This window comes from Mesorhizobium sp. CO1-1-11 (assembly GCF_020164995.1).
Lineage (GTDB): Bacteria > Pseudomonadota > Alphaproteobacteria > Rhizobiales > Rhizobiaceae > Mesorhizobium > Mesorhizobium australicum.
This window is the reverse complement of the sequence record NZ_JAIUHE010000016.1, coordinates 1-57,671: the sequence shown is the minus strand read 5'-3', so window position 1 is coordinate 57,671 and position 57,671 is coordinate 1. Positions and strand designations below refer to the sequence as shown.

Annotated in this window: 47 protein-coding genes (1 of these 47 running past the window's edge); 29 read left to right on the top strand and 18 right to left on the bottom strand. The window is 64.0% G+C overall.

What is annotated here, in order from left to right:
• On the top strand, window positions 1-3,083 hold the 3' portion of the coding sequence (locus tag LB554_RS19605) for an NAD-glutamate dehydrogenase (protein WP_224586347.1). 1,705 nt of this gene lie to the left of the window's left edge; the window shows 3,083 of its 4,788 coding nt (coding positions 1,706-4,788); its start codon lies beyond the left edge, outside the window; it ends in the stop codon at window positions 3,081-3,083.
• An 85-nt stretch (window positions 3,084-3,168) separates the two neighbouring features.
• Complete coding sequence (locus LB554_RS19600; RefSeq protein WP_224586345.1) at window positions 3,169-4,542, top strand: MFS transporter; 1,374 nt, start codon at window positions 3,169-3,171, stop codon at window positions 4,540-4,542.
• A 39-nt stretch (window positions 4,543-4,581) separates the two neighbouring features.
• On the opposite strand, the gene purH is transcribed toward LB554_RS19600, so the two are convergent.
• Window positions 4,582-6,198 (bottom strand): bifunctional phosphoribosylaminoimidazolecarboxamide formyltransferase/IMP cyclohydrolase, encoded by a 1,617-nt coding sequence (purH, locus tag LB554_RS19595; RefSeq protein WP_224586342.1) that lies wholly within the window; start codon window positions 6,196-6,198, stop codon window positions 4,582-4,584.
• 61 nt (window positions 6,199-6,259) lie between these two features.
• Entirely contained in the window at window positions 6,260-8,026 is a 1,767-nt protein-coding gene (locus LB554_RS19590) for a heparinase II/III family protein (protein WP_224586340.1), read from the bottom strand.
• 424 nt (window positions 8,027-8,450) lie between these two features.
• Between LB554_RS19590 and LB554_RS19585 the strand changes: the two genes are divergently transcribed.
• Window positions 8,451-9,383, top strand: a complete 933-nt coding sequence (locus LB554_RS19585; protein WP_224586455.1) for a phytanoyl-CoA dioxygenase family protein — start codon at window positions 8,451-8,453, stop codon at window positions 9,381-9,383.
• Between the two features lie 95 nt (window positions 9,384-9,478).
• Here the strand turns inward: LB554_RS19585 and LB554_RS19580 are convergent, their stop codons facing one another.
• Both LB554_RS19580 and htpX read right to left on the bottom strand, forming a co-directional pair.
• Window positions 9,479-10,867: an RsmB/NOP family class I SAM-dependent RNA methyltransferase gene (locus tag LB554_RS19580; protein ID WP_224586338.1), complete on the bottom strand. Its 1,389-nt coding sequence runs from the start codon at window positions 10,865-10,867 to the stop codon at window positions 9,479-9,481.
• Window positions 10,864-11,886: a zinc metalloprotease HtpX gene (gene htpX, locus LB554_RS19575; protein ID WP_224586336.1), complete on the bottom strand. Its 1,023-nt coding sequence runs from the start codon at window positions 11,884-11,886 to the stop codon at window positions 10,864-10,866. The genes LB554_RS19580 and htpX overlap by 4 nt, the downstream gene beginning before the upstream one ends.
• Before the next feature lie 105 nt (window positions 11,887-11,991).
• Here htpX and LB554_RS19570 point away from each other — a divergent pair, with 105 nt between their 5' ends.
• Window positions 11,992-12,213 carry a DUF1674 domain-containing protein gene (locus LB554_RS19570; RefSeq protein ID WP_224586334.1) on the top strand — a complete coding sequence of 74 codons (222 nt, stop codon included), beginning with the start codon at window positions 11,992-11,994 and terminating at the stop codon, window positions 12,211-12,213.
• A 9-nt stretch (window positions 12,214-12,222) separates the two neighbouring features.
• On the opposite strand, the gene LB554_RS19565 is transcribed toward LB554_RS19570, so the two are convergent.
• Entirely contained in the window at window positions 12,223-12,888 is a 666-nt protein-coding gene (locus tag LB554_RS19565) for an HAD-IA family hydrolase (RefSeq protein WP_224586332.1), read from the bottom strand.
• A 193-nt stretch (window positions 12,889-13,081) separates the two neighbouring features.
• On the opposite strand from LB554_RS19565, the gene LB554_RS19560 reads away from it, so the two are divergent.
• From LB554_RS19560 to LB554_RS19550, 3 genes are all read left to right on the top strand, one after another.
• Window positions 13,082-13,951, top strand: a complete 870-nt coding sequence (locus tag LB554_RS19560) for a transglutaminase-like domain-containing protein (RefSeq protein WP_015315150.1) — start codon at window positions 13,082-13,084, stop codon at window positions 13,949-13,951.
• Between the two features lie 384 nt (window positions 13,952-14,335).
• Window positions 14,336-15,814 (top strand): TadE/TadG family type IV pilus assembly protein, encoded by a 1,479-nt coding sequence (locus tag LB554_RS19555; protein ID WP_224586331.1) that lies wholly within the window; start codon window positions 14,336-14,338, stop codon window positions 15,812-15,814.
• A 333-nt stretch (window positions 15,815-16,147) separates the two neighbouring features.
• Complete coding sequence (locus LB554_RS19550) at window positions 16,148-17,416, top strand: SAM-dependent methyltransferase (RefSeq protein WP_224586328.1); 1,269 nt, start codon at window positions 16,148-16,150, stop codon at window positions 17,414-17,416.
• A gap of 15 nt (window positions 17,417-17,431) precedes the next feature.
• On the opposite strand, the gene LB554_RS19545 is transcribed toward LB554_RS19550, so the two are convergent.
• Together LB554_RS19545 and acs are read right to left on the bottom strand one after the other, a co-directional pair.
• Window positions 17,432-18,178, bottom strand: a complete 747-nt coding sequence (locus LB554_RS19545; protein WP_224586325.1) for an MOSC domain-containing protein — start codon at window positions 18,176-18,178, stop codon at window positions 17,432-17,434.
• A complete protein-coding gene (gene acs, locus LB554_RS19540; protein WP_224586323.1) occupies window positions 18,178-20,133 on the bottom strand; it encodes an acetate--CoA ligase in 1,956 nt (651 codons plus the stop codon). Before acs ends, LB554_RS19545 begins: the two co-directional genes overlap by 1 nt.
• Before the next feature lie 317 nt (window positions 20,134-20,450).
• Between acs and LB554_RS19535 the strand changes: the two genes are divergently transcribed.
• Window positions 20,451-20,723, top strand: a complete 273-nt coding sequence (locus LB554_RS19535; RefSeq protein WP_140616568.1) for an usg protein — start codon at window positions 20,451-20,453, stop codon at window positions 20,721-20,723.
• Between the two features lie 206 nt (window positions 20,724-20,929).
• On the opposite strand, the gene LB554_RS19530 is transcribed toward LB554_RS19535, so the two are convergent.
• Together LB554_RS19530 and LB554_RS19525 are read right to left on the bottom strand one after the other, a co-directional pair.
• On the bottom strand, window positions 20,930-21,964 hold the full coding sequence (locus LB554_RS19530) for an aldo/keto reductase (RefSeq protein ID WP_224586321.1): 1,035 nt from the start codon (window positions 21,962-21,964) through the stop codon (window positions 20,930-20,932).
• Window positions 21,965-22,020: 56 nt separating this feature from the next.
• On the bottom strand, window positions 22,021-23,202 hold the full coding sequence (locus LB554_RS19525) for an MFS transporter (RefSeq protein WP_224586319.1): 1,182 nt from the start codon (window positions 23,200-23,202) through the stop codon (window positions 22,021-22,023).
• Between the two features lie 121 nt (window positions 23,203-23,323).
• Here LB554_RS19525 and LB554_RS19520 point away from each other — a divergent pair, with 121 nt between their 5' ends.
• Window positions 23,324-24,229 carry a LysR family transcriptional regulator gene (locus tag LB554_RS19520; protein ID WP_140616571.1) on the top strand — a complete coding sequence of 302 codons (906 nt, stop codon included), beginning with the start codon at window positions 23,324-23,326 and terminating at the stop codon, window positions 24,227-24,229.
• 60 nt (window positions 24,230-24,289) lie between these two features.
• Here LB554_RS19520 and LB554_RS19515 read toward each other — a convergent pair whose 3' ends face one another.
• Both LB554_RS19515 and LB554_RS19510 read right to left on the bottom strand, forming a co-directional pair.
• Complete coding sequence (locus LB554_RS19515) at window positions 24,290-25,339, bottom strand: aldo/keto reductase (protein WP_224586317.1); 1,050 nt, start codon at window positions 25,337-25,339, stop codon at window positions 24,290-24,292.
• Between the two features lie 126 nt (window positions 25,340-25,465).
• Window positions 25,466-26,128 (bottom strand): YggS family pyridoxal phosphate-dependent enzyme, encoded by a 663-nt coding sequence (locus tag LB554_RS19510; RefSeq protein ID WP_224586315.1) that lies wholly within the window; start codon window positions 26,126-26,128, stop codon window positions 25,466-25,468.
• A gap of 153 nt (window positions 26,129-26,281) precedes the next feature.
• Here LB554_RS19510 and leuS point away from each other — a divergent pair, with 153 nt between their 5' ends.
• The 3 genes from leuS (at window position 26,282) to LB554_RS19495 (ending at window position 32,226) form a co-directional block, all read left to right on the top strand.
• Complete coding sequence (leuS, locus tag LB554_RS19505; protein WP_224586314.1) at window positions 26,282-28,906, top strand: leucine--tRNA ligase; 2,625 nt, start codon at window positions 26,282-26,284, stop codon at window positions 28,904-28,906.
• On the top strand, window positions 28,893-29,471 hold the full coding sequence (locus LB554_RS19500; RefSeq protein ID WP_015315162.1) for an LPS assembly lipoprotein LptE: 579 nt from the start codon (window positions 28,893-28,895) through the stop codon (window positions 29,469-29,471). The genes leuS and LB554_RS19500 overlap by 14 nt, the downstream gene beginning before the upstream one ends.
• Window positions 29,472-29,745: 274 nt before the next feature.
• Window positions 29,746-32,226, top strand: coding sequence for a DNA translocase FtsK (locus LB554_RS19495; protein ID WP_224586311.1), 2,481 nt, complete (start codon window positions 29,746-29,748; stop codon window positions 32,224-32,226).
• A gap of 59 nt (window positions 32,227-32,285) precedes the next feature.
• Here LB554_RS19495 and fsa read toward each other — a convergent pair whose 3' ends face one another.
• On the bottom strand, window positions 32,286-32,942 hold the full coding sequence (gene fsa, locus LB554_RS19490) for a fructose-6-phosphate aldolase (RefSeq protein ID WP_015315164.1): 657 nt from the start codon (window positions 32,940-32,942) through the stop codon (window positions 32,286-32,288).
• 90 nt (window positions 32,943-33,032) lie between these two features.
• Between fsa and LB554_RS19485 the strand changes: the two genes are divergently transcribed.
• A complete protein-coding gene (locus tag LB554_RS19485) occupies window positions 33,033-35,216 on the top strand; it encodes a primosomal protein N' (RefSeq protein WP_224586309.1) in 2,184 nt (727 codons plus the stop codon).
• A gap of 17 nt (window positions 35,217-35,233) precedes the next feature.
• On the opposite strand, the gene LB554_RS19480 is transcribed toward LB554_RS19485, so the two are convergent.
• Together LB554_RS19480 and LB554_RS19475 are read right to left on the bottom strand one after the other, a co-directional pair.
• Window positions 35,234-35,686: a type II toxin-antitoxin system VapC family toxin gene (locus tag LB554_RS19480; protein ID WP_015315166.1), complete on the bottom strand. Its 453-nt coding sequence runs from the start codon at window positions 35,684-35,686 to the stop codon at window positions 35,234-35,236.
• Entirely contained in the window at window positions 35,683-35,925 is a 243-nt protein-coding gene (locus LB554_RS19475; protein ID WP_015315167.1) for a type II toxin-antitoxin system Phd/YefM family antitoxin, read from the bottom strand. The genes LB554_RS19480 and LB554_RS19475 overlap by 4 nt, the downstream gene beginning before the upstream one ends.
• 66 nt (window positions 35,926-35,991) lie before the next feature.
• Here LB554_RS19475 and LB554_RS19470 point away from each other — a divergent pair, with 66 nt between their 5' ends.
• From LB554_RS19470 to LB554_RS19440, 7 genes are all read left to right on the top strand, one after another.
• The gene (locus tag LB554_RS19470) at window positions 35,992-36,687 is read left to right on the top strand and encodes an aspartate/glutamate racemase family protein (protein WP_224586307.1); all 696 of its coding nucleotides are present in this window, start codon (window positions 35,992-35,994) and stop codon (window positions 36,685-36,687) included.
• Between the two features lie 97 nt (window positions 36,688-36,784).
• A complete protein-coding gene (locus tag LB554_RS19465; protein WP_127275645.1) occupies window positions 36,785-37,180 on the top strand; it encodes a DUF4345 family protein in 396 nt (131 codons plus the stop codon).
• A 246-nt stretch (window positions 37,181-37,426) separates the two neighbouring features.
• A complete protein-coding gene (locus tag LB554_RS19460) occupies window positions 37,427-37,987 on the top strand; it encodes a F0F1 ATP synthase subunit delta (RefSeq protein WP_224586305.1) in 561 nt (186 codons plus the stop codon).
• Complete coding sequence (gene atpA / locus LB554_RS19455) at window positions 37,987-39,516, top strand: F0F1 ATP synthase subunit alpha (protein WP_015315171.1); 1,530 nt, start codon at window positions 37,987-37,989, stop codon at window positions 39,514-39,516. Before LB554_RS19460 ends, atpA begins: the two co-directional genes overlap by 1 nt.
• A 46-nt stretch (window positions 39,517-39,562) precedes the next feature.
• Complete coding sequence (locus tag LB554_RS19450; protein WP_140662549.1) at window positions 39,563-40,447, top strand: F0F1 ATP synthase subunit gamma; 885 nt, start codon at window positions 39,563-39,565, stop codon at window positions 40,445-40,447.
• Window positions 40,448-40,517: 70 nt separating this feature from the next.
• Entirely contained in the window at window positions 40,518-42,113 is a 1,596-nt protein-coding gene (gene atpD, locus LB554_RS19445) for a F0F1 ATP synthase subunit beta (protein ID WP_015315173.1), read from the top strand.
• Between the two features lie 112 nt (window positions 42,114-42,225).
• The gene (locus tag LB554_RS19440) at window positions 42,226-42,633 is read left to right on the top strand and encodes a F0F1 ATP synthase subunit epsilon (RefSeq protein WP_224586304.1); all 408 of its coding nucleotides are present in this window, start codon (window positions 42,226-42,228) and stop codon (window positions 42,631-42,633) included.
• Window positions 42,634-42,769: 136 nt separating this feature from the next.
• Here the strand turns inward: LB554_RS19440 and LB554_RS19435 are convergent, their stop codons facing one another.
• The gene (locus LB554_RS19435; RefSeq protein ID WP_224586302.1) at window positions 42,770-44,278 is read right to left on the bottom strand and encodes a mannitol dehydrogenase family protein; all 1,509 of its coding nucleotides are present in this window, start codon (window positions 44,276-44,278) and stop codon (window positions 42,770-42,772) included.
• 151 nt (window positions 44,279-44,429) lie between these two features.
• Between LB554_RS19435 and uxaC the strand changes: the two genes are divergently transcribed.
• The 8 genes from uxaC to LB554_RS19395 all read left to right on the top strand — a co-directional run bounded on the left by uxaC (window position 44,430) and on the right by LB554_RS19395 (window position 51,599).
• On the top strand, window positions 44,430-45,842 hold the full coding sequence (gene uxaC, locus LB554_RS19430) for a glucuronate isomerase (RefSeq protein WP_181166306.1): 1,413 nt from the start codon (window positions 44,430-44,432) through the stop codon (window positions 45,840-45,842).
• Window positions 45,843-45,875: 33 nt separating this feature from the next.
• Window positions 45,876-46,856 (top strand): TRAP transporter substrate-binding protein, encoded by a 981-nt coding sequence (locus LB554_RS19425; protein ID WP_140616581.1) that lies wholly within the window; start codon window positions 45,876-45,878, stop codon window positions 46,854-46,856.
• Window positions 46,857-46,918: 62 nt separating this feature from the next.
• Window positions 46,919-47,443 carry a TRAP transporter small permease gene (locus LB554_RS19420; protein ID WP_041163297.1) on the top strand — a complete coding sequence of 175 codons (525 nt, stop codon included), beginning with the start codon at window positions 46,919-46,921 and terminating at the stop codon, window positions 47,441-47,443.
• Between the two features lie 3 nt (window positions 47,444-47,446).
• A complete protein-coding gene (locus tag LB554_RS19415; RefSeq protein WP_140822662.1) occupies window positions 47,447-48,727 on the top strand; it encodes a TRAP transporter large permease in 1,281 nt (426 codons plus the stop codon).
• A 114-nt stretch (window positions 48,728-48,841) separates the two neighbouring features.
• Entirely contained in the window at window positions 48,842-49,615 is a 774-nt protein-coding gene (locus tag LB554_RS19410) for a FadR/GntR family transcriptional regulator (protein ID WP_015315180.1), read from the top strand.
• A 22-nt stretch (window positions 49,616-49,637) separates the two neighbouring features.
• Window positions 49,638-50,489: a 5-dehydro-4-deoxy-D-glucuronate isomerase gene (gene kduI / locus LB554_RS19405; RefSeq protein ID WP_015315181.1), complete on the top strand. Its 852-nt coding sequence runs from the start codon at window positions 49,638-49,640 to the stop codon at window positions 50,487-50,489.
• Window positions 50,486-51,250 (top strand): 2-dehydro-3-deoxy-D-gluconate 5-dehydrogenase KduD, encoded by a 765-nt coding sequence (gene kduD / locus LB554_RS19400; protein ID WP_224586300.1) that lies wholly within the window; start codon window positions 50,486-50,488, stop codon window positions 51,248-51,250. The genes kduI and kduD overlap by 4 nt, the downstream gene beginning before the upstream one ends.
• 10 nt (window positions 51,251-51,260) lie before the next feature.
• Entirely contained in the window at window positions 51,261-51,599 is a 339-nt protein-coding gene (locus LB554_RS19395) for a cupin domain-containing protein (RefSeq protein ID WP_140712433.1), read from the top strand.
• Window positions 51,600-51,751: 152 nt separating this feature from the next.
• Here LB554_RS19395 and LB554_RS19390 read toward each other — a convergent pair whose 3' ends face one another.
• Complete coding sequence (locus LB554_RS19390) at window positions 51,752-53,173, bottom strand: coniferyl aldehyde dehydrogenase (protein WP_224586299.1); 1,422 nt, start codon at window positions 53,171-53,173, stop codon at window positions 51,752-51,754.
• A gap of 237 nt (window positions 53,174-53,410) precedes the next feature.
• Here LB554_RS19390 and recQ point away from each other — a divergent pair, with 237 nt between their 5' ends.
• A complete protein-coding gene (gene recQ, locus LB554_RS19385) occupies window positions 53,411-55,246 on the top strand; it encodes a DNA helicase RecQ (protein ID WP_224586297.1) in 1,836 nt (611 codons plus the stop codon).
• A gap of 62 nt (window positions 55,247-55,308) precedes the next feature.
• Here the strand turns inward: recQ and LB554_RS19380 are convergent, their stop codons facing one another.
• A complete protein-coding gene (locus tag LB554_RS19380; RefSeq protein WP_224586295.1) occupies window positions 55,309-56,652 on the bottom strand; it encodes a phospholipase D-like domain-containing protein in 1,344 nt (447 codons plus the stop codon).
• A gap of 1 nt (window position 56,653) precedes the next feature.
• A complete protein-coding gene (locus LB554_RS19375; RefSeq protein WP_015315187.1) occupies window positions 56,654-56,980 on the bottom strand; it encodes a low affinity iron permease family protein in 327 nt (108 codons plus the stop codon).
• Between the last annotated feature and the right edge of the window lie 691 nt (window positions 56,981-57,671).

Below are 57,671 nucleotides of genomic sequence, written 5' to 3'. Positions count from 1 at the left end.
CACTGTCGCGGCGCGTTCCGGTGCTGGAGAACATCGGCTTCCGCGTCATCAGCGAGCGGACTTTCGAAGTCGGCGACGACCAGTCGGGCCTAGTCTTCATCCACGACATGGAACTGGAGAACAGCTACGGCAAGCCGATCGACCTCGCCGACGGCGGTGCGCTGTTCGAGGACGCTTTCCTGTCGGTGTGGCGGGGCGACGTCGACAATGACGGCTATAACGGCCTCGCCCAGACCGCCGGCCTGTGGTCGGGCGAGATCACCATCCTGCGTGCCTATGGCCGTTACCTGCAGCAGGTCGGCATCCCGCAGAGCCAGGATTTCATCGCCGCCGCACTCAACCGCTATCCCGAGATCGCGCGCGGCCTGCACGCGCTGTTCATCGCCCGGCTCGGCCCGACGGCCGAAACCGAAGGCGTGGTGGCGGCAAAGCACCTCAAGGCCAAGATCAAGGATGCGCTGGAGGATGTGCCTAACATTGACGACGACACCATCATCCGCCGCTACCTCAATTTGATCGAAGCCTCGCTGCGCACCAATCATTTCGTTGCCGATACGAAAGAGAAAGGCCAGTCGCTGGCGATCAAGCTCGAGTCGCAGGCGGTCGAGGGATTGCCGGCGCCGCGGCCATGGCGCGAAATTTTCGTCTACGGCTCGGAGGTCGAAGGCCTGCACCTGCGCTTCGGCCCGGTTGCGCGTGGCGGCTTGCGCTGGTCCGACCGCGCCCAGGACTATCGCACCGAGGTGCTCGGCCTGGTCAAGGCGCAACAGGTCAAGAACGCCGTCATCGTGCCGGTCGGCGCCAAGGGCGGCTTCTATCCCAAGAAACTGCCGATGAGCGCCGGACGCGACGCGATCTTCGAGGCCGGCACATCGGCTTACAAGAACTTCGTTTCCAGCCTGCTCTCGATCACGGACAATATCGGCCTGGACGGCGTCATTCCACCGGCAGGTGTCGTGCGCCGCGACCAGGACGATCCTTATTTCGTCGTCGCCGCCGACAAGGGCACGGCAACCTTCTCCGACACCGCCAACGCCATCTCCGAAAAGCACGGCTTCTGGCTCGACGATGCCTTCGCCAGCGGTGGTTCGGCCGGCTACGACCACAAGAAGATGGGCATCACCGCCAAGGGCGCCTGGGAAGCGGTCAAGCGGCATTTCCGCGAGATGAACCGAGACATCCAGACCTCGCCCTTCTCTGTCGTGGGCGTCGGCGACATGTCGGGCGACGTGTTCGGCAACGGCATGCTGTTGTCGCCGAAAACGCGGCTGATCGCCGCTTTCGACCATCGCGACATCTTCATCGATCCCGATCCCGACATGGCGGTCTCGATGGCAGAGCGCGAGCGCATGTTCGCGTTGCCGCGTTCGAGCTGGCAGGACTATGACAAGACCAAGCTGTCGGACGGCGGCGTCATCGTTTCGCGCAGCCAGAAATCGATCACCTTGCCGGCTGCCGCAGCAGCGGCGATCGGACTAGCCAAGACGACCGCCACGCCGGTCGAGATCATGACCGCCATCCTCAAGGCGCCGGTCGACCTCTTGTGGTTCGGCGGCATCGGCACGTATCTCAGGGCATCGACCGAGACCAATGCCGAGGTCGGCGACCGCGCCAACGATGCCGTCCGCATCACGGCGCTTGACGTGCGCGCCAAGGTGATCGGCGAGGGTGCCAATCTGGGTGTGACGCAGCGGGCGCGCATCGAGTTCGGCATGAATGGCGGCCGCTGCAACTCCGACGCGATCGACAATTCGGGCGGCGTCAACTGCTCCGACGTCGAGGTCAACATCAAGATCGCGCTGGCGTCGGCAATGCGCAAGGGATCGCTGACGCGGCCGGCGCGCAACAAGCTGCTGGCCGAGATGACCGACGAGGTCGGCGGGCTGGTGCTGTCCAACAACTACCAGCAGACGCTGGCGCTTTCGATCGCCCGCAAGCGCGGCCTCGCCGACATCGCGCATCAGAGCCGCTTCATGACGGCGCTGGAGGCACGCGGCCTGCTCGATCGTGTCGTGGAAACACTGCCGTCGCCGGCAGCCCTTGCCGAGCGCGAGGCGCGCGGCGAGCCGTTGACCCGGGCCGAGCTCGGCGTGCTGCTCGCCTATGCCAAGATCGTGCTGTTTTCCGACATCGTCGCCAGCGACGTGCCTGACGATGCGCATTTCGACCGCGACCTGATGGGCTATTTCCCGGACCGGATGGCGAAGAAATACGCTTCCGAGATCCACGGCCACCGGCTGCGCCGCGAGATCATCGCGCGCGTCGTCGCCAACGATCTGGTCAATCGCGGCGGGCCGTCCTTCGTCAACCGGCTTCAGGAGGCGACGGGGCGCACCGCAGCAGATGTAGTGCGCACCTTCGCCGTGGTGCGCGATGGCTTTGCGCTGCCCGCGCTCTATCGCGAGATCGACGCGCTCGACAACCAGATCGACGGCCAGGTGCAACTCGATCTCTATCAGATGGTGAGCCGGCTTATCTACATGAGCAGCGGCTGGTATCTGAAGAACGATGCCGGCACGGCACCGCTCGGCCAGCGCATCGCCGAACTGCAGGATGCGCGCAAGGCGCTGGAGCCCAAGCTCGTTTCGCTGCTGCCGGCTTTTTCGCGCGAGCGGATCGAGGAGAAGCGGCACGCGCTGTTCAAGGCGGGCGCACCGGAAAAGCTGGCCGAGCAGCTGGCGATGAGCGAGGCGGCGGAACTCATCCCCGACGTCGCGCTGACGGCCCGCATCGCCGGCGCCGATATCGTCGCGGCGGCCAAGGCGTTCTTCGCCGTCAGCGATGCCTTCCGCATCCCGCGCGTCGAGGATGCCGCGCGCTCGATCACGCCATCGGACTATTATGACCAGCTCGCTCTGTCCCGCGCCACCGACACGATCGGCGCGGCGCGGCGCGGCATCGCTATCGCCGCGCTTACCGGCCATGCCGAGGCGGCCGATCCGGTGGCGGCCTGGCTCGAAGCCGGTGGCGAGCGGGTGGCGCGCATCCGCGAACGGCTGCAGGCGTTGACGGAGGGCGGCGACATCACCGTGTCGCGGCTGTCGGTTGCGTCGGGGCTGATGAGCGATCTGACGGGCATGTGAGCCAGCGGTTGTCCGTTTGCATGATCATTCGAAACATGCAGACATGGCGCCCGAAATGGGCGGAGCGGACGCCGGGGGAATCACTATGGCGGTAGAGACAGTGCAGCGGGCATCCGGGCGCGGCATCTGGGGGTGGATGTTCTTCGACTGGGCGGCGCAGCCGTTCTTCACGGTCGTCACCACCTTCATCTTCGGCCCCTATTTCGTTTCGCGCATGGCGGGCGATCCAACCACTGGCCAGGCCGTCTGGGGTTATGGCATCGCCGCAGCCGGGCTGGTCATCGCGGTGCTATCGCCGATCCTAGGATCGATCGCCGACCAGACCGGGCCGCGCAAGCCGTGGATCGCGTTTTTCGCGGCGATCAAGATCACCAGTCTCACCTTGCTCTGGTTCGCCGCGCCGGGTTCCAACCTGTTCCTGGTCGTGGCGCTGTTCTCGCTGGCCTCGGTGGCAGCGGAGTTCTCCACTGTCTTCAACGATTCCATGATGCCGCGGCTGGTGCCGAAGAGCGAGATCGGCCGCATCTCCAACGTGGCCTGGGGCCTCGGCTATCTCGGCGGCATGATCGCACTGATCTTCGTCGTCACCTGCCTGGCCGGCTCGCCGGAGACCGGCAAGACGATCATCGGCATCACCCCGCTGTTCGGGCTCGATCCGCAACTGGGCGAGGATGCTCGCGCCACCGGGCCGCTGTCGGCGGGCTGGTATTTCCTGTTCATCCTGCCGATGTTTTTCTTTACGCCCGACGCCATCAAGGGCATCCCGATCGGGCCGGCGGTGCGCGAAGGCCTGTCGGAGCTGAAATCGACGCTGGCCGAGGTGCGCAAGCGCGGCGGCATCTTCCGCTTTCTCGTCGCCCGCATGATCTACCAGGATGGCGTCAATGCCTTGCTGGCGCTGGGCGGCACCTTCGCGGCGGGCATGTTCCACTGGTCGATCACCGAGATCGGGATGTTCGGCATCATCCTCAATGTCGTCGCCATCTTCGGCTGCTGGGTCGCCGCCCGCCTGGACACCGCGCTGGGCTCCAAGGCGGTGGTGATGATTTCGCTGGTCATGCTGTCCATCGCCACTATCGGCGTGGTCTCGACCGGGCCTGGATTCACGCTGCTCGGCCTGATCCAGCTTTCGACCTCCGATTCAGGCGGCCTGTTCGGTACGGCGGCCGAAAAGGCCTACATCATGTACGGCCTGCTGATCGGCCTGGCTTTCGGGCCGGTGCAGGCCTCGTCGCGCTCCTACATGGCGCGCAGCGTGACCGCAGCCGAATCCGGTCGCTATTTCGGCATCTATGCGCTGGCCGGTCGGGCGACCAGTTTCCTGGCGCCGTTCATGGTGGCGACGATTACCGCCACCAGCGGCTCGGCCCGGCTTGGCATGGCGGCGATTATTTTGTTCCTGGCCATCGGCATGGCGATCCTGGTTCGCACGCCATATCCGGCGGATCGGCCGGAGTAGATGCTTCGATATTCACCCCACTGGCCGCCGAGCGGCAGGTTAGTGCCGGAAATGCCGTACGCCGGTGAACACCATGGCAATGCCGTGTTCGTCGGCGGCGGCGATGACATCGTCGTCGCGCATCGAACCGCCCGGCTGGATCACGGCGGTGGCACCGGCTTCGATGGCCGACAGCAGGCCGTCGGCGAAGGGGAAGAAGGCATCCGAAGCGACCACCGAGCCCTTGGTCAACGGCTCGGCCATGCCTGCCGTCTCCGCTGCGTCGATCGCCTTGCGCGCGGCGATGCGCGAAGAATCGACCCGGCTCATCTGACCGGCGCCGATGCCGACCGTGGCGCCGTCCTTGGCGTAGACTACGGCGTTCGACTTGACGTGCTTGGCGACGCGGAAGGCGAATTTGAGATCGGCCATTTCAGCCGGCGTCGGCGCGCGCTTCGTTACCACCTTCAGGTCGAGGTCGTCGACCACGGCATTGTCGCGGCCTTGGACCAGCAGGCCGCCTGAAACCGACTTGACCGTCGTGCCGGCCGTGCGCGGGTCCGGCAGGCCGCTGGTGACCAGCAGGCGCAAATTCTTCTTGGCAGCTATGATTGCAGCAGCCTCGTCGGTCGCGTCGGGCGCGATGATCACCTCGGTGAAGGTTTTCACGATTTCCTCGGCCGCCTCGGCGTCAAGGGTGCGGTTCAAGGCGACGATGCCGCCGAAGGCCGAGACCGGGTCGCAGGCGAGCGCCTTGGCGTAGGCCGCTTTCAGCGATGTGCCTTCGGCCACGCCGCACGGGTTGGCGTGCTTGATGATGGCGACGGCGGCCGAGCGATTGGGATCGAATTCGCCGGCCAATTCGAAAGCGGCGTCGGTATCGTTGATGTTGTTGTAGGATAGCTGCTTGCCCTGCAGCTGCCGCGCCGTGGCGACGCCCGGCCGTTTGTCGCCATTGACGTAGAAGCCGGCGCCCTGGTGCGGGTTCTCGCCGTAGCGCATCACCTCGGCCAGCCTGCCGCCAAAAGCGCGCCAGGTTGGATGCTCGATCTCCAGCGCCTCGGCGAACCAGCCCGAGATCGCCGCATCGTAGGTGGCGGTGCGGGCGAAGGCCTTCGCCGCCAGCTTCTTGCGGAAATCCAACGACAGAGAGCCGATGTTCATCTCCAGCGCGTTGAGCACAGCGGCGTAATCGCCGGGATCGGTGACGATGGCGACATAGGCGTGGTTCTTGGCCGAGGCGCGGATCATCGCCGGGCCGCCAATGTCGATGTTCTCGACGATCGCCGCGTAGTCGGCGCCGGAGCGGCGGACGTCCTCGAACGGGTAAAGATTGGAGACGACGAGATCGATCGGCTCGATGCCGTATTTGCGCATCGCCAATGCGTGCTCGGGGTCGTCGCGCACGCCAAGCAGCGCGCCATGCACGGACGGGTGCAGCGTCTTGACGCGGCCATCCATGATCTCGGGGAAGCCGGTGAGCTCGGAGACGTCGCGCACCGCCATGCCGGCCTCGGCGATCGCTTTTGCCGTGCCGCCGGTGGAGACCAGCTCGACGCCGGCCGCGGCCAGTGCCCTGGCAAAGTCGATCAAGCCCGTCTTGTCGAAAACGGAGAGCAGCGCACGGCGGACCGGAACGAGGTCCGGGGCGGGAATGTTCTTGGCAGGAACGGCCATGGCTGGCGGCCTTTCATGTCTGGAGGAGCGTGCCCGCGCCGTAGCACATGAGGCTCGGAAATCAAGCGTTGGCTTTTTCGCGGCATGCCATTGCCGCCGCAAGCTCAATTGTTTCGGGATAACCGGCGATCTTTGTGCGGGTCAGCTGCCAGTGGACATCGGCAATTTCCGACGCCTTGAAGGCGAGCACGATCTGGCGGCTGCGGCGCGGACCGCCAAGACCGGCGAAATAGATCGATTCCTCAACTTCGGGCACCACTTCGCTGGAGGTGAACACCCAGGTATCGGCCTGGTCGCCGGTCAGGACCAGCCGCTCCTGCTCGTCCTGCAGCAGATTGATGTCGGGGTGGATGTGAAAGCGCACGGTGATGAAATCGCGGCCATTGTTGCGGATCGCTGTGCTGCCCGGCCGCTGGAACCGGTCCCGGCCCGCCAGCACATTGCCGTCCGAGGAGAGTTTCAGCTCGCGCTCATGCAGGAAGCCGAAACGCTGGAGATAGCCGTCGTGACGGGCGATGAAGCCGTGGACGCCCTTCTGGTCGATGCGCTTGCACTGCACTTGCTGCGGGCCGCCGATCAGCGGTGAACCCAACTGGTCGTTTACCCGCAGCGCGTGGGTGAAACGCGCCGAAGACGTGTCGTTGATGGTGGCCGTCGAATGCGCGGCGGTGGCGCGGGCCAGCGGCCGGAACTCGGCGGCGCCGTAGGTGTCGATGCCAGCATTGACGATGTAGTGCTGGCGGCCCGACGACAGTTCAAAGGCAAGGCAGCCGGCATGCGCTGCATTGGACACGTCGACCGGTGGCGGCAGGCCGGTATCGGCTATGACGGTGGTGCCGCCCATCGCCAGCCGCTCATAGCCCGAATGCGGCGCATGCAGCAGCGGTGCGCCGGCGGTGTCGTCATGGCGCAGGATGGTGGCGATACGGTCATGGATGGTGGCGCCCATGCCGTTGAAGCGGGCGAGGCTGCCGTCCTGGTGGCGGAAGAAACGCAGTGCCGGCAACATGCGGTCTATGGCACCGATCAGCGCCTGCGGCGGCGCTTCGGCCTGGTTGGCATAGGTCTGGCGCAGCGGCAGGAGGTCGGCGAGGATTTCCAGCACCGCCATTGGATTGCGCGAGATGTGACCGCCGTCGGCAAGGATCTGGCGATTGAGTTCCCCGGCGAGGTTGCGGGTGGCGCCGCGCAGCGCCGAGGCCGGCGCCGGGAGGGACAGCGCCGCGAAGGCCAGCGCGATGCGGGCGCGCAGCCGGTCCTTGCCGTCGGGCATTTCGCGCGCCATCGACCTGAGATAGCGGATTTGCATGGCCAGCGATTTCAGGAAAGCGCGGTAGAAGGGGAACTCGGCACCCTGCAGCACGATGGAGGAGTGCTGCAGCCAGGCAATGATGCGTTTGGCGGTCGTGCCTGGCTCCCAGGCAACGCCCGAAATATGATTGCCATGCATGGCGATCCAGTCCGAAACCAGGGCACGGGCGTTGGCGGCGGCAAGCTCGGTGCCGGCGGCGCGCATATGGCGCAGCCAGCGGAAGCCATGCAGCGTTTTCTGCCAACCGTGATTGGGGACATTGATCTGGAAAGGGGATTTGCCGCCGGTCTCGACCAGGTGGCCGGACAGGGGATAACGGCCGTAGTAGATCTCGAGCGCGATCTGCGGATCGGCGAGGCGCAGGTCCGGCGGTGCGATCAGGACACGTTCGGGCGTGCGGCCCGAATAGCGCCAGCGATAGATCGGCCCGGCGCGCAGGCGCCGGCGCGTCTTGCGCCAGAACTCCTTCGCGACCAGCGTCCACAGACGCGTCGTGTTGCCGGCAGCAAGTGCCAAAACCCCTCCTGGTCGTCCTCTATCCCAAGCACAAGCTTATATGATTCAAGAACTTATGCGAAGGCGGATTTCGCCTCGGTAAGGCGCGCAACGGGGCCGTGGCCGGGTCGCCCCTAAAAAAGTCACGTCTTTTCCGGGCCATACAGCCGGTTTTCCTGCGACTTATGTCTTCTTGCGGCGGCGGCCAAACGCGCTGGGCCAGCAGTTTTCGCGGTCCCGAAAGGGCCGCGGAACGCGGAAGGCATCGCCGATATGGACCCTCGTCGCGACCGTTAGATCGAATCGGTAGCCGCCGCAATTGCCTCGCGAACAGGATGCGCGGCTGAAACGGCGTGAGCAGATGGAGGTCGGTTTCCTATCCATAGGAAGGGGCCGAATGATAAGCTATTCTCCGGCCAAGGTCGAACCGATCCAGGTGATTGAAATGTCGGTATCAACGGATGAGCAGGCATTTCCGGACACCCCGCCGGTTGCCCTCACAGCTGACGGCAAGCTGCTGTCGACAATGCCGAACAGGCTCGGATACCTTTCCGCGACCGACCCGTCCGTCGGCATTGAAGCCATCCGGCATCTTTATGCGACCCAAGGCTATGTCTGGCTGAAGGGCCTTTTGCCCCGCAGGGAAGTGATCGATTTTCGTGGCTGGGTGCTTTCCCATCTTGCCGAGAGCGGGCTTTTGGAACCCGGGACGGATCCCTCGCTCGGCATCGCTTCGGATCGTGCCATCGACCGTCAGCTCGCCGAGCGCCGGCTGATGTCGGTGGTCCGGTCAACCGGTTATGAAGGCTTCTGCGCGCAGCCGCGCCTGTCGCGCTTGATGGATGGTTTCGTGGGCGGCCTATCCTATCTGCACAAACGCAAGATCATGCGCTTCACCTTGCCTGGAACGGCCACCGCGACGCCGGCGCATTACGATCTCGTTTATCTGCGCGGAGGCACCAACCGGGTGGTGACGACCTGGATACCGATCGGCGACACGACCATCGACATGGGCGGCCTGGTCTACCTGGAGGGATCACACGCCGTCGGCGCCGCCCTGGAGAGACAGTTCAACAAGGACAATTCCGCTCTCAGTCCGCAGGAGCGCATCAGTGCCTATAATCGCAACATGAGTGAGGGCGGCTGGGTGTCGAAGGACCTGCCCGATATGGCGGAGCGGTTCGACACGCGCTGGCTGATGGCGGATTTCGAAGCGGGCGACATCGTCCTTCACTCGCCCTACATGATCCATGCCTCGACGACCAACCAGAGCCTCGATGGGCTGATCCGGCTGTCGACGGATATCCGCTACCAGAATGTCGACGACGAAATCGATGCCCGCTGGGGCAGTCATTGGAGCCTTGATGACATGCTTTAGAGCGTTCAGCGCTCGATGGGATCGCCGCCCGCTCTAACTCTTTGTCTTCACGCAATTCCGGACGGAAACCGTTACACGCTTTTCCTGGGATTGCTTTAGCCGGCACGCCGCATGCGGGCCGCGTAGAAGCCGTCGAGGCCGGAAATCGCGGGTGCGCCCAGCACCATGTCGGCGGGCGTGGTGCGCAGCGCGCCATCGGATGTGAGGAACGGGTCGAGACAGGCAAATTCACCCGGCCGGATCGGATCGGTGGTCACCCCCGGATTGTCGACCAGGAAGGCGCGGTAGAGTTCCTCGCCTTCCCGCGGATCGAGCGAACAATTGGAAAAGACGATCCGGCCGCCGGGCCTGACCAGCATCACGGCGCGGGCGAGCAGCCTGCGTTGCAGGTCGGCGAGTTTTTCGACGTCCGCCGCCGTCTTGGTCCACGGCACGTCGGGATGTCGCCGAACGGTACCGGTCGAGGAACATGGCGCGTCGAGAAGCACGGCGTCGAACAACTCCGCCGGCTCGTATTTGAGCAGATCGGCCTGGACGATTTCGGCGGAGAGGCCGAGGCGCGCAAGGTTCTGCGTCAACCGCGCCAGCCGGTTCTTCGAAGTGTCGACGGCGGTGACCTTGGCACCGGCGAGAATGAGCTGCGCGGTCTTGCCGCCGGGCGCGGCGCAGAGATCGGCGACGCGCAATCCGCTGACATCGCCGAACAGTCTTGCCGGCAAGCTGGCGGCCGCGTCCTGGACCCACCATGCACCCTCCGCGAAGCCCGGCAATTCGGTGACGGCGCCGGCAAGCTTCTCCACCCGAACCGTGCCCGTCGGCAGGACAATGCCGCCAAGCTTTTCGGCCCAGAGTTCGGGATCGGCCTTGACCGAGAAATCGACCGGCGCCTCGTGGCGGTGGGCAGCCAGGATCTGCCGGGCCTTCTCGGCGCCATAGGCGGCCCTCAGCCGGTCGGAAAACCATTTCGGCGCTTCGTCGGTGGCGGCAAGCGCGGCCGGAAGCTCGGATTCCTTGGCCCGCGCGAGCGTGCGCAGCACACCGTTGACCAGGCCGGAAAAGCGCTGCGTGCGCGGATCGGACTTGGCGTGGGTCACCGCGAGGTCGACGGCGGCGCTGTCGGGAATATCGAGGAACAGGATCTGCGCCGCCGCCACATGCAGGATATGCGACAAGGCGGTCGCGTTGGGCGGCAGCGGGTTTTCCAGGCGCCGCGCCAGGAGCCCCGCTATGGTCATGCGGTAGCGCAGCGCGGTGACCAGTATGGCGCGCACCAGGCCACGGTCGCGCAGATCGAGCGCCTTGTATTGCGGATGGCCGTTCTCGTGATCGGTCAGGCCGTCGAGCGGCGTGCGGGCGTCGATGACGGCGGCCAGCAGTCGCGCCGCCGCCTTGCGCGCGGCAAGGCCGGCAACGAATTCGCCGCCGGCATTGTGATCCTGATCGCCTGAAACCGTGCGTCGAGGTGCCCTGCCCGCGACGCTCACGACCACCGGCCCTTGGGCCCGGTCGGATTGCGACCCCACGGATTGGATTTTGGGCTGGCCGGCTCGGTCGCCCGTTCTGGCGCGGTTGGCTTGCCCCACGGTCCGGTCATCTCCGGCTCGTCAGCCTGCGTTGACATCGGCGCTTGGCGCTGCGTGGCTGGCGGAGCGCCTTCGCCCATCCGCTGTGCCATCGCCTGCAGCGCGGCGATGCGGTTGTCGGTGCTCGGATGGGTGGAGAACAGACTGTCCATGCGCTCGCCATGCAGGGGGTTGATGATGAAGAGATGCGCCATCGCCGGATTGCGCTCGGCATCGGGATTGGGAATGCGTTCGGCCCCGCGGGCGATCTTGTCAAGCGCGGAGGCCAGCCACAGCGGGTGTCCACAGATTTCGGCGCCGCGCCGGTCGGCCTCGTACTCGCGGGTACGGCTGACCGCCATCTGCACGATCATGGCGGCGAAGGGCGCCACGATCATCGCCGCCAGCACGCCGACAAAGCCGAACGGATTGTTGTTTTCGCGGCTGCCGCCGAGGAAAAAGGCGAAATTGCCGAGCATCGAGATGGCGCCGGCAAAGGTGGCGACGATGGTCATGGTCAGCGTGTCGCGGTGCTGGACGTGGGCGAGCTCATGCGCCATCACGGCGGCGACCTCCTCATGGGTCAGCCGCTGCAGCAGGCCGGTGGAGGCGGCGACCGCCGCGTTCTGCGGATTGCGGCCGGTGGCAAAGGCATTCGGTTGCGGATTGTCGATCAGATAGGTCCTGGGCATCGGCAGGCCGGCCTGCTTGGCCAGCGCCTGGACGATGGCGTAATATTCCGGCGCGTTTTTCTCGTCGACCTCGACGGCGCGATTCATCGACAGCACCATCTTGTCGGCGTTCCAGTAGCTGAACAAATTGGTGCCGGCGGCAATGACCAACGCGATCATCATGCCGCCCGAACCGCCGATCAAAAAGCCGACGCCCATGAACAGCGCCGTCATGGCGGCGAGAAGCATGGCGGTGCGAATGGTATTCATCGTCTGCTCCTGTCCGGATGGTGGTGAAAAAGGCTCGATCCTCGTGAGGTCATCGCTATATGATGGGAAACGCCCGTTCCCGTTTCAATCCACTGGAAATATCGCATGAACGACGAAACCAGTAAAACGCCGCCCGGCCCGGACGATGGCACGCCGCAACAGGAGCTGACGCCCGCCGCCCGCCGCGCGCTGCAGGAAGCCGAGGCAAGGCGGCAGGACTACCGCCGCAAGGAAGCAGCACTTCCGCGGGAGATCGGCGGCCGTGGCGGCAAGGAGCCCGGCCGCTATGGTGACTGGGAGGTCAAAGGCCTGGCCAGTGATTTCTAGCGACTGATCTCAAGCAGCGTTGCGCTGCGGCTCGAGCGCAACCCAGCCTCGCTCGTCGACGGTGATGCTGATTGCGTCATAACCTGATATCGCGGCGTGCTGTGTTGCCAGGGGGTGCTGGTGCGTGGCGTTGATCACCATGACCGAAGCGCCCGCCGCCTCCGCCGCCGCGATGCCGGCCGGGGCGTCCTCGAACACCAGGCAATCGCGCGCGTCGAAGCCAAGGCGTCTTGCGCCGAGCTGGAAGCAATCTGGCGCCGGCTTGCCGCGGGAAACGTCCTCCGCCGCGACGAGGACCGCGGGGACGGGAATGCCGGCGACCTTCATGCGTGCAAGCGCCAACGAGCGTGGCGCCGAGGTTACGATCGCCCAGCGCTCCGGCGGCAGGGAATTGAGGAATGCCACGGCGCCGGCGATCTGGACGATGCCGTCGAGATCGTCGGCCTCGGCCTTCAGCAGCAGATCCGCTTCGTGTCCCGGGTCGACGCCCGGAAGCGCCAGGGCAGTGATGGTCTCGATCGCCCGTACGCCGTGGATCGTCGGCAGGAAGGCCGCGACATCGAGGCCGTGGCGCCGCGCCCAATCGCCCCAGACCCGCTCCGCCGAGGCGATGGAATTGATGAGCGTGCCGTCCATATCGAAGAGGAAGGCGGCGAATTTTCTGCCAGCAAACATGATTTTCCTTGAAGTGCGGGGGAGGGGTCGAGGAGGACGCAACCGTAACGCCAAGGCGGTGACATGGAAAGGCGCGCGAGCGCATTTGGGGAAAGGCGCGCGAGCGCATTTGGGGCGCGATCCAGGGAACCACCGTCACCTTGCAACGTTTCAAACGTACAATTCCCACCACGCGAACCAAGGGACGACGCCCATGCTGATACGCCTCGGCTATGAGATTGCCATCGAGTGCGCCGAGGCCACTCCGGTGATTTCGCTTCTCGAGATTCACAAGGACAGGCAGGCCGACATCAAGCGGCAGACGCGTGTCCTGACCTCGCCTTCGGTGCCGACCAGACTCTATCATGACCTGCACGGCAATGCCTGCCGCCGCTTCACTGCGCCGGCCGGCGGCTTTCGCATCCTTTATGACGCGGTCGTGGAGGACAGCGGCGAGACGGATGAGGTCAATACGCTGGCCCGGGAAATGCCCGTCGCCGAGCTGCCCGACGAGGTGCTGTTCTATCTCCTGGGCAGCCGCTATTGCGAGACGGATCATCTGAGTAACCTTGCCTGGCAGCTCTTCGGCCATCTTCCTTCCGGCTGGGCGCGGGTGCAGGCGATCGTCGACTATGTCCATAACCGCCTGTCCTTCGGCTACGGCTATGCCCGTTCGACCCGCACCGCCGCGCAAGCGCACGAGGAACGTGTCGGGGTGTGCCGAGACTTTGCCCATCTGGCGATCACGCTCTGCCGCTGCATGAACATTCCGGCGCGCTACGTGAACGGCTACCTCGGCGATATCGGCGTGCCGGCGGATCCCGCGCCGATGGATTTCTCGGCCTGGATGGAAGCCTTCCTGGACGGCAAGTGGTATACGTTCGACCCGCGTCACAACCGGCCGAGGACCGGTCGCGTCGTCATTGCGCGCGGCCGCGACGCCACCGACGTTCCCTTGCTGCACAGTTTCGGCCCGCACCGGCTGAGCTTGTTCAAGGTATGGACCTACGAACAGGAAGGCAGGCTGTTCAATCCACCCTATCACGGCATCGACAGGACGGTCAGCGCGCGGATGCTGGCCTAGCTGCGTTGATATTCAGGTGAGGCCGGGCTGCAAATGGCTTGGCCTGACCTGAATCTCAACACACCTGGCCGGGTTTGTGCCTCGACATGCTTCGCAATCCTGGGACAGTTGGCCCGCTTCGGGACAGAGATGCTGTGCCGCAACAAGACGTCGCCGGACACCGGACCAGCACTTCGCTATGGGCATGGTAAGCGTCCGGTAAAGGTGCGCGCGGATACACGCTGACGTTTACCGACCGTTCACCTTCTTACCCCGTGAAAATCCAATAAAAGCAATGTTCTGCTGGTGAATTCCCGATCGCGGATCGGGTCGCCTCCCGTTCCGGCCGGAATCCTGCATTGCCCCCGATGCGGCGACGAGGCCGAGGCAAGTGGAGGCTGTTGGATGCGGAATTACGGGGGTCTTGTTCACGCGGTCGGCGGCTTCGCCAGAGACCGCAGTGGAAATTTCGCGGTCCTGTTCGGCTTTGCTGCCTCGGTCTTGGCGCTGGCCGCAGGCTTCTCGGTCAATATCACGCAGCTCTACAACGCCAGATCGAGCCTGCAGGGCGTGATCGACGCGGCAGTGACATCGACGGCACGTGACCTGACCACCGGCGCCATCAAGGAGGCCGACGCAAACAAATCCGTGCAGGCCTTTCTCGACGCCAACGGCACGGGGGGCATTCTGCACGCTGGCCAGATCGTGCTCGACAAGCTGATCGTCGACAGGACCGCCAACACGGTCCAGGCGGATGCCCACGTCGATGTCGGCCTCTATTTCCCGTTGTTCAGCACCGGTGACATGCAGCGCGTCGGCGCTTCCACCAAAGCGCTCTATTCCGACAAGCAGATAGAGGTGGCCATGATGCTCGACATAACGGGATCGATGGCCAGGCGGGGCAACGTCAACAAGATCGGCGATCTGAAAGTCGCTGCGACGAACGCCGTCAAGACGATGCTCGAGAACCAAGACCCGAAGAACCCCCGCGTCCGTGTCGCGATTGTGCCCTATGCATCTGGCGTGAACGCCGGAAAACTGGCCGAAAACGTCTATGCCGAGAAGCAAGGGAGTTCTGAACTACCACCCGTCGCCGGCAGTTCGCTTCTCGTTGCCAAGACGGGCAAAAATCTGCTGCCGTCCTTCAGCGACTACGTCTCCATTGTTGGGGCGGCCATGCCACACCCGGATAATTGCGCTACAGAGCGCAAGAATAAGAACGGCGATGCCGACTTGAGCGCCGATGGCCCTGACACGGTTCGCACAGACAGGAACGGCAAGAAATATTATGCCCTGGTGAATCGGGACGATCATCTCAGCGACCAGGGAATGAACAAGTGTCCTGACGCGCAAGTGATCCCGCTGACCGCGGATTCTGAGGCATTGCTTGATTCGATCGACGACTTCCAGGCCGATAGCTATACGGCCGGCGCGATCGCCATTCAGTGGACGTATTATATGCTGTCGCCGCAATGGCGCGCTGCGATCGAGAATGCCGGTCTCGGCAACGGCGCTTCGAACGCCGATGCGAAGAAGGTCGCCAAGGTTGCGATCCTGATGACCGATGGCCAGTTCAATACCGCCTTCGCGGGTGTTGCTGGGAGATACAACAGCCAAGGCAATCTTGCGCGCGGCAATGCTGAAACGCTGTGCGACAATATGAAAAATGACGACATCGAGATTTTCACCATCGGCTTCGACCTCAACGATAAGGATATGTCGGCAACCGAGAGGGATCAGGCAAAGGCGGTGCTAAAGGATTGTTCTTCGAAAGACGCCTCCGCCGCCGAGAGACATTATTTCGAGGTGTCCACCGGGCTGGAATTGGATAATGCCTTTCAGGAAATCATCCGCAACACCGAAAAGGTCGTACTGACCCAATAGACGTAAAAAGGAAAAGGCCGCCGCTTCTTTCAAAGCCGGCGGCCTTCCGTGTTTCCGTCCATGGCGCGGCTCAATGGTGGTGACGCTTACGTCAACAACCGCGCATCTCGCGCCTTAACGGGAAGACTGCTTCCCGAAAGTGCAATCCGCTGAGCCCACGTTCTGGAAAACGAAATCACTCGACATCGGATCACCTCCTTTCGATTTGTTGAACACACACTCATGATGGGGTGCGTTGCAGCAAATGACAAGATGCCGGGTGGAAAAAGCGTGACGTGCTTGCGATCCGCGGCCCAAAAGGACAACATCGCGTCATCGACCGCGGGGAAGGGCATGGACGCCACCGAAAGAGCTGCGCGCATCGTTCGAACGGTAGTCGAGGCGATCAAGCCCGGCTTCGCGGTCAGGCTGTGGACCGGCGAGCGGATCGGCCCCGCCACCGGCCCCGTGCTGGTCATCAACGACCACGACATTGTCTGGCAGATCGTTCGCCGACCGTCCCTGTCGACCCTTATCGAGATGTGGATTTCCAAGGCCGTCGACATCGAGGACGGATCGCTGTTCGATTTCTATGCCCTGCCTTCGACGGGCAAGCTGCGGTCGAAGCTGAAGGCGTTGCCCAAACGGGCGCTTCTGCGTGACTTGCCGGCGGTGCTGTTTTCGAGAAAGCAGATGGCGTCGCGGGTCGATCTCGCGGGGCGCAACCCGTTCGTCAGCGGCTCCAGCAAGGAGGCGATCCAGCATCACTATGACATCTCGAATGCCTTTTACGGGCTCTTTCTCGACGAGCGCATGGTCTATAGCTGCGGGTATTTCCAGGATTTCGCAAACGGCATCGACGAGGCGCAGGTCGACAAGCTCGACCATATCTGCCGCAAGCTTCGGCTGAAGCCCGGCGAAAGATTGCTCGACATCGGCTGCGGCTGGGGCGCGATGCTGATCCACGCCGCGAAAAACTATGGTGTCGTCGGACACGGCGTCTCGCTGTCGCAAGCCCAGACCTCACTAGCGCGCGAGCGCATTCGCGCCGAGGGTCTGGAGGACAAGATCACCATCGAGATAAAGTCCTATGCGGAGCTCACCGGCACCTTCGACAAGATATCGTCCATCGGCATGTTCGAGCATCTGGGCCTGGCAAACCATGCCGCTTATTTCTCCGCTGTCCACCGGCTGCTGAAACCGGGCGGCATCTATCTGCATCACGCCATCACCAGGCGCAGCAAGGGCGACGTCAAGAAGACCCTGCGCAAGGGGCCGGAATACAAGGCGCTGATCAAATACATTTTCCCGGGTGGCGAACTCGACACGATCGGCATGACATCAAGCAATCTCGAAGCACACGGCTTCCTCGTTTATGATGTCGAGAATTTGCGCGAGCACTATGCCCGCACCTGCAGGCTGTGGGCCGAGCGTCTGCAGGCGCGGTTCGACGAGGCGATCGCCGAGGTCGGCGAAGCCAAGGCGCGGCTGTGGCTGCTTTACCTGAGCGGCTGCTCCATCACCTTCGAACGCGCCTCGGCGCAGATATTCCAGACTGTCGCCACCAAACGCGCGCGAGGCCCGAGCGGCCTGCCACCGACGCGGGCGGATCTTTATCGATAGGCTTGGGCCGGAAGGTCAGACGAACCGCATCGGCGCGCCGATCTCGACACGACCCGGCCGGTCGACGGTGCAGTAGACGCCGAGATTGTGGGCGTTGTGGCGGACTAGATTGCGCAGGATGGCGGGATCATCGTCGAAGCCGTCCTGGGCGATGATGGTGAAGCCGCAGCGGCGGCACGGCTCGGAGATGGTCAGGACGAGGTCGCCGATGGCGAGCTTCTTGCCGATCCATTCGGTTTCGGGAAACGAGCCCTCGACCGAGGCCATGTCGACGACGATGTTGGGACGGAAGCGGCGGGGATCGGCGGCTCCCTCCGGATGGAGCGCCTTCAGCCGTGCCAGCGAGGCTGTGGTCAGGAGATGGATCGGCGCCTTGCGGTAGCGCTCCGCGGTCAGCGGCCCGGCATAGCCGGCCGCGTTCTCCCCGCGGAACGGCCGGATCGAGGCGCGGAAGCCGAGATAGGCCGACACGACGCGGTCGCATTCGGCGCCGGGGGCGGCGAGCCAGTCGCCATCGGGGACGGCGATTTCCAGTTCGCTGTCGCGGCTCAGCCGGGTGCGGATGCGCGGCACCTTGTGCCATTTCACGTCGCGATCCGGCCGGGCGATCTCATTGTCCGAGGCATCGACGAGGCCGAACAGGCGGTCGCCCTCGACGCCAACCGGTCCAACCAGGATGGTGTCCCGGCGCTCGCCGGCGAGCGAACTTGCCGGATAGCGCCACAACTGGGTGACGGTGCCCAATGCCGCGTCTTCCCGCATCAGCCCTTCTTGTTCTGCCTGTTGGCAACGAGGTCGTCGACCACGGCCGGATCGGCAAGCGTCGAGGTATCGCCGAGTGCGGAAAAGTCATCCTCGGCGATCTTGCGCAGGATGCGGCGCATGATCTTGCCCGAACGTGTCTTGGGCAGGCCGGGCGCGAACTGGATCTTGTCCGGCGTGGCGATGGCGCCAATCTCCTTGCGGACATGGGCGACAAGCTCCTTGCGCAGATCCTCGCTCGGCTGCCCGCCGGCCATCAGGGTGACGTAGCAATAGATGCCTTGGCCCTTGATATCATGGGGATAGCCGACGACGGCGGCCTCGGAAACCTTGTCATGGCTGACCAGGGCCGATTCGACCTCGGCCGTGCCCATGCGGTGGCCGGAGACGTTGATGACGTCGTCGACGCGGCCGGTGATCCAGTAGTAGCCATCGGCGTCGCGGCGGCAGCCGTCACCGGTGAAGTATTTTCCTTTGTAGGCGGAGAAATAGGTCTGCACGAAACGGTCGTGATCGCCATAGACGGTGCGCATCTGGCCGGGCCAGGAATCGGTGATGCAGAGGTTGCCGTCGGCCGCACCGTCCACCACCTTGCCCTCGCTATCGACCAGCTGCGGCTTGATGCCGAAGAAGGGCCGTGTCGCCGAACCCGCCTTGAGGTCGGTGGCGCCCGGCAGCGGCGTGATCAGGATGCCGCCGGTCTCGGTCTGCCACCATGTATCGACGATCGGGACCCTGCCGTCGCCGACGACGTTGAAATACCACTCCCAGGCTTCCGGGTTGATCGGCTCGCCGACCGAGCCCAGCACGCGCAGCGACTTGCGAGAGGTCTTCTTCACATGCGCGTCGCCGGCACCCATTAGCGCGCGCAGCGCCGTCGGCGCGGTGTAGAAGATGTTGACCTTGTGCTTGTCGATGACTTCCCAGAAGCGCGACTGAGAGGGGTAGTTCGGCACGCCCTCGAACATCAGCGTGGTGGCGCCGTTGGCGAGCGGCCCGTAGACGATGTAGCTGTGGCCGGTCACCCAGCCGACATCTGCGGTGCACCAATAGATGTCGCCGTCATGATAGTCGAAGACATATTGGTGCGTCATCGACACATAGACGAGGTAGCCGGCGGTGGTGTGCAGCACGCCTTTCGGCTTGCCGGTCGAGCCCGACGTGTAGAGGATGAACAGCGGATCCTCCGCCTTCATCTTCTCCGGCTTGCAATCAGACTTAACCGTCGCGACTTCGTCGTGATACCAGACATCGCGTCCCGGCGCCCAGCCGATCTTGCCGCCGGTGCGGCGCACGACCACAACGGTCTTGACCTTGACATGGTGCTTGGCGGCGATGTCGATCGCCTTGTCGGTGTTTTCCTTGAGCGGAATAGGTTTGCCGCCGCGCAGACCCTCATCGGCGGTGATGACGAAGGTCGATTCGCAATCGACGATGCGACCGGCCAAGGCGTCCGGCGAAAAGCCGCCGAAGACGACCGAATGGATAGCGCCGATACGCGTGCAGGCCAGCATCGCGTAGGCCGCCTCCGGGATCATCGGCATGTAGATGGTGACGCGGTCGCCTTTCTTGACGCCGTGCTTCTTCATCACATTGGCGAGCCGGCAGACGTGCCCGTAGAGTTCGTTGTAGGTGATTTTCTTGTCGTCGTAGGGGTTGTCGCCTTCCCAGATGATGGCGGTCTGGTCGCCGCGCTTCTTGAGGTGGCGGTCGATGCAATTGTACGAGACATTGGTCTGGCCATCCTCGAACCACTTGATCGAGACCTTGCCGTCGAAGGAGGTGTTCTTGACCTTGGAGAAGGGCTTGAACCAGTCGATGCGCTTGCCGTGCTTGCCCCAGAACTTGTCCGGGTTCTTCACGCTGTCGGCATACCATCTGAGGTAGGTGTCATTGTCGATCAGGGCGTTCTTCTTCCACGCCGGCTGGACGCGATGGACATGAACCTCGGACATTTCTTGGCTTTCCTCCCGAACAGTCCGCCGGCTTGAAACGCCCGCGGGATCGCGGCGACGCAGCCGCGAATTCGGCGGCATTATTACCAGTTCCGTCGCGACGGCAACATTAGACGTTGGATTCGCGCGGCGGGATGCCGCAGGGGCGCTTTCCGGAACTGTCAGCACTCGACGCGGTTCGCTGCTAACCGCATGTTTTTACTCGAAAACTTCCCTTTGAGATCAACAAAAATCAATAGACAGTTAAGTAACGGCGCGCACAATTGGCAGCTGGGAGGAAAGGAGAATCAACCAGGGGACCACCCAAGGGGACCATAATGCACGACCATCTTGAAATGGACCTGATGCTCAAAGGCTACGGCCTGACCACGGCCAAGATTCTTTATCATTTCCCCGACCACCCGCATCTCCTGCAGAGCTTCGTCTGGCAGGACTACGACATCGCTCCGAGGTTTCCGGTGCTGATCCGGTTCATCGAATTCTGGAAAGCCAAGCTCGACGGGCCACTGCATTCGGTGGTCTACACGCACCAGAAGCTGATCGCGCCGAATGAATGGCGCAAGGTGGATGGGGAGTTCGTGCTGCATTGAGCGGTGATACAGCTGATCTCCCCCCTTGCGGGGGAGATGCCCGGCAGGGCAGAGGGGGGCTGTCCCGCCGACATCTCAGCAATTATCCATGAGGCCGTTCGCCGCTACTGGTTCTAGTCAACGCCGCGTTCCTTCACACCCCTCTCTGTCCTGCCGGACATCTCCCCCGCAAGGGGGGAGATTGGCAGCTTCAACGCCAGCGCGGCTCAAACCGCCGGCGGGTTCAGCCGGGCGAAGCCCTCCTGGCGGCGATAGGGGAAGTACGGGTAGGGCGCGGTGACTTCGCTTGCGGCATCGAGTTTCTTCACCTGCTCCGGCGTTAGCGTCCAGCCGACGGCGCCGAGGTTCTGGCGCAGCTGCTCTTCATTGCGGGCGCCGATGATGACGGAGGAAACGGTCGGGCGCTGCAGCAGCCAGTTGATGGCGATCTGCGGCACGGTCTTGCCGGTTTCCTGCGCCACCGCGTCGAGCTCATCCATGACCCGGTAGAGATGCTCATCCTCGACCGGCGGACCGAAATCAGCCGTCTCGTGCAGCCGGCTCTTTTCCGGCAGGGGCTGGCCACGGCGGATCTTGCCGGTCAGGCGGCCCCAGCCGAGCGGGCTCCACACCAGCGCGCCGACGCCCTGGTCGAGGCCGAGCGGCATCAGCTCCCATTCGTAGTCGCGGCCGAGCAGCGAATAGTAGACCTGATGCGCGGCATAGCGGGGATAGCCGTGCTTCTCCGCCAAGCCGAGCGACTTCATCACTTGCCAGCCGGAGAAGTTGGAGGCGCCGACATAGCGCAGCTTGCCCGAGCCAACGAGGTCATCCAGCGTCGACAGCACCTCATCGATCGGCGTGCCGGCATCGAAGGCGTGCAGTTGTAGAAGGTCGATATAGTCGGTGCCGAGGCGCTTCAGCGCGGCGTCGACCGACTTGATCAACCGCGAGCGCGAGGAGCCGTAGTCGCCCGGCCCGTCGCCCATCGGCAGCGCTGTCTTGGTCGAGATTAGTACCGCATCGCGACGGCCCTTGATCGCTTCGCCGAGCACCTCCTCCGAGGCGCCGTTCGAATAGACGTCCGCCGTGTCGAACAGGTTGACGCCGGCCTCGAGACAGATGTCGATCAGCCGCCGCGCTTCCTGCGCATCGCTGTTGCCCCAGGCGCCGAACAGCGGGCCGGAGCCACCGAACGTGCCCGCGCCGAATGAAAGCGCCGGGACTTTCAGGCCCGATGCGCCGAGACGTCGATAGTCCATTTTCTTGCTCCTGGTGGTTTGTGAAGAGGTCGAGAGGATTCGGGTGTCGGCTGGCGTCACGACCGGACGGAGACAGGCGCACCTGATGTGGTGCCACCATCAAGGCGGAGCGCCAGTCCGGCCACGGCGAGCGCCGCGAGCGGCAGCAGGGCGGCGACCCAGGTGAGCGAACCCAGTCCAAGGCCATAGGCGATGACCGCGCCGCCAAGCCAGGCGCCGGCCGCATTGCCGAGATTGAAGGCGGCGATGTTGAACGATGAGGCCAGGCTCTGGCCGGCGCCTTGTGCCTTTTCCAGCACCCACATCTGCAGCGGCGCCACTGTCGCGAAGGCAGCGGCGCCGAGCAGGCCGACATAGATCACGGCCATGACCTGGCTGTGGATGGCGAAGCTCATCGTGGCAAGCACCAGCGCCAGCACCATGAGGCTGCCGAGCACCGCCGGCACCAGCCAGCGATCGGCGACCTTGCCGCCGGCGAGATTGCCGGCGATGAGACCGCCGCCAAAGACGAGCAAGATCGGCGATACAGCGGCTTCGCTGAAGCCACTGATCTCGGTGAGCAACGGAGCGATGTAGGTGAAGACGGCGAAGACGCCGGCATAGCCAAGCACCGTGGTGGCGAGGCCGAGCAGGACAGGCGTGCGGCGCAGCACGGCGAGATCGGCGCGCAGATCGCTCTTCTCGGGCGCTGCCTGGCCGCGCGGCACCAGGGCCAGGATGACGGCGAAGGCCGCGAGGCCGACGGCGGTCACCGCCCAGAAGGTCGCACGCCAGCCAAAGGCCTGGCCGAGCCAGGTGCCGAAGGGCACGCCTAGGATGTTGGCGATGGTCAGGCCGGTGAACATCAGCGCGATCGCCGAAGCCTTCCTGTTGGGCGCGACCAGACCAGTGGCGACGACCGAGCCGACGCCAAAGAAGGTGCCGTGGGCGAAGGCGGTGATGATGCGGGCACCCATCAGCGTCCAGTAATCGGGCGCCAGCGCACAGGCGAGGTTGCCAATCGTGAAGATCGCCATCAGCGCCAGCAGCACGGTTTTGCGCGGCCAGTTGCCCGTGGCAATGGTCAACAAGGGTGCACCGATGACGACACCGAGCGCATAGGCAGAGATCAATTGGCCGGCGGCGGAGATCGACACGCCGAGGTCTTTGCTGACATCGATAAGCAGGCCCATGATGACGAATTCGGTAACACCGATGCCAAATGCACCGGCGGCGAGGGCATAAAGAGCAAGAGGCATGGCGATGGTCCCATCTGTCGGCGAAGGACGCTCAGTCCGCGCCCCGGCCCTGAAGATCATGATCCGCGATGTTGTGAACCAGACTTGCCCAAGGCATACTTCTTGTGAAATAGATTCACAGATGGCCAGGCCCGACATCAACCGTTCCGGCGAGATCGAAGTCTTCGTGCGCGTCGTCGAGGCGGGTAGTTTTTCGGCCGCGGCGCGGCGGCTGCGGATGACGCCATCGGCGGTGAGCAAGCTGATAGCACGGCTCGAAACCCGGCTTGGGGCGCGGCTTGTCAGCCGCTCGACGCGCAAGCTCCAGCTCACGCCGGAAGGGACGGCGTTCTACGACAGCGGCGTGCGCGTGCTCGCCGACATGGATAAGGCCGAGCGTGAAGCGGCGGCAGGAGCCGCGCCGCGCGGCAGGCTGAGAGTTAACAGCTACGTGCCGTTCGGCCAACACCGGCTGATGGAACTGCTGCCGCGCTTTCTGGAGCGCTATCCCGAAATTTTCGTCGAGGCTGTGCTGACCGACAGCGTGATCGACCTGCTGGAAGAGCGGGCCGATGTCGCGATCCGCGCCGGGCCGCTGCGCGAATCGAGGCTGGTGGCGCGCAAGCTCGGTCAAAGCCGAATGGTGGTGGTCGCGGCACCTTCCTATCTCGAAGCACATGGCACGCCGCGCACGCTGTCCGATCTCGGGCGTCACAACATGCTCGCCTTCAGTTTCGCGCGGCATATCGACGGCTGGCCTTTTATCGATACGGCAGGCGCGCCGGTGATCACCCCGGTTGTCGGAAACCTGGCATTGACCGATGGCGAGGCGATGCGCCAAACGACCGTCGCCGGGGCCGGCATCGCCCGACTGGCGCGCTGGCATGTCGAACCCGACATTGCCGCCGGCCGGCTGGTGCCGCTGCTGGAAGATTTCAACCCCGGCGACGAAGAGCCGACGCATGCCGTCTATGTCGGCCAGGGCAAACACCTGCCGGCACGTGTGCGGGCCTTTCTCGACTTTCTTGCCGAGACCGTTCGGCTGTAATCAACGCCGCGCGTCGATGAGACGCGCGGCGTTGAAGGACCGACTTGCCAGCGGTACGCGCTATGCCTTCGGCACGAAAGGCCCCGGACGACGGCCGGCGCCCTGGCGTTCGACCATCCAGCCGGGATATTCGGCGGGTAGTGCGCTCACTTCGTCAAGCCTGGCGAGATCGTCGGCATCGAGCTTGAGGCTGGTGGCGGCAAGGTTCTGCTCGAGCTGGTCCATGCGGCTGGCGCCGATGATCACGCTCATCACGAAAGGCTTGGCCAGGACATAGCCGAGCGCCACGGTCGCGACGCCGACATCATGCTTCTCGGCGACCTCCCGCATGACGGCGACCGCCGCCCAGGCGCGGTCCTCGTTGACCGGCGGGAAGTTGAAGGACGCGCGGCGGCCCTCGCCGTTGCCCGGCGCGCCGGGCCCGTATTTGCCGGACAGCAGCCCGCCAGCCATCGGCGACCACACCATCAGGCCGAGCTTCTCCTCGTTGATCAGCGGCACGATCTCGCGTTCGAGGTCGCGACCGGCGATCGAATAATAGGACTGGATGGTTTCGAAGCGGGCAAACCCCTTGCGGTCGGCGATGCCGAGCGCCTTGGCGATGCGCCAAGCCTGCCAGTTGGAGACACCGACATAGCGGACCTTGCCGCTGGAGACGAGATCATCAAGTGCCCGCAGCGTCTCGTCGATCGGCGTCACCGCATCGGTGCCGTGCAACTGATAGAGATCGATATGGTCGAGCTGCAGCCGCTCCAAGCTGGCGTCGACCGAATCCATGATATGGCCGCGCGAGGAGCCGCGCTGGTTTGGTCCCTCACCCATGGCGCCGTGGACCTTGGTGGCGATGACCACGTTTGACCCGGCAACACCGAGATCCCTAAGCGACTGACCAAGCAGGCGTTCGGACTCGCCGACGGAATAGACGTCGGCCGTGTCGAAGAAGTTGACGCCGGCGGCGATCGAGCGGCCGACGATCTCGTTGACGCCCTTCTGGTCGAGGCTGGCGATCAGGCCCCATTGGGCGTTCTGGCCGGCGGCGCCGAAGGTCATGGTGCCGAGGCAAAGTTCGGAGACGAATAGCCCCGTGTTTCCAAGCTGATTGTAACGCATCGTGAGACTCCAGGAGGATGTGCGGTGACATCAAGTAAATAGGAACGAAACGTTTCGTTTCAAGCGCTGGTATAATGGTGCTTGTGGATTAGCCCAGCGATATGCGCAGCAAGCTGGAAATTCGGACTACCGGCTTCCAAAAATCGCCGAACCGACCCTGACGCTGGTGGCGCCAAAGGCGATCGCGGTCTCGTAGTCGCCGGACATGCCCATCGACAGTTTGGCGACCCCGGCTTCCTTGCCGAGTTTCTCCAACAAGGCGAAGTGGGGGCCGGGGTTCTCGTCCGCCGGCGGGATGCACATCAGGCCTTCGATGCCGAGGCCGTGCACTTCCCGGCAGCGTCTGACGAAGGCGACCGCCTCGCTCGGTTCGATCCCGGCTTTCTGCGGTTCGGAACCGGTGTTCACCTGGACATAGAGTTTTGGCGCGCGGCCTTGCCGGACAATTTCCTTGGCGAGCTCCGCGGCGATCTTGTCGCGGTCGACCGTCTCGATGACCTCGAACAGCGCTACCGCTTCCCTCGCCTTGTTCGACTGCAGCGGACCGATCAGGTGCAGTTCGATGTCGGGGAAAGCTTCCTTCAGGCCAGGCCATTTGCCTTGCGCTTCCTGCACGCGGTTTTCGCCGAAGACGCGCTGGCCGGCCTCGATGACCGGGCCTATGTCGGCGGCGTCGAAGGTCTTGGAGACTGCCACCAGCGTCACCGCGCCGGCTTTACGGCCGGCCTCCCGCTCGGCGGCGGCGATCTTCGCCTTGACCGCGAAAAACTGCTGAACGGTGTCGCCCATATGCAAATCCCGCTGTTTTGACCCGCGTTTTTGTCAGCCGCGATGCCCATATGGTTGACGGGTTTGCCAAACCATGGTGAACACCCGGACCACATTTTATGAACTGCCGGGCTCTTGCTCGCAGTCCGTATGCTTTTAAGTGAAAAACGTCCCATGGCAACCGAACGATATAACCCGCGCGCGTCAGAACCCAAATGGCAGAAGGCCTGGGCCGAGAAGAAGCTTTTCGAAGCGCACAATGACGATCCGCGTCCGAAATACTACGTGCTGGAAATGTTCCCCTATCCGTCGGGGCGCATCCATATCGGCCATACCCGCAATTACACGATGGGCGACGTGGTGGCCCGCTACAAGCGCGCCAAGGGTTTCAACGTGCTGCATCCGATGGGCTGGGATGCCTTCGGCATGCCGGCTGAGAACGCCGCGATGCAGAACAAGGTGCATCCCAAGGAATGGACCTACCAGAACATCGCCGCCATGCGCGAGCAGCTCAAGGTAATGGGCCTGTCGCTGGACTGGGCGCGCGAATTCGCCACCTGCGACGTCGATTACTACCACCGCCAGCAGATGCTGTTCCTCGACTTCGTCGAGAAGGGGCTGGTGACGCGCAAATCCTCCAAGGTCAACTGGGATCCGGAGGACATGACGGTGCTCGCCAACGAGCAGGTCATCGACGGGCGCGGCTGGCGCTCCGGCGCGCTGGTTGAACAGCGCGAGCTGACGCAATGGTTCTTCAAGATCACCGACTTTGCCCAGGATTTGTTGGATTCATTGGACGGTCTCGACGAGTGGCCCGAAAAAGTGAAGCTGATGCAGCAGAACTGGATCGGCCGTTCGGAAGGCCTGCTGATTCGCTGGCCGCTGGCCTCGGAAATCGCCGGCGAGCATGAGCTGGAAGTCTACACGACAAGGCCGGACACCATTTTCGGCGCCTCCTTCATGGCAATCGCCGCCGATCATCCGCTGGCCAAGAAGGCCGCGGCGACCAATCCGGCCCTGGCGAAGTTCATCGACGAAGTGCGCCATATGGGCACTTCGGTGGCGGCGCTCGAGACGGCCGAGAAGAAGGGCTTCGACACCGGCATCCGCGTCGTCCATCCCTTCGACGACAGCTGGACGCTGCCTGTCTACGTCGCCAATTTCGTGCTGATGGAGTACGGCACCGGCGCCATCTTCGGCTGTCCGGCGCATGACCAGCGCGACCTCGACTTCGCCAACAAATACGGCCTGCCGGTGGTGCCTGTGGTGATGCCTGATGGCGCCGATGCCAAGACGTTCCAGATCGTCGACGAGGCCTATGTCGACGAAGGCGCGATGATCAATTCGCGGTTCCTCGACGGCATGGCGCCGGACAGCGCTTTCGACGAAGTCGCCGGGCTGCTGGAGCAAAAGACCATCGGCAACCGGCCAATGGCCGAGCGCAAGGTGAATTTCCGCCTGCGCGACTGGGGCATTTCGCGCCAGCGCTACTGGGGCTGCCCGATCCCGATGATCCATTGCGAGGATTGCGGTGTGGTGCCGGTGCCGAAGGCCGATCTGCCGGTCAAGCTGCCCGACGATGTCGATTTCGACCGGCCAGGCAATCCGCTCGACCGTCACTCGACCTGGCGGCATGTGAAGTGCCCGCAATGCGGCAAGGACGCGCGGCGCGAAACCGACACGATGGACACGTTCGTCGATTCGTCCTGGTATTTCGCCCGCTTCACCGCGCCCTGGGCGCATGAGCCGACCGATCCCAAGGCAGCGAACGAGTGGCTGGCGGTCGACCAATATATCGGCGGCATCGAGCATGCGATCCTGCATCTGCTCTATTCGCGCTTCTTCACCCGCGCCATGCGCGAGACCGGCCATGTTGCCCTGGCCGAGCCGTTCAAGGGCCTGTTCACGCAAGGCATGGTGGTTCACGAAACCTACCGTGTCGGCTCGGCGTCGAATGGGCGCTGGCTGGCGCCCACCGAGGTTCGTCTGGATGACGTCGACGGCAAGCGCCGCGCCATCGACGTCGCCACCGGCGAGGCGGTCACCATCGGCCCGCTCGAGAAGATGTCGAAGTCGAAGAAGAACACGGTGAGCCCGGAAGACATCACCGATGGCTACGGCGCCGACACGGCGCGCTGGTTCATGCTGTCGGATTCGCCGCCCGAGCGCGATGTCGAGTGGACCGACGACGGTGCCGCCGGCGCGCATCGCTTCATGCAGCGCATCTGGCGGTTGGTGTCGACGGCGGCCGAGACGCTGGCAGGGGTTGCGCCCGAGGCGGCCAATGATGGCGAGGCCGGGGCGGTTTCCAAGGCCGCGCACAAGATCCTGAAGGCGGTTGGCGAAGACATCGAGAAGCTCGCCTTCAACCGCGCCATTGCTCGCATCTATGAACTTGCCAACGCGTTGACAGCCCCGCTCAACGAAGTGGCGGAAGGCAAGGCCGCTCCGGCGCTGAAAAGCGCCTGCCGCGAGGCGGTTGAGATCATGGTGCATCTGATCGCGCCCGTGATGCCGCATCTGGCTGAAGAGTGCTGGGAGACGCTGGGCGGCATCGATCTGGTGGCCGAACGGCCGTGGCCGGTCTTCGATCCGGCACTGGTCGTCGACAACGAAGTCACCTATCCGGTGCAGGTCAACGGCAAGAAGCGGGGGGATTTGACAATTGCCCGCGACGCGGACCAAGGTGCGGTCGAAAAAGCGGTCTTGGCTCTCGACTTCGTGCAGAAAGCACTTGAAGGTAAGGCTCCGCGCAAGGTGATCATCGTGCCGCAGAGGATCGTCAATGTCGTTGCCTGATCGGGAAAAGACAGAGCTGGGCCGTCTACTGCGCCGCATCGCGCTTGCCGGCCTCGTCGGCTCGCTGGCGCTCATTTCGGCCTGCCAGGTGCGGCCGCTCTATTCGAGCGCGCCGTTGTCGACGGGCTCGACCGCCAATGCCGAGATGGCATCGATCGCCGTCAAGCCGGTCCGGACGCGCTATGCCCAGCAGGTGCGTAACAATCTGATCTTCGGGTTCGGGCGCGGCGCAGGCGAGCCCGCCTCGCCGCTTTATTCCCTCGACCTCGGCGTGAGCGAAGGCGTTGAATCCTCGGCGCTGGTACAGAATGGAACCGATCAGGACGAGCCGACCGCCGGTTCGGTGACGTTGACCGCGGGCTACACGCTGACCGATGTGAAAACCGGCGCGGTGATCGCCGTCGGCAAGCGGGCGATCACCTCGTCCTTCGACAGGCCGCGTCAGGAGTTTGCCTCCTACCGGGCGCAGATCGACGCCGAGAACCGCGCCGCGCGCGAACTGGCTGAAGCCCTGCAGCTGTCGATCGCCCAGGATCTGGCCCGGCACGGCAAGGCGGCCAGCTAGCGCGTTCGCCGTCTCAAAGAGGGCCGAACGCCCTCTTTCATTCTCGATGTCCCGATCCTGTGTCCGGGCGACGGAAACGCGCCGGCAGCTGGGCTTTTGGCGCCATGTGAATGCTGTCCGCGGGTTTTTCCCGTGACCAAGGTTCGCCCCGCTTTCCAGCCCAGCGTTTCGCCGCGAAAGATGCGTCTCGATCGCTCCAGCGACGCTGACGGGAAGCAACTGTTAACCACTCGCTCCCTATTGCTCGGCAGTCGTTTCACAGTGAGTCTTGAGCATGGAAGCCAGGCGTTTTTCTCGGATCAATTCGTTGCACACAGCTGCGCCCGATGACCCCCAAGGAGAGCGTTCCGGCGGCCCGCGCGGCAAGGTCGATGTCCGCCAGTCCGGCGCTTCTTTCCCGCAGGGTGGCGACACCGAAAGCCCGGCCTGGCAAGAGTATTTTTTCCTTGCACCCAATGTGCGTTTTACACGCACGCCGGACTATGAGCCAAAGCACCGCCAACCGCAGGACGACGTTGCCGAGCAGGACGCACGGCAGGCGCTCCCGACGCAGGAGGTCGGTCCTGGGGCCGTCATGCATCGCGGACCGGCACCGGCCGCGGCCGGGCCCGCTCAGCCGGCGCGTAGCGGGGAGACGGCGCAAGGCGTTGCGCCGGCGGCTCTAAAGGTGCCAGCAACGGCACGGGCGGCCACGCGCCCGGCGCCCGTTGTGGGGAATGGCGCGCCGGTCAGAGCAGCCCCCGCTGAAAAAGCGCGGCGGCCCTATCTTTCGGATCACGCCTTCTTCGAGGGCCTGGCGCCGCTTCTAGTCGACGTGACGCCCGCCCGCCAAGTCAGCCCGGTCCCGCGTGCACCGGTCCCGGCTCCGCCGGTTGCCACCGCGCGGGCCGATGTCTCCGGACCGGCGGTGGCCGATGTCACCGCCTTGTTCCGTGTCATCGAATGCCTTCCTGGCCAGGTTCCACCTGCCCTGCCGGACGTCTTTCCGGCCAACTCCAACAAGGTGGTGATCGAGCCGGCCGTCCCGGCGGGCAGAGCCGCCCGGCTCGGTCGGACAACGGCCGCGACGGCGCCTGCCGCAGCCAGCGCCGCCCCGGCGCCACTTTTGCAACGCGTGGAGGAAACCGTTCCCGCCGTGCGTTCGCCGTCGCTGCCCATGGCCGGAAAGGTTGTGCAGCCGGTGACGGGCGAAGGCTACGCGCTTCCCTCGGAGGAGCTGCTGCAGCAGCCGCCGGAAGGACAGGGCTTCTACATGTCGCAGGAGCGGCTCGAGCAGAATGCCGATCTCCTGGAAAGCGTGCTGGAGGATTTCGGCGTGCGCGGCGAGATCATCCATGTTCGCCCCGGCCCGGTCGTTACCCTCTATGAGTTCGAGCCGGCCCCGGGCGTCAAATCCTCCCGCGTGATTGGTCTTGCCGACGATATCGCCCGCTCCATGTCGGCGGTCTCGGCGCGCGTCGCCGTGGTGCCCGGCCGCAACGTCATCGGCATCGAGCTGCCGAACGAGACACGCGAGACCGTCTATTTCCGTGAACTGATCGAATCGCAGGGCTTCCGCAAGACCAGCTGCAAGCTGGCGCTTTGCCTTGGCAAGACGATCGGCGGCGAACCTGTCATCGCCGAGCTGGCGAAAATGCCGCATCTGCTCGTCGCCGGCACCACCGGATCCGGCAAGTCGGTCGCCATCAACACCATGATTCTGTCGCTGCTCTACCGGTTGAAGCCGGAAGAATGCCGGCTGATCATGGTCGACCCGAAGATGCTCGAGCTGTCAGTTTATGACGGTATCCCGCACCTTCTGACGCCCGTCGTCACCGATCCCAAGAAGGCGGTTACCGCGCTCAAATGGGCGGTGCGCGAGATGGAAGACCGCTATCGCAAGATGGCGCGGCTCGGCGTGCGCAACATCGACGGCTACAATGAGCGCGCCGCCACTGCCCGCGACAAGGGCGAGACGGTCGTCATGACCGTGCAGGCCGGCTTCGAGAAGGGCACCGGCGAGCCGCTGTTCGAACAGCAGGAGATCGACCTCGCGCCGATGCCCTACATCGTCGTCATCGTCGACGAGATGGCCGACCTGATGATGGTCGCCGGCAAGGAGATCGAAGGCGCCATCCAGCGCCTGGCGCAGATGGCGCGCGCCGCCGGGATCCACCTGATCATGGCAACGCAGCGGCCTTCCGTCGACGTCATCACCGGCACGATCAAGGCCAACTTCCCGACCCGCATCTCCTTCCAGGTCACCTCCAAGATCGACAGCCGCACCATTTTGGGCGAGCAGGGTGCCGAGCAGCTGCTCGGCCAGGGCGACATGCTGCACATGATGGGCGGCGGGCGCATCGCCCGCGTGCACGGCCCCTTTGTGTCCGACGCCGAGGTCGAGCATGTCGTGGCGCATTTGAAGGCGCAGGGCCGCCCCGAATATCTGGAGACCGTAACGGCCGACGAGGATGAAGAGGAAGAGGAAGACGACCAGGGAGCGGTCTTCGACAAGGGAGCTGTTGCCGCCGAGGACGGCGATTCCAGCTATGACGAGGCGGTCAAGGTGGTGTTGCGCGACAAGAAATGTTCGACGTCCTACATCCAGCGCCGCCTTGGCATCGGCTACAACCGCGCCGCTTCACTGGTCGAGCGGATGGAGAAGGAGGGTCTGGTCGGCGCACCGAACCATGTCGGCAAGCGCGAGATCATGGCGGGCAAGCGCCCACCGGTAACCATCCCTGGGGATGACGGCACGGATCGATCGGCCTCTTGATCCGCAACGCATAAAAAGGCCGGTTGCCCGGCCTTTTTTCGTATCGGGCATAAGCTCGCTCAGCCGATTTTCTGGCCGGTCTTTGCCCAGTCGGCGAGGAAGGCGGCAAGGCCCTTGTCGGTCAGCGGGTGATTGACCAGAGCCTTCAGGGTCGCGGGTGGCGCGGTGACGATATCGGCGCCGATGAGCGCCGCCTGCTTCACGTGGTTCACTGTGCGCACGGAGGCGGTCAGGATCTCGGTCTGGAAATCGTAATTGTCGTAGATCTGACGGATCTCCTGGATCACTTCCATGCCGTCAGAGCCGGTATCGTCGATGCGGCCGACGAAGGGCGAGATGAAGGAGGCGCCTGCCTTGGCGGCGAGCAGCGCCTGGTTGGCCGAGAAGCACAAGGTGACGTTGACCATGCGGTTCATCTCGGTGCGGATCGTCTTGCAGGCCTTCAATCCGTCCAGCGTCAACGGCACCTTGATGGCGACATTCGGCGCGATCTTGGCCAGCACCTCGGCCTCGGCCATCATCTGCTTGTATTCGGTCGCCACGACTTCCGCGGAAACCGGGCCTTCGACGATGTCGCAGATCTGCTTGGTGACCTCGGCGATTTTGCCGCCCGATTTCAGGATCAGCGACGGGTTGGTGGTGACGCCGTCGAGCAAACCCAGATCGATCAGTTCACGGATTTCCTTGATATCGGCTGTGTCGGCAAAAAATTTCATGGCGGTCTCCTGACGATTTCGTGGTGCCTGCCAAGGCACGTTCAGCGTTGCCCTTTGATCTAGAGCAAAGTCGGGGCAAGGTCACGCCTCATGATCGAAGATTCGCCCTTTGCCGCAGCCGCACCGGTGCTGGTGCCGATGCCGGCTGAACGCCCCTACACCTATGCCGTGCCGGCCGGCATGCGGGTGGTGCCGGGCTCGATCGTGCGCGTGCCGCTCGGGCCGCGCCAGGTCGCCGGCATCGTCTGGGACGGCGTGGTCGAGCAGGTCGATGCCAGGAAATTGCGCCCGATCGAACAGGTTTTCGACTGTCCGCCGATCGATCGCGCCATGCGCCGCTTCGTCGACTGGGTGGCGCAATACACGCTGTCGGCTCCGGGCATGGTGGCGCGAATGCTGCTGCGTGCGCCGGAAGCTTTCGATCCCGAACCCTGGATCGAAGGACTGCAGCGGACGCTCGTCATGCCCGATCGGATGACAGATGCGAGGACGCGGGTGCTGGAGACGGCCGAAGGAGGGCTGGCCTGGACGCGCTCGGGGCTGGCGCATGCCGCCGGCGTGTCGTCGACGGTGATCGAGGGGCTGAAAGCGCAAGGCGTGTTCGAAACGGTGATGATCCCGCCGCGCCCGGTGGTGGCCGCACCCGACCCAAGCTATGCCGTGCCGGACCTGATGCCGGACCAGAACGACGCCGCGTCGATGCTGCGCGCCAATGTCGTGGCCGGTGCGTTCAATGTCGCGCTGCTCGACGGCGTCACCGGGTCCGGCAAGACGGAGGTCTATTTCGAGGCGGTGGCGGCCGCGCTCGATCAGGGAAAACAGGTGCTGATCCTGCTGCCGGAAATCGCGCTGACGCATGCTTTCCTCGAACGCTTCCAGCAGCGCTTCGGCGCCAAGCCGGGGGAATGGCATTCCGATCTGCCGCCCAGGATGCGCGAAAAAGTCTGGCGGCAAGTGGCGGAAGGGGGCGTGCGTGTCGTCGCCGGCGCACGCTCGGCGCTGTTCCTGCCGTTCAAGGAACTTGGCCTGATCGTCGTCGACGAGGAGCACGACCCGGCCTACAAGCAGGAAGACCGCGTCTTCTACAATGCGCGCGACATGGCTGTCGTGCGCGGGCATATTGGCGGCTTTCCGGTGGTGCTGGCGTCGGCGACGCCGTCGGTCGAAAGCCGGGTCAACGCAAGCCAGGGCCGCTACGCCAGGGCTGTTCTTTCCGCCCGCTTCGCCGAGGCGGCACTTCCCGATCTCAAGTCGATCGACATGCGCCGCGCGCCGCCGGCCCGTGGCGGCTTCCTGTCGCCGGTGCTGATCGACCATATGCGCAAGACGCTGGAGAAGCAGGAACAGTCGCTGCTGTTCCTCAACCGGCGCGGCTATGCGCCGCTGACGCTGTGCCGGGTCTGCGGCCATCGCTTCGGTTGCCCGGTGTGCTCGGCCTGGCTGGTCGAGCACCGCTTTCGCGGCCAGTTGGTGTGTCATCATTGCGGTCACAATGAGCGCCGTCCGGAAGCCTGCCCCGAATGCGGCACGCTCGACCACCTGGTCGCTTGCGGGCCGGGGGTCGAGCGCATCGCCGAAGAGGTCGTCACGCATTTCCCGGACGCGCGTACCATCGTGCTGTCGTCGGATATAATGGGGGGTGTACGACGGTTGCGGCTGGAACTGGAGGCTATCGCCAACGGCGAGGCCGATATCGTCATCGGCACGCAACTGGTCGCCAAGGGTCACAATTTCCCGAACATGACGCTGGTCGGCGTCGTCGATGCCGATCTGGGCCTTGCCAATGGCGATCCGCGCGCCGCCGAGCGCACCTTCCAGCTGCTCAGCCAGGTGACCGGCCGTGCCGGCCGCACCGGCAAGAAGAGCCTTGGCCTGCTGCAGACCTTCCAGCCCGACCATCCGGTGATGCGGGCGATCGTCTCCGGCAATGCCGAGTCTTTCTACCAGCGCGAGATTTCAGAGCGCGAACGCGCTGCCTTGCCGCCCTTCGGCCGGCTGGCAGGCGTCATCGTCAGCGCGGTGACGCGGGCGGAAGCGGAAGGCCATGCACGCGGCCTGCGCCGCTCCGCACCGGAGGCGCCGGATCTGTTCGTGCTCGGGCCGGCGGAAGCGCCATTATCGTTGCTCGGCGGTCGCCACCGCTTCCGCCTGCTGATCCAGGGCGAACGGCGCGCCGACATGCAGAGCTTCATCCGCGCCATGCTGGCCAACGGGCCGAAACAGCGCGGCTCGGTTCGGGTGCAGGTGGACGTCGACCCGCAGAGCTTTTTGTAAGCTCGCTGAACATCTCGTTAGGCGCCGAGTTCGGCCTCAAACGGATTCAGACTTGCGACCTTCAGAGCGTCGAAATGGCGGTTGTTCGCGGTAAGGATCGTCAAATCGTGCACAAGCGCGGTAGCAGCGATCAGGATATCGGGAAGACCTGGGTTGCGCCCAAGAGCAATCGCCATATCTTCCATTTCTCCCGCCCGTCTGGCGATGGCGGAGCCTACCGGCAGGAGCCGTTCATCAAATTCATCCAGCAGACTGTCCAGCCAGCGCTCCAGTCGTTCCGCTCGCTGAGTGCCCCCGGCACGCCTCAACTTGGCAACGCCCTTCTGGACTTCAGCCGCTGCTATAGCCGGAATATACCAAGTGTGGCGCCGCCCCGTATGCGACAGCCAAGTCTGGAAAGCGGGCGGAAGTGCAGCACGATCGGGAGCGAACACCGACAACACTGACGTGTCGAGAAGATATCCGTTCAAAAATCAAAATCCCTGAGGATCGATTGATCTCTTTCAAGCTCGATGCCGCCCGGATATTTGAGAAGGAAGTCGATGAAGGCGTCGTTACGATCCGGGTAGAGCTTGCGGGCCTCTTCGATCGGTACAACCGCCGCGGCAGGTTTGCCATGCTTTGTGATGATTGTAGGCTCGCCGTTTTCGGCAGCTTCCACGAGCGCGGAGAAACTTGCTTTGGCCTCTCGTACCTGCATTGTCTTCATGGCCGAGCTCCTTGTGGTCTCATGGGGTCATAATATAGAAATCGTACGGGAAAGGAACAGCCCGTCATGAAAACCCTCGGCCTGCTCGGCGGTATGAGCTGGGAATCGACCGCCATCTACTACCGCCTGCTCAACGAGATCGTGCGCGAGCGGCTGGGCGGTCTACATTCGGCGAAGCTGCTGCTCTGGTCGTTCGATTTCGCCGAGATCGCCGAACGGCAGCATGATGGCGACTGGGACGGTGCCGGTGCGCTGCTGATCGATGCCGCACACAAACTTGAGGCCGGCGGTGCGGAGGGCCTGCTTCTGTGCACCAACACCATGCACAGACTGGCCGACCAGGTGCAGGCGGCTGTGTCGATCCCGCTGATCCATATCGCCGACGCCACCGCGGCCACGGTCAGGCAGGCCGGCCTGCGGCGGCCGGCGCTGCTGGCAACGCGGTTCACCATGGAGCAGGACTTCTACAAGGGCCGGCTTGCCGACAAATATGGCCTGTCGCCAGTGGTGCCGGATTCGGCCGGGCGCGACATGGTGCATCGCGTCATCTACGAGGAACTCTGTCAGGGCATCGTCACCGAAGCCTCGAAGGCGGCCTATGTCGCCGAGGCAAACCGCTTGCGCCGCGACGAAGCCGCCGACAGCCTGATCATGGGCTGCACCGAGATCACCATGCTCATCGGCCAGGATGATTTCGACATCCCGATTTTCGACACGACGCGCATCCATGCCGGGGCGGCGGTGGAATTCGCACTCGGTTGATGCGCGTCTCCTAAAGTGGCTGAAGCCATCTGGCGCCGGTTCTTTCCTTCGCTAGAATGTCGGCGATTTTTCAAAACAGGCAATTCGAGGGGACACGATGGATTTTGCGCTTCCATGGCCGACGAGCCAGGGCGAATGGCTGGCCTGGTCGAGCGCGGTCTTCACCGTGCTGCTCGGTCTTCTGTTTTTCCTGGCGCCGGGGCTGGCGTTCCGTATCCTGCGCCTGCAGGCGAAACCCGAGAAGGCGGCGGCGATCGCCGAGGGGCGCGGCCGCATGTCGGGCTTCTATCTCGGAGTCGGCCTGTGCTGCATCCTGCTCGCGCAGCCCCTGGTCTACATGGCTCTCGGATTTTCTTGGCTGTTCACCGCATTCGGCCGGCTGCTGTCGATGATGTCGGATGGCGCCAATACACCTTTCAATTGGGTTTCCATTGTGGTGGAATTGGCACTCGCGGCCTTGCCGCTCGCCTTTGCCTTCGGCTTTGTGCCCTGAATCCTGGGGTATTCAGGCGCGCAGGACGCTGATCTTTCGCCGGATGCGACAATAGTGCCTGAAAACCATGCGGAACGACGCATTGCGGTCTTAAAATGCCTGTGCTAGACGGCAATCGACTTTCGGCCGGGGATAGCGGAAGCCGCGCCTCCGTGCTTGAAAAAATGCAGTAAGGTCAAAGATTTAGCCAGAGTTTTTGCTCGCGCCAACAATCTGCGGCCTGTCAGACAAGAGAAAAGACGGTCCGTGGCTCAATCGTCATCGCCAATCTCAGGTGTCGCAGAACGCTATGCCGGTTCGCTGTTCGAACTGGCATCGCAGGCAAATTCCGTGGCCAAGGTCGAGGCCGACCTCACCAGTTTCGAGGCCATGCTCGCGGGCAGTGCCGACCTGACCCGGCTGATCAACAGCCCGGTATTCTCCAGCGAGGACCAGGCCAAGGCCATCGGGGCGATCGCCGACAAGGCCGGCATCACCGGCCTGACCGGCAATTTCCTGCGCGTCGTCGCCAAGAACCGCCGCCTGTTCGCGGTGCCCGGCATGATCAAGGCATTCCGCCAGATCGCCGCTGAATACCGTGGCGAGGCCGCCGCCGACGTGACGTCGGCTCATGAGCTGACCGCGGCCCAGCAGACCGAACTCAAGGCGGCGCTGAAGGGCGTTGCCGGCAAGGACGTGACCATTTCCGTCACCGTCGATCCGTCGCTGCTCGGCGGGCTGGTGGTCAAGATGGGCTCGCGCCAGATCGATACGTCGCTCAAAACCAAACTCAATTCGCTCAAGCTTGCACTGAAAGAGGTCGGCTGATGGACATCCGCGCCGCGGAAATTTCCGCAATTCTGAAAGACCAGATCAAGAATTTCGGCAAGGAGGCCGAGGTCTCCGAAGTCGGACAGGTGCTGTCCGTCGGTGACGGTATCGCCCGCGTCTATGGCCTCGACAATGTCCAGGCCGGCGAAATGGTCGAATTCCCCGGCGGCATCCGCGGCATGGCGCTCAACCTCGAAGCCGACAATGTCGGCGTCGTTATCTTCGGCGCCGACCGCGACATCAAGGAAGGCGACATCGTCAAGCGCACCGGCGCCATCGTCGACGTTCCCGTCGGCCCCGGCCTGCTCGGCCGCGTGGTCGACGCGCTCGGCAACCCGATCGACGGCAAGGGCCCGATCAAGGCGACCGAACGCAAGCGTGTCGACGTCAAGGCACCGGGCATCATTCCGCGCAAATCGGTCAACGAGCCGATGTCGACCGGCCTCAAGGCCATCGACGCGCTGATCCCGGTCGGCCGCGGCCAGCGCGAGCTGGTCATCGGTGACCGCCAGACCGGCAAGACCGCCATCATCCTCGACACGATGCTCAACCAGAAGTCGGTGCACGACAACGGCCCGGAAAAGGAAAAGCTCTACTGCGTCTACGTCGCCGTCGGCCAGAAGCGTTCGACCGTCGCGCAGTTCGTCAAGGTTCTGGAAGAGCGCGGCGCGCTCGAATACTCGATCATCATCGCCGCCACCGCTTCCGACCCGGCGCCGATGCAGTTCCTGGCGCCGTTCGCCGGCTGCACCATGGGCGAATATTTCCGCGACAACGGCATGCATGCGCTGATCAGCTATGACGATCTGTCGAAGCAGGCTGTCGCCTATCGCCAGATGTCGCTGTTGCTGCGCCGCCCGCCGGGCCGCGAAGCCTATCCCGGCGACGTCTTCTACCTGCACTCGCGCCTGCTCGAGCGCGCCGCCAAGCTCAACGACGATCTGGGTGGCGGATCGCTGACCGCCCTGCCGATCATCGAGACGCAGGCCAACGACGTGTCGGCCTATATCCCGACCAACGTGATCTCGATCACCGACGGCCAGATATTCCTCGAAACCAACCTGTTCTTCCAGGGCATCCGTCCGGCCGTCAACGTCGGCCTGTCGGTCAGCCGCGTCGGCTCGGCCGCGCAGATCAAGGCGATGAAGCAGGTCGCCGGCTCGATCAAGGGCGAGCTCGCGCAGTACCGCGAAATGGCTGCCTTCGCGCAGTTCGGCTCGGATCTCGACGCCGCCACGCAGCGCCTGCTCAACCGCGGATCGCGCCTGACCGAACTCCTGAAGCAGCCGCAGTTCTCGCCGCTGAAGACGGAAGAGCAGGTCGCGGTGATTTTCGCCGGCGTCAACGGCTATCTCGACAAGCTGCCGGTCAACCAGGTCGGCAAGTTCGAGCACGGCCTGCTCAGCCACATGCGTGCGGCGGGCAAGGACGTTCTCGACGCCATCCGCAAGGAAAAGGCGCTTTCGGACGATCTGCGCGCCAAGCTCAAGGCCGAGATCGACGCCTTCGCCAAGACCTTCGCCTGAGCGAAGCGCCAGTCCGGATGAGACAAGACGGGATCAGGTTTGAAGCATGCCTTCATTAAAAGACCTTCGTAACCGTATCGCCTCGGTCAAGGCGACGCAGAAGATCACCAAGGCGATGCAGATGGTCGCCGCGGCGAAGCTGCGCCGTGCGCAAGAGGCGGCGGAAGCGGCGCGCCCCTATTCGGAGCGCATGGGTTCCGTGCTGGCCAACATCACCCAGGCGATCGGCGGTGGCGGCGATGCCCCGGCGCTGATGACAGGCACCGGCAAGGACGCCGTGCATCTGCTCGTGGTCTGCACCGCCGAGCGCGGCCTGTGCGGCGGCTTCAATTCGCAGATCGCCCGTCTTGCCCGCGATCACATCCGCCGGCTTCTGGCCGACGGCAAGCAGGTCAAGATCATCTGCGTCGGCAAGAAGGGCTTCGACATCCTGCGCCGCGACTATGCATCTATGATCATCGACCGTGTCGATCTGCGCGAGGTCAAGACGCTCGGCTTCGTCAATGCCGATGCGATCGCCAAGAAGGTCATCCATCTCTTCAACGAGGGCGCCTTCGACATCTGCACGCTGTTCTATTCGCAGTTCAGGTCGGTGATCAGCCAGATCCCGACCGCGCAGCAGATCATCCCGGCCAGCACCGCTTCGGCTCCGGCCGCGGCGGTGGATGGCGGCAGCGCCGTCTATGAATATGAGCCGGAGCCGGGCGAAATCCTCTCCGACCTCATCCCGCGCAACATCTCCGTGCAGGTTTTCCGGGCGCTGCTCGAAAACGCCGCCGGCGAAATGGGGGCCAAGATGAGCGCCATGGACAATGCGACGCGCAACGCCGGCGAGATGATCAACAAGCTATCGATCACCTACAACCGCCAGCGGCAGGCGCAGATCACCAAGGAACTGATCGAAATCATTTCGGGCGCCGAGGCGCTCTAGGCGCGGTCCGCGGGTGACTGTCCCGCGAACCGGACCGCGTGAGAAACAAAGGACGAAAAGGGTAAAGACGATGGCGAAAGCAGCGACCCCCCAGAAGGCAACTCCGAAGGCGGCAGCCCCCAAGGCAGCAGCCCCAGTGAAAGCGGCCAGGGCTCCGGCAGCGGCGGCAAAGGCTGCTCCGGCCAAGGCAGCAGCGGCGCCGGCCAAGGCCGTGGCCGCCAAGACGCAGGCCATGGCCACGAAAGCCACCGGCGTTGTCGGCAAGGTTCGCCAGGTCATCGGCGCCGTTGTCGACGTGCAGTTCGGCGATCACCTGCCGGCGATCCTGAACGCGCTCGAGACGACCAATGTCGGCAACCGCCTGGTGCTCGAAGTTGCCCAGCATCTGGGTGAAAACACCGTGCGCTGCATTGCCATGGACTCCACCGAAGGCCTGGTGCGCGGCCAGGAAGTGCGCGACACCGGCGCTCCGATCACCGTGCCGGTCGGCCCGGGCATGCTCGGCCGCATCATCAACGTCATCGGCGAGCCGGTCGACGAAGAAGGCCCGGTCGACGCAATCGAAATGCGCTCGATCCATCAGCCGGCTCCGACCTATGTCGAGCAGTCGACGGAAGCCCAGATCCTGATCACCGGCATCAAGGTGCTCGACCTCTTGGCGCCTTACGCCAAGGGCGGCAAGATCGGCCTGTTCGGCGGCGCCGGCGTCGGCAAGACCGTGCTGATCCAGGAACTGATCAACAACATCGCCAAGGCACATGGCGGCTATTCGGTGTTCGCCGGCGTCGGCGAGCGCACCCGCGAAGGCAACGATCTCTATCACGAGTTCATCGAATCCGGCGTCAACAAGAAGGGCGGCGGTGAAGGCTCCAAGGCAGCGCTGGTGTACGGCCAGATGAACGAGCCGCCGGGCGCGCGCGCCCGTGTCGGCCTGACCGGCCTGACGGTCGCCGAATATTTCCGCGACCAGGGCCAGGACGTGCTGTTCTTCGTCGACAACATCTTCCGCTTCACGCAGGCGGGTTCCGAAGTGTCGGCTCTGCTCGGCCGCATCCCGTCGGCCGTGGGCTACCAGCCGACGCTCGCCACCGACATGGGCGCGCTGCAGGAACGCATCACCACCACCACCAAGGGCTCGATCACCTCGGTGCAGGCGATCTACGTGCCGGCCGACGACTTGACCGATCCGGCGCCGGCGACCTCGTTCGCTCACCTTGACGCGACGACGACGCTCAACCGTTCGATCGCAGAGAAGGGCATCTATCCGGCCGTCGATCCGCTGGACTCGACCTCGCGCATGCTCGATCCGCTGGTCGTCGGCGACGAGCATTATGGCGTCGCCCGCCAGGTGCAGTCGATCCTCCAGCGCTACAAGTCGCTGCAGGACATCATCGCCATCCTGGGCATGGACGAGCTCTCGGAAGAGGACAAGCAGACCGTGGCCCGCGCCCGCAAGATCGAGCGCTTCCTGTCGCAGCCGTTCTTCGTCGCCGAAGTGTTCACCGGCGCGCCGGGCAAGCTGGTCGACCTCGCCGACACCATCAAGGGCTTCAAGGGCCTTTGCAACGGCGATTACGACCACCTGCCGGAAGCCGCCTTCTACATGGTCGGCGGCATCGAGGAAGCGGTCGAGAAGGCACAGCGCCTCGCGGCTGAAGCGGCGTAAATAAAGCGAATAGGGAGTAGTCAGTAGTCAGTAGTGAATAGCAGCTGGGCGAGTCGGATAGTTGTTCTCTCGCCCTACTTCCTACTCACTATTCCCTACTCACTAAATTGACATGGCTGAAGCTTTCAAGTTCGAACTGGTTTCCCCGGAACGCCTGCTGGTTTCCGCCGAGGTCGAGGCGGTCGTCATCCCAGGCGCCGAAGGCGAGATGACCGTCATGGCTCATCACGCGCCGGTCATGACCACGATCAAGCCGGGTGTCGTCACGGTGAAGAGCGCCTCGGGCAGCGAAGAACGCTATGTCGTGTTCGGCGGCTTCGCCGACATCGTCCCGGCCGGCTGCACGCTGCTGGCGGAATCCGCTGTCGCGGTGAAGGACGTCGACCGCGCCGATCTCGCCCGCCGCATCCAGGAAGCCAAGGAAGATGCTGGCGACGCCAAGGACGACCAGGCGCGCAGCAAGGCGGAACAATTCCTTAGCCAACTCACCACGCTGGAAGGCGCCATCCTGCCGGCCTGAAACTCGTCGCGGGACAACGGGTTGAAGCGGGGCCTTGCCCCGCTTTTTTGTTTGTCGGGATATTATGGCGTGAGAGTGGGTGTGGCGGCGGTGCTGGAGTTGCGCGCCGACATCAAGGTTCTCAACCGCCCGCGCCTTACTGTCCTTCGGCTTCTATGCCGAGCGCGGCGAAGGCCAAAGTCGGGCCGTCTCGTCGCAGGTGGACGAGATGGACGGCCACGAGTTCGATCAGCGTCTGGCGCTCGGCGTGATCCCGGGCGAAGCCGGCCATGTCAAACACCGCCGTCACGGTTTCGTTCGCCGGCAGCTGCTGGTCCAAAAGCGCGGTCATCGGCGCATCGAGCGGATCGGTGAAATGGCCTTCCGGCAACGTCTTTCCGCGCGCCGCACAGGCGGCGATCCAGGCAGCTACGACCAGCGTGAGATGGACCAGTTCGCTGCCGGCTTCGAGGCACTCGACAGCCGAGGCGATAATGCGCTGCGGCAGTTTCTGGCTGCCGTCATTGGCGATCTGCGCCGTGCGGTGGGCAAGTGCCGTGTTCGAAAAACGCTCGGCAAGCTCGGCGGTATAGGCTGATGGGTCGAGGCCGGCATCGTCCGGCAATGTTGTTATGGCCTCTTGCCATAGCGCGTCGACGAACCGCCGGATCGCCGGATCGGCGAAGGCACTGTCGACCGTCGCGTGGCCGCAGAGCAGGCCGAGATAGGCGATGCCCGAATGCGCGCCGTTGAGCAGCCTCAGCTTCATGTCCTCGAAGGGAGCGACATCCCCAACCATGGTGACGCCGAATTTTTCCCAGGTGGGACGGCCCATGGGGAAATCGTCCTCGATCACCCACTGGCGGAAGGGTTCCGTCATCACGGGCCAGGCGTCCTCAATACCAAGTTCGCCCGCTATCCGTGCCCTGTCGGCGTCGATCGTGGCTGGCACAATGCGGTCGACCATGCTTGAGGGAAATGCGACGTGACTGGCGATGTGGTCGGCCATTCCGGCATTGCCCGCCGAACTGGCACTTGCATCGCGCAGCGTGGCGAATTCGATCAGCAGCCGGTGCAAGGTGGCGCCGTTGGCCGGCAGGTTATCGCAACAAAGCACGGTAAAGGGCGGGGTGCCAGCGCCCCGCCTCCGGGCGAGCGCTTCGGTCAGAAAACCATGCGCCGTCTTCGGTGTTCGCGGATTGGCCAGGTCGTGGACGATGTCGGCATGCGCTGCGTCCAATCCGCCGCCGGCCGCCCGCAAATAGGCTTTCTCGGTGATCGTCAGCGTCACGATGCGGGTACGCGGATCGGCCAGCACCGCCAGCACCGCTTCCGGGTCTTCCGGCGCCACCAGCAGCGAGCCGATCGAGCCGATGACATGCAGCTTCTCGCCGCCGCTGCCGCGCACAGCCAAGGTGTAGAGCCCGTCCTGCGGCGCCAGCGCGTCGCGCGTTTCCGCGCTGCGCAGCGACACGCCTGATATGCCCCAGTCCGTTTCTCCGGCCGCCAGGCATTCATCGATATAAGCGGCCTGGTGGGCGCGGTGAAAGGCGCCGACGCCCAGATGCACGATGCCCGGCGTGATTGCGCCACGATCATATCGAGGCGCGGCGACCTTGGCCGGCAATGCCTGCGCCGTGCGGTTGGAAAGGCGGCGGTCTGTCATCGGTTCGGCACTCATCTCGTGGAACGATTTGCGGGGTAACACTGACGGCGTCCGCCGACAATGCTCAGCTTTGCGTAGCAGTCATCATACAACAATCCGATTTTTGTATGTTGACATTATTTCTGACCGATCCTACCCATGGAGCCGGAGGATGGCCGTGGCACTGACCAATGCGGATTTGCTGTTTTCAGCCGAGGCGCGTCCGCTGTCGATCGCCCGCGCTCTCTATGCCGGCATCAAGGACCTGCCCATCATCAGCCCGCACGGCCATACCGACCCGCGCTGGTATGCGCTGAACGAGCCGTTCCCCGATCCCGCGCAACTGCTCATCGTGCCGGACCACTATATTTTTCGCATGCTGTTCAGTCAGGGCGTGCGGCTGGAGGCTCTCGGCGTGCCGACCCTCGATGGTGAGCCCGTCGAGACCGACGGCAGGGCGATCTGGCGGTTGTTCGCCGAACACTATTACCTCTTTCGTGGCACGCCGACCCGATTGTGGTTCGACCATGTCCTTGCGCATCTGTTCGGCATCGAAGAGCCGTTGAGCGCCGCGACCGCCGACCGCCATTACGACACGATCGCAACGCTGCTGCAGTGGGAGAATTTCCGCCCTCGCGCGCTGTTCGAGCGCTTCAACATCGAGGTCATCGCGACGACCGAAGGCGCGCTCGACGATCTCAAATGGCACCAGATGATCCGCGACAGTGGCTGGGAGGGCCGTGTCGTCACCGCCTATCGGCCAGACGCCGTCGTCGATCCCGATTTTGAAGGCTTTTCGGCCAATCTCGATCGGCTCGGCGAGATCACCGGCTGCGACACCGGGACCTGGGCCGGTTATCTCGACGCACATCGCCAGCGGCGCGCCTTCTTCAAGAGCTTCGGCGCGACTTCGTCGGATCACGGTCATCCAACGGCGGAGACCGCCAATCTTTCCGACGCGGCGGCGCAGGAGCTGTTCAACCGGGTCCGCGCCGGCTCGCAGGATGAGCGCGAGCGAAAATTGTTTCGCGCGCAGATGCTGACCGAGATGGCCAAGATGAGCCGGGACGACGGGCTGGTCATGCAGATCCATCCCGGCTCCATGCGCAATCATTCGGCTTCCGCTTTCCAGAAATTCGGCAGGGACAAGGGTTTCGATATCCCGACCCGGACCGACTATGTCACGGCATTGAAGCCATTACTGGACTGCGTCGGGCTGGAGCGCGACCTGACCGTCATCCTGTTCACGCTGGATGAAACCAGCTACGCGCGCGAACTGGCGCCGCTGGCCGGCGTCTATCCGGCGCTGAAGCTCGGGCCGGCCTGGTGGTTCCACGACAGCCCGGAAGGCATGCGCCGGTTCCGCGAGATGACCACCGAGACCGCCGGCTTCTACAACACGGTCGGCTTCAACGACGACACGCGCGCCTTTCCGTCGATACCGGCCCGCCACGACGTGGCGCGGCGGGTCGACTGTGCGTTCCTGGCGCGTCTCGTCGCCGAGCACAGGCTGCGTGAGGACGAGGCGCATGAACTCGCGAAGGAGCTTGCCTACACGCTTGCCAAGAATGCGTACCGGCTCTGAGCCGGGCGTTTCGATTTTCAAAGGGAGGAAGTCATGTTGCATTTTTCGAAATTGACGGCGGCGGCGACATTCGCCATCGGTTCGCTGCTGATCGGCGCTGCCAACGCCGAAACCGTGCTGCGATCCTCGGATACCCATCCGGACGGCTACCCGACCGTCGAGGCGGTCAAGTACATGGGCGACCTGATCAAGCAGCGCACCGCCGGCCGTTATTCGATCGAGGTCTATCACTCGGCGCAGCTCGGCGAGGAGAAGGACACGATCGAGCAGACCCAGGCCGGTGTCATCGACCTCGACCGTGTCTCGATGGGACCGTTCAACGGCATCGTGCCGGAGACCGCCGTGCCGTCGCTGCCCTACATGTTCCGCTCCGTCGAGCACATGCGCCACGTCATGGACGGCGCTGTCGGCGACCAGATCCTGAAGGCGTTCGAGGCGCATGATCTCGTCGGCCTCGCCTTCTACGATTCCGGTGCTCGGTCCTTCTACAACACCAAGAAGGACATTACCTCGATGGCGGACATGAAAGGGATGAAGTTCCGCGTCATCCAGTCCGATGTGTTCGTCGACATGGTCAACGCGCTTGGCGCCAACGCCACGCCGATGGCCTATGGCGAAGTCTATTCGGCGCTGCAGACCGGCGTCATCGACGGCGCCGAAAACAACTGGCCGAGCTTCGAATCCGCCAAGCACTACGAAGTGGCCAAGCATTACACGATGGACGAACACCAGATCGTGCCGGAAGTGCTGGTCATGTCGAAGGCAAGCTGGGACAAGCTCTCGCCGGAAGACCAGGCGATCGTGCGCCAGGCAGCCAAGGACAGCGTCGTCAAGATGCGCGAACTATGGGACGCGCAGGAGAAGAAGTCGCGCGGCATCGTCGAGGCCGCGGGCGTCAAGGTCAGCGAGATCGACAAACAGCCGCTGATCGACGCGATGAAGCCCGTCTACGACAAGTACTTGTCGACGCCCGAATTGAAGGATCTGGCCGCCCGCATACAGGCCGAGAAATGAACGGCAGGGGCAATGGATCGAGCAGCGCGGAGGCCCCCGCGCTGCCTTCGGACGTGTCGGCCATGCGAGGATTCTGGCTGGGTGCGGAGCGGGTCCTGTCAGGGCTTGCCAGGCTGGCGCTTTGGATCAGCGGCGCCGGCCTGACGCTGATGACGATCATCATCTTCTGGCAGGTCTTCTCGCGTTATGTGCTGAACCGTTCGCCGAGCTGGACGGAATCCTTCTCGGTTCTGCTGATGGGCTGGTTCATTTTTCTCGGCGCCGCCGTCGGCGTGCGCGAACGCACCCATCTCGGCTTCGACGTGCTGCTCTATGTCCTGCCTGTTTCGGCCAAGGCGGTACTGCGCAGCATTTCCGACCTTGTCGTGCTGGCCTTCGGCGCCGGCATGATCGTCTATGGCGTGCAATTGGCCAGGCTGACCTGGAACACGGTCATGCCGTCACTTGCCCTGCCGGGCGGCGTCAGCTTCCTGCCGGTCATCCTGGGTGGGGCGCTGGTCTGTCTGTTTTCGCTGGAACGGCTGGCCGGGCGCTTTGCCGGCCTGCCCGTCGACGCCGACATTCATGCAACCGGCGAGGAGCCCTGAACCATGGCCCTGATCGTCCTCTTCGGCACCTTCGTGTTCCTACTGGTCATCGGCACGCCGATCGCCTTCTGCCTCGGCGTTGCCAGCTTTGCCACGATCCTCACGCTTGGCTTGCCGCCGGTCGTGGTGTTCCAGCGGCTGAATTCCGGGGTCAGCGTCTTTTCGCTGATGGCCATCCCGTTCTTCATCTTCGCCGGAGACCTGATGGTGCGCGGTGGTATCGCCGCGCGGCTGGTCGCGCTGGCAGGCTCCCTGGTCGGTCATTTGCGCGGCGGCCTGGGGCAGGTCAACATCGCGGCGTCGACCATGTTCGGTGGCATCTCCGGCTCGGCGGTGGCGGATGCGTCGGCGGTCGGCGGGCTGATGATTCCGCAGATGAAGGCGCGCGGCTACGGCGTCGACTATGCCGTCAACATCACCTCGGTCGGGGCCATCATCGCGCTTCTCATTCCACCGTCCCACAACATGATCATCTATTCGATCTCCGCCGGCGGCCGTATCTCGATCGCCGACCTGTTCACGGCTGGCGTGCTGCCGGGTCTGCTGCTGGCGCTGTCGCTGATGACAACGGCCTATTGGGTCGCCAGCCGCCGGGGATATCCGACGGAGCCTTTCGCCGGCTTCGGCCGGGCCCTGCAACTGCTTGTCGCCGCCATTCCCGGGCTCATCCTGATCGCCATCATCTTCGGTGGCGTCAGGTCCGGTGTCTTCACCGCGACCGAGAGTTCCTGCATCGCCATCGTCTACGCCTTCCTGGTGACGCTGATCATCTACCGCTCGATGAGCTGGGGCGACTTCGTCGCGGCGACGACGGCGTCGGTGCGCACCACGGCCATGGTGCTGATGATCATCGGCTGCGCGGCGGCCTTCGGCTGGTTGCTCGCCTATCTCAGGGTACCGGCGGCACTGGTCGCCTTTCTGCAGTCGGTGTCCGACAACAAGCTGGTGATCCTGCTGCTGATCAACGTCGTCCTGCTCATTCTCGGCACCTTCATGGACATGTCGCCGCTGATCATCATCACGACGCCGATCTTCCTGCCTGTCGTCATGGCCTATGGGGTCGATCCCGTGCATTTCGGCGTGATCCTCATCCTCAATCTCGGCATCGGGCTTTGCACGCCACCGGTCGGCGCGGTCCTGTTCGTCAGCTGCGCCATCGGCCGTATTCCGATCTGGACCGCGATGCGCTCGATCTGGCCATTCTACGGCGCTGCCTTCGCCGTGCTGATGCTTGTCACCTACGTGCCGGAAATCTCATTGTGGCTGCCGGGCCTGTTCCATTAGAGCGGTTCGGCGATCGTTAGAATCGTTGAACCGCTCTAACTCTTTGTGTTTACGCAATTCCAGGCGGAAAGACGCTACGCACTTTTCGTGGAATTGCACTAGGAGGTCACCGAGGTGTCCGATACCGCAAACGACCTCAGGGTCGAGAGAAAACCCAAGCTGTCGGAAACCGTCGTGGGGGCGATCCGCAAGCAGTTGCAGGCGGGCGAGATCCCGCCCGGCCACAAGCTGCCGACCGAGGGCCAGCTGACCGAAACCTTCGGCGTCAGCCGAACCGTCATCCGCGAGGCGCTGGCCAAGCTTGCCGCCGACGGTCTGGTCGAGCCGCGGCAGGGCGCCGGGGTGTTCGTCACAGAGCATATTTCGACCATGTTCGGGGCGCTCGCCGCCGACATGGGAGCCAAGGATTCGGTCGCGCTCAACGTGCTCGAGGTGCGGCTGGCGATCGAGATCGAATCGGCTGGGCTCGCTGCCATCCGTCGCAACGCCGCGCAGGAGGCGGCGATCCAGGAAGCCTTCTTCGAGTTCGAGCGGCTGCTGCTCGACAGCCAGCCGACCGGTCCGGCCGACCTCGCCTTCCATCGCGCCATCGCCAGCGCCACCAATAATCCCTTCTATGTCGAGATGCTCGACGTGCTCGGCCGGCGCGCCATTCCGTGCGACGTGACCTCGCCCTGGTCGACCGAACTGGCGCAGTCCGACAGCTACCAGCGCGGGCTGCAGCGCGAGCATCTGGTGATCCTGAACGCGATCACGGCGGGCGATGCCGAAGCCGCGCGCGAGGCGATGCGCACCCATCTCGGCGCCAGCCAGCAGCGTTACCGCGAGCGGCTGCAGGCGCGGCAGGCCTACTACGCCAGCTCGGTCAAGGCGGCCGCAGGCGAATGATCCACCGAAAGCCAGGACAGAAATGAGCCAGAACCACACCGACTACACCTCGCGCTTCGCCATAGACCCGGCGGCCGCCGCCGCCATGGGAACGGATGAGCTGCGCCATAATTTCCATATCGAGGATCTCTTCCAGCCCGGGCGCATCAGCCTGACCTACACGCACTACGACCGCATGATCGTCGGCGGCGCCGTGCCTGCGGCAACGGCATTGCCACTGGAAGCGATCAAGCCGACCGGCACCAAGGGGTTTCTCGACCGGCGCGAATTGATCGCCGTCAACATCGGCGGTGCCGGCACGATCGAAGCCGGCGGCCAGTCCTTCGACCTGCGGACGCGCGACATGCTCTATCTCGGCATGGGCACCGACACGGTTTCCTTCGCTTCTGCTGATAGGAACGACCCCGCCAAGTTCTATCTGCTCAGCGCCCCGGCGCATCAGGCTCATCCCAGCCGGCTGATCCGCCTCGATGACGCCAAGCGCCTCGATCTCGGCAGCAAGGAGGCCTGCAACGAGCGCTCGATCTTCCAGTTCATTCATGCCGGGGGAACAAAAACCTGCCAGCTCGTCGTCGGCATGACGCAGCTGGCGCCGGGCTCGATCTGGAACACCATGCCATGCCATGTGCATGACCGGCGCATGGAGGCCTACCTCTATTTCGACCTGCCCGAGGCGGCCCGCGTCTTCCACTTCATGGGCGAGCCGGACGAGACACGTCACATCGTCATGCGCAACGAGGAGGCGGTGCTGTCGCCGGGCTGGTCGATCCACTCAGGCGCCGGCACGTCCAACTATGCCTTCATCTGGGCGATGGCCGGCGACAATGTCGACTACACCGATGTCGATCCGGTGGCGATGGACATGCTGCGGTGAGCGACCTCTCCGCCTTCAGCCTGGCCGGCAAGCGCATCCTGGTGACCGGCGCCAACACCGGCATCGGCCAAGGCATTGCCATCTCGGTCGCGCGCGCCGGTGGCGCCGTGATCGGCGTCGGCCGCTCATCGATGGACGACACCGCGAGCAAGGTCGGCGCGGCGGGCGGCCAATTCGAGGCGGTGAGCACCGATCTTGCCGACACGGCAGCAGTCGGACCGATGCTGGACCGCGTCTGGGATCAAAACGGTCCGATCGACGGGCTGGTCAACAATGCCGGCATCATCCGGCGCGCCGATGCCGTCGATCTCGGCGAAGCCGACTGGGACGACGTGATCGACGTCAATTTGAAGTCCGTCTTCCTGCTGTGTCAGTCCTTTGCGCGGCGCCTCCTTGCCGGTGGACGCCAGGGCAAGATCGTCAACATCGCCTCGGTGCTGAGTTTCCAGGGCGGCATCCGCGTCGCGTCCTACACGGCGTCCAAGCATGGCGTGCTCGGCATCACCAGACTGCTCGCCTGCGAGTGGGGGGCGAAGGGCATCAACGTCAATGGCATAGCGCCGGGCTATATCGACACCAACAACACGCAGGCGCTGCGCGCCGATCCCGACCGCAGCGCGGCCATCCTCGGGCGCATTCCCGCCGGCCGCTGGGGCGAGCCCGGAGACATTGGCGATGCTGCCGTCTTCCTGCTGGCGCCGGCCTCGAACTATATGCATGGCGCGGTGGTGCCGGTGGATGGGGGATGGCTGGCGCGATGAGGAGAAGACGATGACCGAGCCGAAGATTTTCGCGCATGCCGGCCAGGGTGCCTGGACGCCGACCCCCGACGGCAATCGCCGGCGGGTTCTCCTCTCCACCGACGAACTGATGATGGTCGAATTCGGTTTCGACAAGGGTGGTGTCGGCGCCTTGCACTCGCATCCGCATGTGCAGGCGAGCTATGTCGCCGAAGGCCGTTTTGAGGTGACCATCGGCGGCCGGACCGAAATCGTCGAGACCGGCGGCAGCTTCATCGTGCCGTCCGGCCTGGTGCACGGCGTCAAGGCGCTCGAGGCGGGGCGGCTGGTCGACAGTTTTACGCCGCACCGCGCCGATTTCCTCGCCTGACCGGGTCGCCGACGATTTCTCGGCCAACGAAAAACCCGCGCCTCCAGGGAAGCGCGGGTTGTTGCCTGGGCGCCAATGGCGCCGCGGTACTCAAAACATCACCGCAGAGTGCGAAAGCTGCCGCATCATGGTGAAGATAGACTTAATGCGCGTCAGGTGATGCGCCTGAGCAGGCCGAAAAGCCGTTCGAACGTCTTGCCGTAGGGCGGCCGCAGAAGGCTCCCTGCGCTCAAGCGCGACTGCAGGAAGACCGGTTTCTCCTTGCTGAAGGTGCGGAAACCCCATTCGCCGTGATAGGCGCCCATGCCGCTGGCGCCGACGCCGCCGAAGGGCTGGTTCTCCTGCACCAGATGCAGCATGCAGTCGTTGATGGTGACGCCGCCGGCGACCGTCTCGCGCAGGATGCGCTGGCGGTTGCCCCTGTCATTGCCGAACCAGTAGAGCGCCAGCGGCCGGTCGGCCTGGTTCACATAAGCGATCGCGTCGTCGAGCGTGGCGTATTCGACGATCGGCAGCACCGGGCCGAAAATCTCCTCGCGCATCAGCTTCAGGTCCGAGCCTGCGTTGCTGACCAGGGTCGGCGGAAGCTTCCGGCCCGCATTGCCGAGGTCCTCGCCGGCCGGGTTGATCTCGGTGACATCGGCACCCGTGTCGCGCGCTTCCGCGATCATGGCGCGCAGACGCTGGTAATGCCGATCGCTGATGATGGCGGTATAGTCGGGGTTGTCGCGCAGCGAGGGGTAGAGCCGCGCCATGGCGATTGCGAGCTTCGCGGCGACCGTACCTGCTTGTCCCTTCGGCACCAGCAAATAGTCCGGCGCGATGCAGGTCTGCCCGGCATTCAACAGCTTGCCATAGGCGACGCTGGCAACCGCGGTGTCAAGATCGCAGGAGGGGTCGAGGATCGCCGGCGACTTCCCGCCGAGTTCGAGCGTGACCGGGGTCAGGTTGGCGGCGGCGGCGATCGCAACCTGGCGTCCGACCGCCGTCGAACCGGTGAACAGCAGATGATCGAACGGCATCGAGACGAAGGCTTTCCCCGTATCGGCATCGCCGGCGATGACGCTGAGTTCATCCGGGGCGAAATGTTCGCCAGCCAGCCTGGTCAGCAGCCCGGAAAAAGCCGGCGTCAGTTCGGAAGGCTTGACCAGCACGCGGTTGCCGGCGGCAAGCGCGGCCGTAACCGGCGCGACGGCGAGCTGAAAAGGATAATTCCAGGGAGACACGATACCGACGACGCCGAGCGGCTGCGGCACGAGGCGGTTCCTGCCTGGCAGAAACGGCAAGGTGGTGGCAACGCGGCGCTCCCGCATCCAGCCGCCGACATGGGCGAGCGCATGGCGAATGCCGGCGCGCACGACGAACAGTTCGGCCAGGCGGGTCTCATGCGCCGAGCGGCCGCCGAAGTCGGCATCGATCGCAGCGCAGATTTCATTCTCGTGCCGCTCGGTCAGCGCCAGCAGGCGCCTCAGCCGGTCCTTGCGGACGCCAAGGTCGGGAAAGGGTTGTGCCTTGAAGGCGGCGCGCTGCAGCCGGAACCGCTCGCCCAGCAAATCCTGTCTCACCTGCAGCATCGCGCCCTCCGTGGCGTATCGGCGAGGGCAAGCTTACATCGCAACGCGGCGGAATCCATCAGGGGTGCGTGTGCCGCTGGGGAAGGCGTCGCCGGCGGTGTTGCCGAGGGCATTGAGAGGGCTGTTGTGATGGGATGAGCGGTGAGCTACTCCAAGGCCTCACAAGGAGTTGCCCTTGACCGTCTTCCCCGATCTCTCCCGTACGCGAAAAATCGCTTGCCGCCAGGTGACTGTCTGATGCCGGCTCAGGCGGCGGGCATCAGGGCCGGGGATCCCAAGCGGCGCGTCCTGAAGGAGGTGTTCGGCTTCGACGATTTTCGCCCCGGCCAGGCCGACGTGATGGATACACTGCTTGGCGGGCGCCATGTGCTGGCCGTCATGCCGACGGGCGCGGGCAAATCGCTCTGCTACCAGGTTCCGGCGCTGGTTCTGGGCGGGCTCACCCTCGTCGTCTCGCCGCTGGTGGCTCTGATGCAGGACCAGGTCGCGGCGCTGCGGCTTGCCGGCGTGGCGGCCGATACGATCAATTCCTCGCTCGACCGCGAGGCCAATGTCGCGGCCTGGCGCCGTGTGGCATCTGGCCAGACGCGGCTGCTCTATCTGGCGCCGGAGCGGCTGATGACCGAGCGCATGCTGGACGCCCTTTCCAGGCTCCACGTCAGCCTGATCGCCATCGACGAGGCGCATTGCATCTCGCAATGGGGTCCGGCGTTCCGGCCCGAATATGAGGATCTGTCCCGGTTGCGAGGCATCTTTGCCAATGTGCCGATCATCGCGGTGACGGCGACGGCTGATGAGAGCACGCGTACCGACATCGCCGCCCGCCTGTTCGCCGAGCAGGTCGAAACGCTGGTGCTCGGTTTCGACCGGCCCAACATCAAGCTGGCCATCGCGCCCAAGCAGGACAGCAAGCGCCAGCTGCTCGGCTTCATCGAGCGCCATGCGGGCAAGAGCGGCATCATCTATTGCTTGTCGCGCAAGAAAACGGAAGAGATCGCGGCCTTTCTGAAGCGCAATGGTGTCACCGCGCTCGCCTACCACGCCGGCATGAGCAAGGAGGCGCGTGAAGCCAATCAAAACGCCTTCATGACCTTGTCCGGCGTCGTCATGGTGGCAACCATCGCGTTCGGCATGGGCATCGACAAGCCTGATGTCGCCTTTGTCTTCCACACCGATATGCCGGGCAGCCTGGAAGCCTATTATCAGGAAATCGGCCGTGCTGGCCGCGACGGACGCGAGGCCGAGGCGCATATGCTTTACGGCCTTGGCGACATCCGCATGCGCCGGCTGTTCATCGACGACGAGGATGCCTCGTCAGAGCACAAGAGGCGGTCACACCGCCGGCTCGACACGCTGATCGGCTATTGCGAGACCGCGCAATGCCGCCGCCAGGTGCTGCTCGGCTATTTCGGCGAAGAGGCCCAGGCCTGCGGCAATTGCGACAACTGTCTCGACCAGGCGCCGCGCGCCGATGGCAGTGCCGAAGCGCGGAAGATCCTGGCGGCGGTCGCAGAGAGCGGCGAGCGCTTCGGCGCGGCCCATGTCATCGATATCCTGCTTGGCCACGAGACCGAGAAGGTGCTGGCGAGAGCTCATCAAACACTCAGCAGTTTCGGCACCGGCGCCGCGCACAGAAAGACAGTGTGGCTGTCGCTGGTCCGGCAACTGGTGGCCGGCGGGTTCCTGATGCCGGATCCCGAGGGCCATGGCGGTCTCGCCATCTCCGAAAGCGGCCGCGCGCTCGGCCGTGGCGAGATTGCATTCCAGTATCGCGTCGAGACGCGGGACCCTCTGGCGCGCGGCAGGAAGCGTTCCGGGGAAGGCGCCGCCGCCGGAGCCGAGGGCGTCGATGCTTCGCTGCTGGCGGCGCTCAAGTCGCTGCGGCTACGGCTCGCCAAGGAGCGACAGGTGCCGGCCTATGTGGTGTTTTCCGACCGCACGCTCATCGACATGGCCGACCGCCGCCCGCGCGACCTCGACGCCTTTGCCGAAGTGAATGGCGTGGGAGCGGCGAAGCTCAAGGAGTTTGGCGCGGTTTTTCTGGCCGCGATCGCGGCGCATCAGGCTGGCTGAAAGCCTGATGGCGAGCGGTAGGGCTGATCAGGCTGGTCGAATGAGCAGTAAAAGCCAGGTCATCAAAGTTGGGAGCGCAGCCTGCTGGCCAGCCAGTCCGAAATTTTTTCCCGCAGGGGACGCGCTTCCCATTCGGCCAGGGTGATTTGCCGGGACCTCCCAAGGTCCTGGTTGAACAGGTCGATCTGCGTGTTTGCGAAATCCCTGCCGTAGACGTTCAGACTGGCTTCATCGTTCAGCCGCAAGGAGCGTTCGTCCAGATTGGTGGAACCAAAGCTCGTCCAGATGTCGTCAACGATCAGCAGCTTGGGATGATACATGGTGGGTTGAAACTCGTAGATACGCACTCCAGCTCTAAGCAAGTCGCCCCAGAAATAGCGCGAGCCCTTCCGAACCAAAGGCACGTCGGTGAGCGCGTTCGGAACGATCACATCGACAGACACGCCTCGCTTCCTGGCGTCCAGGATCTGCTGGAGGGCGATATCGTCGGGGACGAAATAGGCCATTCCGATTCGCAGGTGATCCCTCGCGGCGGCTATCGCGGCCAGCATCATCAATTCCATGTTCTCCGAGCCATTTGGCTGCGAAGAAAGTATCAGCTGGGCGCCGAGCGACCCTGCCGGTTCGGGCGGAGGGTAGAACTTCCGACCCTGCAATGTCTCACCGGTCGTCTCCAACCAATTTTCGGCAAAGGCTGCCTGGAAAGCAGGTACGGCGGTCCCTTCGATCCGATAGTGCGTTTCGCGCCATTCATCCGGATTGCGGGCGTCTCCCTGCCATTTGTCGGCGATGCCGACGCCGCCCGTAAAGGCCACTCGTCCGTCGACAATGAGCAGTTTGCGATGGGTCCGGTTGTTCACACGGTCCAACGTATACCAATGGATCGGCCGGTAGCGGTGGAACCTCACGCCGGCTCCTGTCATGATGTGGATCAGGTTTTCGTCGAAAGGCAGGCTGCCGACCCAGTCGACAAGCACGCGGACCTCCACACCTTGCCGCGCCTTGGCCGCCAAGGCTTGTGCGAATTCATATCCAACGGCCCCAGACCAATAGATATAGGTCTCAAAATCGATGGTGGACCGGGCCGCGCCGATCGCCTGGAGCATCGAAGGAAAAATCTCGTCGCCGTTCACAAGGGTCTGCACCGCGTTCTCGTTTGACATCTGTCCCAGCGAGTAGCTGCTCATCGACCTCGCGAACTGCGGATCCGATGCGTCGAAGCGATGCGGGACAATCGTCCGCAAAACCCGCGGTTCAGGGGTCAGGTTTATGGCCGCCAACGTGGCCAGACCGGCGACAACCGCAACGGCCACATAGCTCAATCCCTTGAGCAGCGGGCTGAATTTTCGATCCAACCGCGTTGGCTTCGCGCCCCTCAGCAACGCCACGAGACCGGCAGCGCGCATGTTAGTCGCCCTGCTGCTTGCGATCGCGATGTTTCTCGATGTCCTCGGGCTCTTCATCGTCGATGCGGGTGATGGTCGAAGCCGAACTGTTTGATCTTAGCATTTCGTCCAACTTGGCATGAATGGCCTGGGTATCGCGATGTTCAGCCCGCTGAATGAAGAGCGTCATGGCCCAGGTGAGGAGCGTGGCCGCGCCATGCCAGTTCAAGCTTTGCCGGTCGAAAACGATCCAGAAGATCGCATAGGCCAGCAGGACCAGGAATGCTGCCGGACGAGAGGTCCACGTGCCGATCGAGGTGAGCGCGCCGGTAATGGGGTGATTTGCCATCAGCAGGAACTTTCCACGGTAACGCAGGTTCCCGCGAGCGCGTCGGCGAAGGCTGCCGTGCGGCACAGTTGTCTGCAGAAAGCGCCGTCAGGCCCTGACCATCCCTCTGGGTTGGGCGTTGTCTCGAACGGCTGCAGCGTCAGAGGCTGCAATGGGAGCCTTGCGATCGCGGGCCTGTCTCGGAGCGCCGCAGCGTCGGGACGTCGTCAAGCAGGCAGCCCGGCGAGTACTGCGCCAATACCCTTTCCAGACGCGCCAGAAGGACTTTCCTCGACTTTATCTCGTACCCCAACCGCAATGTGCCTCCCATGCTTTTGCGGTTGGTGGTCAACTCCTGCTGGAGGATGCCGATGCGGATGCGTACCTCATCGGCCTGTGCTCGAAGTGCTGCCTTGATTGGCCCTCGACCTTGCATGCTGAACTCGATCTCCCTGGAAACGAATATCGAACTTGAGGGACATGCTTTGGTTCCTCGGCATCGCTTCTTATTTCCCATCCGCGACAGCCGGTCGCGTCCCGCCGCGTGCATGCCGGCGCCTGTCGGCGATCATTATCGCCGAGGATGGGGACGAACCCGCGAATTGGCGGTAGCCGATGCCGCCGGCATTTTCTATTTTGCCCTTCCCGAGAGATGGGTGACAGTTCATTCCGGATAGATGGGTTACACTTTCGGCCCTTTGCAAGGAGAGCA

What these genes read in the sequence shown, in the direction of transcription:
- LB554_RS19440 (WP_224586304.1), top strand. Translation starts at nt 42,226, where the DNA reads ATGGCTGAAGCTTTCAAGTTCGAACTGGTTTCCCCGGAACGCCTGCTG.
- leuS (WP_224586314.1), top strand. Translation starts at nt 26,282, where the DNA reads ATGGCAACCGAACGATATAACCCGCGCGCGTCAGAACCCAAATGGCAG.
- LB554_RS19465 (WP_127275645.1), top strand. Translation starts at nt 36,785, where the DNA reads ATGGATTTTGCGCTTCCATGGCCGACGAGCCAGGGCGAATGGCTGGCC.
- LB554_RS19525 (WP_224586319.1), bottom strand. Translation starts at nt 23,202, where the DNA reads ATGCCTCTTGCTCTTTATGCCCTCGCCGCCGGTGCATTTGGCATCGGT.
- recQ (WP_224586297.1), top strand. Translation starts at nt 53,411, where the DNA reads ATGCCGGCTCAGGCGGCGGGCATCAGGGCCGGGGATCCCAAGCGGCGC.
- LB554_RS19555 (WP_224586331.1), top strand. Translation starts at nt 14,336, where the DNA reads ATGCGGAATTACGGGGGTCTTGTTCACGCGGTCGGCGGCTTCGCCAGA.
- LB554_RS19450 (WP_140662549.1), top strand. Translation starts at nt 39,563, where the DNA reads ATGCCTTCATTAAAAGACCTTCGTAACCGTATCGCCTCGGTCAAGGCG.
- LB554_RS19415 (WP_140822662.1), top strand. Translation starts at nt 47,447, where the DNA reads ATGGCCCTGATCGTCCTCTTCGGCACCTTCGTGTTCCTACTGGTCATC.
- atpD (WP_015315173.1), top strand. Translation starts at nt 40,518, where the DNA reads ATGGCGAAAGCAGCGACCCCCCAGAAGGCAACTCCGAAGGCGGCAGCC.
- atpA (WP_015315171.1), top strand. Translation starts at nt 37,987, where the DNA reads ATGGACATCCGCGCCGCGGAAATTTCCGCAATTCTGAAAGACCAGATC.
- LB554_RS19530 (WP_224586321.1), bottom strand. Translation starts at nt 21,964, where the DNA reads ATGGACTATCGACGTCTCGGCGCATCGGGCCTGAAAGTCCCGGCGCTT.
- fsa (WP_015315164.1), bottom strand. Translation starts at nt 32,942, where the DNA reads ATGAAATTTTTTGCCGACACAGCCGATATCAAGGAAATCCGTGAACTG.
- acs (WP_224586323.1), bottom strand. Translation starts at nt 20,133, where the DNA reads ATGTCCGAGGTTCATGTCCATCGCGTCCAGCCGGCGTGGAAGAAGAAC.
- LB554_RS19550 (WP_224586328.1), top strand. Translation starts at nt 16,148, where the DNA reads ATGGACGCCACCGAAAGAGCTGCGCGCATCGTTCGAACGGTAGTCGAG.
- LB554_RS19535 (WP_140616568.1), top strand. Translation starts at nt 20,451, where the DNA reads ATGCACGACCATCTTGAAATGGACCTGATGCTCAAAGGCTACGGCCTG.
- LB554_RS19375 (WP_015315187.1), bottom strand. Translation starts at nt 56,980, where the DNA reads ATGGCAAATCACCCCATTACCGGCGCGCTCACCTCGATCGGCACGTGG.
- LB554_RS19380 (WP_224586295.1), bottom strand. Translation starts at nt 56,652, where the DNA reads ATGCGCGCTGCCGGTCTCGTGGCGTTGCTGAGGGGCGCGAAGCCAACG.
- LB554_RS19485 (WP_224586309.1), top strand. Translation starts at nt 33,033, where the DNA reads ATGATCGAAGATTCGCCCTTTGCCGCAGCCGCACCGGTGCTGGTGCCG.
- LB554_RS19475 (WP_015315167.1), bottom strand. Translation starts at nt 35,925, where the DNA reads ATGAAGACAATGCAGGTACGAGAGGCCAAAGCAAGTTTCTCCGCGCTC.
- LB554_RS19520 (WP_140616571.1), top strand. Translation starts at nt 23,324, where the DNA reads ATGGCCAGGCCCGACATCAACCGTTCCGGCGAGATCGAAGTCTTCGTG.
- LB554_RS19560 (WP_015315150.1), top strand. Translation starts at nt 13,082, where the DNA reads ATGCTGATACGCCTCGGCTATGAGATTGCCATCGAGTGCGCCGAGGCC.
- uxaC (WP_181166306.1), top strand. Translation starts at nt 44,430, where the DNA reads ATGGCCGTGGCACTGACCAATGCGGATTTGCTGTTTTCAGCCGAGGCG.
- purH (WP_224586342.1), bottom strand. Translation starts at nt 6,198, where the DNA reads ATGGCCGTTCCTGCCAAGAACATTCCCGCCCCGGACCTCGTTCCGGTC.
- LB554_RS19570 (WP_224586334.1), top strand. Translation starts at nt 11,992, where the DNA reads ATGAACGACGAAACCAGTAAAACGCCGCCCGGCCCGGACGATGGCACG.
- LB554_RS19510 (WP_224586315.1), bottom strand. Translation starts at nt 26,128, where the DNA reads ATGGGCGACACCGTTCAGCAGTTTTTCGCGGTCAAGGCGAAGATCGCC.
- LB554_RS19470 (WP_224586307.1), top strand. Translation starts at nt 35,992, where the DNA reads ATGAAAACCCTCGGCCTGCTCGGCGGTATGAGCTGGGAATCGACCGCC.
- LB554_RS19395 (WP_140712433.1), top strand. Translation starts at nt 51,261, where the DNA reads ATGACCGAGCCGAAGATTTTCGCGCATGCCGGCCAGGGTGCCTGGACG.
- LB554_RS19495 (WP_224586311.1), top strand. Translation starts at nt 29,746, where the DNA reads ATGGAAGCCAGGCGTTTTTCTCGGATCAATTCGTTGCACACAGCTGCG.
- LB554_RS19420 (WP_041163297.1), top strand. Translation starts at nt 46,919, where the DNA reads ATGCGAGGATTCTGGCTGGGTGCGGAGCGGGTCCTGTCAGGGCTTGCC.
- htpX (WP_224586336.1), bottom strand. Translation starts at nt 11,886, where the DNA reads ATGAATACCATTCGCACCGCCATGCTTCTCGCCGCCATGACGGCGCTG.
- LB554_RS19565 (WP_224586332.1), bottom strand. Translation starts at nt 12,888, where the DNA reads ATGTTTGCTGGCAGAAAATTCGCCGCCTTCCTCTTCGATATGGACGGC.
- kduI (WP_015315181.1), top strand. Translation starts at nt 49,638, where the DNA reads ATGAGCCAGAACCACACCGACTACACCTCGCGCTTCGCCATAGACCCG.
- LB554_RS19600 (WP_224586345.1), top strand. Translation starts at nt 3,169, where the DNA reads ATGGCGGTAGAGACAGTGCAGCGGGCATCCGGGCGCGGCATCTGGGGG.
- LB554_RS19390 (WP_224586299.1), bottom strand. Translation starts at nt 53,173, where the DNA reads ATGCTGCAGGTGAGACAGGATTTGCTGGGCGAGCGGTTCCGGCTGCAG.
- LB554_RS19500 (WP_015315162.1), top strand. Translation starts at nt 28,893, where the DNA reads ATGTCGTTGCCTGATCGGGAAAAGACAGAGCTGGGCCGTCTACTGCGC.
- LB554_RS19545 (WP_224586325.1), bottom strand. Translation starts at nt 18,178, where the DNA reads ATGCGGGAAGACGCGGCATTGGGCACCGTCACCCAGTTGTGGCGCTAT.
- LB554_RS19425 (WP_140616581.1), top strand. Translation starts at nt 45,876, where the DNA reads ATGTTGCATTTTTCGAAATTGACGGCGGCGGCGACATTCGCCATCGGT.
- LB554_RS19435 (WP_224586302.1), bottom strand. Translation starts at nt 44,278, where the DNA reads ATGACAGACCGCCGCCTTTCCAACCGCACGGCGCAGGCATTGCCGGCC.
- LB554_RS19585 (WP_224586455.1), top strand. Translation starts at nt 8,451, where the DNA reads ATGTCGGTATCAACGGATGAGCAGGCATTTCCGGACACCCCGCCGGTT.
- LB554_RS19515 (WP_224586317.1), bottom strand. Translation starts at nt 25,339, where the DNA reads ATGCGTTACAATCAGCTTGGAAACACGGGGCTATTCGTCTCCGAACTT.